At 53.7% G+C, this 57,671-nt stretch carries 54 protein-coding genes (2 of these 54 running past the window's edge); 32 read left to right on the forward strand and 22 right to left on the reverse strand.

Features of this window, described 5'->3' with window-relative positions:
- On the reverse strand, positions 1–78 hold the 5' end (the start) of the coding sequence (gene ulaB / locus ACO0U8_RS17230; RefSeq protein WP_122097273.1) for a PTS ascorbate transporter subunit IIB. It extends 231 nt beyond the left edge of the window; only the first 78 of its 309 coding nucleotides appear in the window; the start codon lies at positions 76–78; the stop codon falls past the left edge of the window.
- 14 nt (positions 79–92) lie between these two features.
- Positions 93–1,496: a PTS ascorbate transporter subunit IIC gene (gene ulaA, locus ACO0U8_RS17235; RefSeq protein ID WP_421671316.1), complete on the reverse strand. Its 1,404-nt coding sequence runs from the start codon at positions 1,494–1,496 to the stop codon at positions 93–95.
- Between the two features lie 406 nt (positions 1,497–1,902).
- Between ulaA and ulaG the strand changes: the two genes are divergently transcribed.
- The 7 genes from ulaG to glpD all read left to right on the forward strand — a co-directional run bounded on the left by ulaG (position 1,903) and on the right by glpD (position 9,297).
- Positions 1,903–2,967, forward strand: coding sequence for an L-ascorbate 6-phosphate lactonase (gene ulaG / locus ACO0U8_RS17240; protein WP_183849771.1), 1,065 nt, complete (start codon positions 1,903–1,905; stop codon positions 2,965–2,967).
- Between the two features lie 137 nt (positions 2,968–3,104).
- Positions 3,105–3,860, forward strand: a complete 756-nt coding sequence (gene ulaR / locus ACO0U8_RS17245; RefSeq protein WP_056775492.1) for an HTH-type transcriptional regulator UlaR — start codon at positions 3,105–3,107, stop codon at positions 3,858–3,860.
- An 84-nt stretch (positions 3,861–3,944) separates the two neighbouring features.
- Positions 3,945–4,265: a thiosulfate sulfurtransferase GlpE gene (gene glpE / locus ACO0U8_RS17250; RefSeq protein WP_122097270.1), complete on the forward strand. Its 321-nt coding sequence runs from the start codon at positions 3,945–3,947 to the stop codon at positions 4,263–4,265.
- 153 nt (positions 4,266–4,418) lie between these two features.
- Complete coding sequence (locus tag ACO0U8_RS17255) at positions 4,419–5,609, forward strand: trans-sulfuration enzyme family protein (RefSeq protein WP_421671317.1); 1,191 nt, start codon at positions 4,419–4,421, stop codon at positions 5,607–5,609.
- Between the two features lie 299 nt (positions 5,610–5,908).
- Positions 5,909–6,739 (forward strand): rhomboid family intramembrane serine protease GlpG, encoded by an 831-nt coding sequence (gene glpG, locus ACO0U8_RS17260; protein WP_421671318.1) that lies wholly within the window; start codon positions 5,909–5,911, stop codon positions 6,737–6,739.
- A 9-nt stretch (positions 6,740–6,748) separates the two neighbouring features.
- The gene (locus ACO0U8_RS17265) at positions 6,749–7,507 is read left to right on the forward strand and encodes a DeoR/GlpR family transcriptional regulator (RefSeq protein ID WP_056775505.1); all 759 of its coding nucleotides are present in this window, start codon (positions 6,749–6,751) and stop codon (positions 7,505–7,507) included.
- 278 nt (positions 7,508–7,785) lie between these two features.
- Positions 7,786–9,297: a glycerol-3-phosphate dehydrogenase gene (gene glpD, locus ACO0U8_RS17270; RefSeq protein WP_122097268.1), complete on the forward strand. Its 1,512-nt coding sequence runs from the start codon at positions 7,786–7,788 to the stop codon at positions 9,295–9,297.
- Between the two features lie 72 nt (positions 9,298–9,369).
- Here the strand turns inward: glpD and gntR are convergent, their stop codons facing one another.
- The 5 genes from gntR to ACO0U8_RS17295 form a co-directional block, all read right to left on the reverse strand.
- Complete coding sequence (gene gntR, locus ACO0U8_RS17275) at positions 9,370–10,365, reverse strand: gluconate operon transcriptional repressor GntR (protein WP_056775509.1); 996 nt, start codon at positions 10,363–10,365, stop codon at positions 9,370–9,372.
- Between the two features lie 106 nt (positions 10,366–10,471).
- The gene (locus ACO0U8_RS17280) at positions 10,472–11,389 is read right to left on the reverse strand and encodes a LacI family DNA-binding transcriptional regulator (protein WP_056775512.1); all 918 of its coding nucleotides are present in this window, start codon (positions 11,387–11,389) and stop codon (positions 10,472–10,474) included.
- 28 nt (positions 11,390–11,417) lie between these two features.
- Positions 11,418–12,800, reverse strand: a complete 1,383-nt coding sequence (locus ACO0U8_RS17285; protein WP_421671319.1) for a glycoside hydrolase family 1 protein — start codon at positions 12,798–12,800, stop codon at positions 11,418–11,420.
- 25 nt (positions 12,801–12,825) lie between these two features.
- The gene (locus ACO0U8_RS17290; RefSeq protein WP_122097266.1) at positions 12,826–14,154 is read right to left on the reverse strand and encodes a PTS sugar transporter subunit IIC; all 1,329 of its coding nucleotides are present in this window, start codon (positions 14,152–14,154) and stop codon (positions 12,826–12,828) included.
- On the reverse strand, positions 14,151–14,474 hold the full coding sequence (locus tag ACO0U8_RS17295; protein WP_056775519.1) for a PTS sugar transporter subunit IIB: 324 nt from the start codon (positions 14,472–14,474) through the stop codon (positions 14,151–14,153). Before ACO0U8_RS17295 ends, ACO0U8_RS17290 begins: the two co-directional genes overlap by 4 nt.
- Before the next feature lie 406 nt (positions 14,475–14,880).
- Between ACO0U8_RS17295 and ACO0U8_RS17300 the strand changes: the two genes are divergently transcribed.
- A complete protein-coding gene (locus tag ACO0U8_RS17300; protein WP_421671320.1) occupies positions 14,881–15,915 on the forward strand; it encodes an autotransporter outer membrane beta-barrel domain-containing protein in 1,035 nt (344 codons plus the stop codon).
- A 51-nt stretch (positions 15,916–15,966) separates the two neighbouring features.
- Here the strand turns inward: ACO0U8_RS17300 and ACO0U8_RS17305 are convergent, their stop codons facing one another.
- Positions 15,967–16,662, reverse strand: a complete 696-nt coding sequence (locus tag ACO0U8_RS17305) for a pirin family protein (RefSeq protein WP_056775524.1) — start codon at positions 16,660–16,662, stop codon at positions 15,967–15,969.
- A 524-nt stretch (positions 16,663–17,186) separates the two neighbouring features.
- Here ACO0U8_RS17305 and ACO0U8_RS17310 point away from each other — a divergent pair.
- Complete coding sequence (locus ACO0U8_RS17310; RefSeq protein WP_056775527.1) at positions 17,187–17,684, forward strand: GNAT family N-acetyltransferase; 498 nt, start codon at positions 17,187–17,189, stop codon at positions 17,682–17,684.
- Between the two features lie 15 nt (positions 17,685–17,699).
- Here the strand turns inward: ACO0U8_RS17310 and ACO0U8_RS17315 are convergent, their stop codons facing one another.
- The gene (locus tag ACO0U8_RS17315; RefSeq protein ID WP_421671321.1) at positions 17,700–18,917 is read right to left on the reverse strand and encodes an MFS transporter; all 1,218 of its coding nucleotides are present in this window, start codon (positions 18,915–18,917) and stop codon (positions 17,700–17,702) included.
- A gap of 196 nt (positions 18,918–19,113) precedes the next feature.
- Between ACO0U8_RS17315 and ACO0U8_RS17320 the strand changes: the two genes are divergently transcribed.
- Positions 19,114–20,832, forward strand: a complete 1,719-nt coding sequence (locus tag ACO0U8_RS17320) for a lysophospholipid acyltransferase family protein (RefSeq protein ID WP_217204273.1) — start codon at positions 19,114–19,116, stop codon at positions 20,830–20,832.
- Between the two features lie 62 nt (positions 20,833–20,894).
- On the opposite strand, the gene ACO0U8_RS17325 is transcribed toward ACO0U8_RS17320, so the two are convergent.
- Together ACO0U8_RS17325 and ACO0U8_RS17330 are read right to left on the reverse strand one after the other, a co-directional pair.
- Positions 20,895–21,893 carry an FKBP-type peptidyl-prolyl cis-trans isomerase N-terminal domain-containing protein gene (locus ACO0U8_RS17325; RefSeq protein ID WP_421671322.1) on the reverse strand — a complete coding sequence of 333 codons (999 nt, stop codon included), beginning with the start codon at positions 21,891–21,893 and terminating at the stop codon, positions 20,895–20,897.
- A 268-nt stretch (positions 21,894–22,161) separates the two neighbouring features.
- Positions 22,162–23,328, reverse strand: coding sequence for a serine hydrolase domain-containing protein (locus ACO0U8_RS17330; protein ID WP_421671323.1), 1,167 nt, complete (start codon positions 23,326–23,328; stop codon positions 22,162–22,164).
- A gap of 431 nt (positions 23,329–23,759) precedes the next feature.
- Here ACO0U8_RS17330 and ACO0U8_RS17335 point away from each other — a divergent pair, with 431 nt between their 5' ends.
- Together ACO0U8_RS17335 and ACO0U8_RS17340 are read left to right on the forward strand one after the other, a co-directional pair.
- A complete protein-coding gene (locus ACO0U8_RS17335) occupies positions 23,760–25,415 on the forward strand; it encodes a methyl-accepting chemotaxis protein (protein WP_421671324.1) in 1,656 nt (551 codons plus the stop codon).
- Between the two features lie 41 nt (positions 25,416–25,456).
- Positions 25,457–25,765 carry a hypothetical protein gene (locus ACO0U8_RS17340; protein WP_421671325.1) on the forward strand — a complete coding sequence of 103 codons (309 nt, stop codon included), beginning with the start codon at positions 25,457–25,459 and terminating at the stop codon, positions 25,763–25,765.
- A gap of 141 nt (positions 25,766–25,906) precedes the next feature.
- Here ACO0U8_RS17340 and ACO0U8_RS17345 read toward each other — a convergent pair whose 3' ends face one another.
- Positions 25,907–27,109: an NAD(P)/FAD-dependent oxidoreductase gene (locus ACO0U8_RS17345; RefSeq protein WP_390973567.1), complete on the reverse strand. Its 1,203-nt coding sequence runs from the start codon at positions 27,107–27,109 to the stop codon at positions 25,907–25,909.
- Positions 27,110–27,431: 322 nt separating this feature from the next.
- Between ACO0U8_RS17345 and pitA the strand changes: the two genes are divergently transcribed.
- A complete protein-coding gene (pitA, locus tag ACO0U8_RS17350) occupies positions 27,432–28,937 on the forward strand; it encodes an inorganic phosphate transporter PitA (RefSeq protein WP_056775551.1) in 1,506 nt (501 codons plus the stop codon).
- 104 nt (positions 28,938–29,041) lie between these two features.
- Here pitA and uspB read toward each other — a convergent pair whose 3' ends face one another.
- Complete coding sequence (gene uspB, locus ACO0U8_RS17355) at positions 29,042–29,377, reverse strand: universal stress protein UspB (protein ID WP_056775554.1); 336 nt, start codon at positions 29,375–29,377, stop codon at positions 29,042–29,044.
- A 348-nt stretch (positions 29,378–29,725) separates the two neighbouring features.
- Here uspB and uspA point away from each other — a divergent pair, with 348 nt between their 5' ends.
- Positions 29,726–30,166 carry a universal stress protein UspA gene (gene uspA / locus ACO0U8_RS17360; protein ID WP_014333460.1) on the forward strand — a complete coding sequence of 147 codons (441 nt, stop codon included), beginning with the start codon at positions 29,726–29,728 and terminating at the stop codon, positions 30,164–30,166.
- 100 nt (positions 30,167–30,266) lie between these two features.
- Here uspA and rsmJ read toward each other — a convergent pair whose 3' ends face one another.
- Together rsmJ and prlC are read right to left on the reverse strand one after the other, a co-directional pair.
- Positions 30,267–31,013 (reverse strand): 16S rRNA (guanine(1516)-N(2))-methyltransferase RsmJ, encoded by a 747-nt coding sequence (gene rsmJ, locus ACO0U8_RS17365; protein WP_414070318.1) that lies wholly within the window; start codon positions 31,011–31,013, stop codon positions 30,267–30,269.
- Positions 31,014–31,022: 9 nt separating this feature from the next.
- Positions 31,023–33,083 carry an oligopeptidase A gene (gene prlC, locus ACO0U8_RS17370; protein WP_056775560.1) on the reverse strand — a complete coding sequence of 687 codons (2,061 nt, stop codon included), beginning with the start codon at positions 33,081–33,083 and terminating at the stop codon, positions 31,023–31,025.
- Positions 33,084–33,418: 335 nt separating this feature from the next.
- On the opposite strand from prlC, the gene ACO0U8_RS17375 reads away from it, so the two are divergent.
- The 6 genes from ACO0U8_RS17375 to gorA all read left to right on the forward strand — a co-directional run bounded on the left by ACO0U8_RS17375 (position 33,419) and on the right by gorA (position 40,336).
- The gene (locus tag ACO0U8_RS17375) at positions 33,419–34,729 is read left to right on the forward strand and encodes a 6-phospho-beta-glucosidase (RefSeq protein WP_421671326.1); all 1,311 of its coding nucleotides are present in this window, start codon (positions 33,419–33,421) and stop codon (positions 34,727–34,729) included.
- Positions 34,730–34,746: 17 nt separating this feature from the next.
- Entirely contained in the window at positions 34,747–36,000 is a 1,254-nt protein-coding gene (locus ACO0U8_RS17380) for a PTS sugar transporter subunit IIC (protein ID WP_421671327.1), read from the forward strand.
- Positions 36,001–36,026: 26 nt separating this feature from the next.
- Positions 36,027–37,064, forward strand: a complete 1,038-nt coding sequence (locus tag ACO0U8_RS17385) for an oxidoreductase (RefSeq protein WP_421671328.1) — start codon at positions 36,027–36,029, stop codon at positions 37,062–37,064.
- 92 nt (positions 37,065–37,156) lie between these two features.
- Positions 37,157–37,885 carry a GntR family transcriptional regulator gene (locus ACO0U8_RS17390; protein ID WP_122097251.1) on the forward strand — a complete coding sequence of 243 codons (729 nt, stop codon included), beginning with the start codon at positions 37,157–37,159 and terminating at the stop codon, positions 37,883–37,885.
- A gap of 80 nt (positions 37,886–37,965) precedes the next feature.
- The gene (locus ACO0U8_RS17395) at positions 37,966–38,808 is read left to right on the forward strand and encodes a 23S rRNA (adenine(2030)-N(6))-methyltransferase RlmJ (RefSeq protein ID WP_056775575.1); all 843 of its coding nucleotides are present in this window, start codon (positions 37,966–37,968) and stop codon (positions 38,806–38,808) included.
- Between the two features lie 175 nt (positions 38,809–38,983).
- Entirely contained in the window at positions 38,984–40,336 is a 1,353-nt protein-coding gene (gene gorA / locus ACO0U8_RS17400; RefSeq protein ID WP_421671329.1) for a glutathione-disulfide reductase, read from the forward strand.
- A gap of 76 nt (positions 40,337–40,412) precedes the next feature.
- Here gorA and cho read toward each other — a convergent pair whose 3' ends face one another.
- Together cho and ACO0U8_RS17410 are read right to left on the reverse strand one after the other, a co-directional pair.
- Positions 40,413–41,264 (reverse strand): excinuclease Cho, encoded by an 852-nt coding sequence (gene cho / locus ACO0U8_RS17405; RefSeq protein WP_056777147.1) that lies wholly within the window; start codon positions 41,262–41,264, stop codon positions 40,413–40,415.
- 136 nt (positions 41,265–41,400) lie between these two features.
- Positions 41,401–41,709, reverse strand: a complete 309-nt coding sequence (locus tag ACO0U8_RS17410) for a transporter (RefSeq protein ID WP_421671330.1) — start codon at positions 41,707–41,709, stop codon at positions 41,401–41,403.
- A gap of 139 nt (positions 41,710–41,848) precedes the next feature.
- On the opposite strand from ACO0U8_RS17410, the gene ACO0U8_RS17415 reads away from it, so the two are divergent.
- Positions 41,849–42,757, forward strand: a complete 909-nt coding sequence (locus ACO0U8_RS17415; RefSeq protein WP_122097249.1) for a LysR family transcriptional regulator — start codon at positions 41,849–41,851, stop codon at positions 42,755–42,757.
- A 19-nt stretch (positions 42,758–42,776) separates the two neighbouring features.
- On the opposite strand, the gene ACO0U8_RS17420 is transcribed toward ACO0U8_RS17415, so the two are convergent.
- Both ACO0U8_RS17420 and ACO0U8_RS17425 read right to left on the reverse strand, forming a co-directional pair.
- Entirely contained in the window at positions 42,777–43,418 is a 642-nt protein-coding gene (locus ACO0U8_RS17420) for a hydrolase (RefSeq protein ID WP_056775586.1), read from the reverse strand.
- A 445-nt stretch (positions 43,419–43,863) separates the two neighbouring features.
- Positions 43,864–44,796 (reverse strand): sugar-binding transcriptional regulator, encoded by a 933-nt coding sequence (locus ACO0U8_RS17425; RefSeq protein WP_056775589.1) that lies wholly within the window; start codon positions 44,794–44,796, stop codon positions 43,864–43,866.
- A gap of 234 nt (positions 44,797–45,030) precedes the next feature.
- Here ACO0U8_RS17425 and ACO0U8_RS17430 point away from each other — a divergent pair, with 234 nt between their 5' ends.
- From ACO0U8_RS17430 to ACO0U8_RS17455, 6 genes are all read left to right on the forward strand, one after another.
- On the forward strand, positions 45,031–45,966 hold the full coding sequence (locus ACO0U8_RS17430) for a tagatose-bisphosphate aldolase (protein WP_056775591.1): 936 nt from the start codon (positions 45,031–45,033) through the stop codon (positions 45,964–45,966).
- Positions 45,959–46,555 (forward strand): AAA family ATPase, encoded by a 597-nt coding sequence (locus ACO0U8_RS17435; RefSeq protein ID WP_056775594.1) that lies wholly within the window; start codon positions 45,959–45,961, stop codon positions 46,553–46,555. The genes ACO0U8_RS17430 and ACO0U8_RS17435 overlap by 8 nt, the downstream gene beginning before the upstream one ends.
- Before the next feature lie 205 nt (positions 46,556–46,760).
- Positions 46,761–47,204, forward strand: coding sequence for a PTS sugar transporter subunit IIA (locus tag ACO0U8_RS17440; protein WP_056775596.1), 444 nt, complete (start codon positions 46,761–46,763; stop codon positions 47,202–47,204).
- An 82-nt stretch (positions 47,205–47,286) separates the two neighbouring features.
- Positions 47,287–47,589 (forward strand): PTS sugar transporter subunit IIB, encoded by a 303-nt coding sequence (locus ACO0U8_RS17445; protein WP_056775602.1) that lies wholly within the window; start codon positions 47,287–47,289, stop codon positions 47,587–47,589.
- Between the two features lie 59 nt (positions 47,590–47,648).
- Positions 47,649–48,914, forward strand: coding sequence for a PTS sugar transporter subunit IIC (locus ACO0U8_RS17450; protein ID WP_217204258.1), 1,266 nt, complete (start codon positions 47,649–47,651; stop codon positions 48,912–48,914).
- A gap of 19 nt (positions 48,915–48,933) precedes the next feature.
- Complete coding sequence (locus ACO0U8_RS17455) at positions 48,934–49,239, forward strand: hypothetical protein (RefSeq protein WP_122097246.1); 306 nt, start codon at positions 48,934–48,936, stop codon at positions 49,237–49,239.
- A 55-nt stretch (positions 49,240–49,294) separates the two neighbouring features.
- On the opposite strand, the gene msrA is transcribed toward ACO0U8_RS17455, so the two are convergent.
- Positions 49,295–49,837 (reverse strand): peptide-methionine (S)-S-oxide reductase MsrA, encoded by a 543-nt coding sequence (msrA, locus tag ACO0U8_RS17460; protein WP_421671331.1) that lies wholly within the window; start codon positions 49,835–49,837, stop codon positions 49,295–49,297.
- Positions 49,838–50,058: 221 nt separating this feature from the next.
- Between msrA and ACO0U8_RS17465 the strand changes: the two genes are divergently transcribed.
- Both ACO0U8_RS17465 and ACO0U8_RS17470 read left to right on the forward strand, forming a co-directional pair.
- Positions 50,059–50,694: a carbonic anhydrase gene (locus ACO0U8_RS17465; RefSeq protein ID WP_056775618.1), complete on the forward strand. Its 636-nt coding sequence runs from the start codon at positions 50,059–50,061 to the stop codon at positions 50,692–50,694.
- 183 nt (positions 50,695–50,877) lie between these two features.
- Positions 50,878–51,999, forward strand: a complete 1,122-nt coding sequence (locus ACO0U8_RS17470; RefSeq protein WP_122097244.1) for a GNAT family N-acetyltransferase — start codon at positions 50,878–50,880, stop codon at positions 51,997–51,999.
- A gap of 4 nt (positions 52,000–52,003) precedes the next feature.
- Here ACO0U8_RS17470 and ACO0U8_RS17475 read toward each other — a convergent pair whose 3' ends face one another.
- Both ACO0U8_RS17475 and ACO0U8_RS17480 read right to left on the reverse strand, forming a co-directional pair.
- Complete coding sequence (locus ACO0U8_RS17475; RefSeq protein ID WP_217204256.1) at positions 52,004–53,836, reverse strand: ABC transporter ATP-binding protein; 1,833 nt, start codon at positions 53,834–53,836, stop codon at positions 52,004–52,006.
- A 102-nt stretch (positions 53,837–53,938) separates the two neighbouring features.
- A complete protein-coding gene (locus ACO0U8_RS17480) occupies positions 53,939–55,438 on the reverse strand; it encodes an MDR family MFS transporter (protein ID WP_421671332.1) in 1,500 nt (499 codons plus the stop codon).
- An 84-nt stretch (positions 55,439–55,522) separates the two neighbouring features.
- On the opposite strand from ACO0U8_RS17480, the gene ACO0U8_RS17485 reads away from it, so the two are divergent.
- From ACO0U8_RS17485 to ACO0U8_RS17495, 3 genes are all read left to right on the forward strand, one after another.
- Entirely contained in the window at positions 55,523–56,224 is a 702-nt protein-coding gene (locus ACO0U8_RS17485) for a TetR/AcrR family transcriptional regulator (protein WP_421671333.1), read from the forward strand.
- A 137-nt stretch (positions 56,225–56,361) separates the two neighbouring features.
- Complete coding sequence (locus ACO0U8_RS17490) at positions 56,362–57,447, forward strand: type I restriction endonuclease (RefSeq protein WP_122097240.1); 1,086 nt, start codon at positions 56,362–56,364, stop codon at positions 57,445–57,447.
- Between the two features lie 206 nt (positions 57,448–57,653).
- Positions 57,654–57,671, forward strand: the 5' end (the start) of a protein-coding gene (locus ACO0U8_RS17495; RefSeq protein WP_421671334.1) for an MFS transporter. 1,197 nt of this gene lie beyond the right edge of the window; 18 of the gene's 1,215 nt are visible here — the first part of the coding sequence; it begins with the start codon at positions 57,654–57,656; the stop codon falls past the right edge of the window.

A 57,671-nucleotide genomic window follows, 5' to 3' on the forward strand; every position in this document is an offset into this window, starting at 1 on the left:
GAACTGGCCGATTTTCATCTTCATGATCATCGAACTGCCTTGCCCGCAACCACATACCGCCAGAATTCGTACTGTCATGGGAACCTCGTTGATTAATGTGAAGTGGATTGATTAAGCGTTTGTTTTTCCGCATCTTCTTCTGCGCGCAATGTGCGGCCGGCGAAGAACATGTACAGCAGTGCGATCGCCGCGATGATGCCCATAAAGGCCATCCCGATGCTGAAGAAGCCCTGCATCATTGGCGGTGCCAGAATCGACCAGTCAGCCATGCCCATCCAGGCGCTCAGGCCGGTGAGTTTGATGGCCCAGACGCAGCCGAAGATTTCGATCATCCCCATCACCAGACAGATTTTCAGCGCCGCTCGCCAGCCGCCGAAGTGGTTGGCAAACACGCCGATGGTGGCGTTGGAGAAGAACATCGGGATGAAACCGGGGATGATCATGATGGATGAGCCGAGGCCAAACAGAATGGCGACGGCAATCAGCTGGCCGATGGTGCCCCACATAAAGCCCCAGACCACGGCGTTCGGCGCAAAGCTGTAGATTGCCGCGCAGTCGATCGCCAGCACGGCACCGGGAATTAAGCGTTGGGAGATGCCGTTAAAGGCTTCGGTCAGTTCAGCAACGAACATGCGCACGCCCTGAATAATGATGAAGATCGCCACCGCAAACATCAGACCGGTTTGCAGAATGTAAATCGTCCAGTGGGTTTTACCGGCCATTTGCTGCACGGTGTCGAGGCCGAAGGAGCACAGAATAATGCCGAAGAACACGGTCATCACGATGGCGGTTGAGACGATATTGTCGTGAAAGATATTCAGCCAACCCGGCAGTTTCAGGTCTTCCACGCTCTCTTCTTTCTTGCCGAGATAGGGCGCGATTTTACAGGCGATCCACGAGGCGAACTGCTGCTGATGCCCGATGGAGAAACCGCTGTTTTCCGTCACGGACTGCGTCGGTTTGTACATCATGTTCGACGTAATGCCCCAGTACAGCGACACCAGGATCGCCGTCGACCAGATGGTGGTCCACATCGGATAGCCCATGATGAAGAAGAACACCGCAATCAGCCCCGCCTGCTGGAACATAATGTGGCCGGTGAGCATGATGGTGCGAATGCCGGTAATACGGCGGAAAACCACCATCAGGATATTCAGCCCGAGGGCGATCAGCACCGCATAACCGACCCAGCTGTAAGCGTCGCCCATGCGCTCGACCGTCGCCATCATCGAGGCGTAGGTGTCAGAGATCGCACCGTTAATGTGGTAAACCTCTGAAAGTTTTGCCACCACCGGTTTAAAGGTGCCGGTCAGAATACCGGACCCCGCCTGCAACAACATAAAGCCGATAATGGTTTTAATGGTGCCTTTGATGATCACCGTCGCGCTCTTCCTGAGCAGGATGTAACCCAACATGGTCACAATACCCAGCAGCAACGGCGCGTTGGTCATTACCTGATTAAAAAATACGGTGAAGATGGTGTAGAGGAATTCCATAAGACTCTCCGTCTGACCTTATTTGATCTTCCCGGCGCTGCACAACGCGCGGCGAAGTGAGGGACAGACGCACTCTAATGCTCACATCGAATCAGATAAAGATTCACAATGATTATTTGTGAGCAGTCTCGCAAGATATCGTCATCAGGGTAAATAGCCACCTGGCTAAAAAACTTCATATTCATGAATAATTTCAATATCATAATGACGTATTATCTTATTAAATAATGCGAATCTGGCTGAATAGCCCTTCTCAACCGTTTTTATTCATGCTCAAAAAACCCGCCTTAAAATCATTGTCATGACACTTTTTCGGTGATAACTTCCTCATCAACAAATCATGATTAATCATTAAATGATTTATTATGACATCTTATTTCAAACCCAACTCAGATGAGGGAATACCATGAGCAAAGTAGAAACGATCAGCCGCGAGTCCTGGATCCTCAGTACGTTCCCGGAATGGGGCACCTGGTTAAACGAAGAAATTGAGCAGGAAAAGGTCGCGCCGGGCACCTTTGCCATGTGGTGGCTGGGCTGTACGGGGATCTGGCTGAAATCTGAGGGCGGCGCGAATATCTGTGTCGATTTATGGTGCGGCGTCGGCAAGCAAAATCACAGCAGCCCGCTGATGAAAACCGGCCACCAGATGCAACGCATGGCCGGTGTGAAGAAGCTCCAGCCGAATCTGCGCACCACGCCGTTTGTGCTCGATCCCTTTGCGATCCGCGAGATCGACGCCGTGCTCTCCACCCACGATCATAACGATCATATCGATGTGAACGTCGCCGCCGCCGTGATGCAAAACTGCGCTGCCGACGTCCCCTTTATCGGCCCGCAAACCTGCGTGGATTTGTGGATGAGCTGGGGCGTACCGGCTGAACGCTGCATCGTGATGACGCCGGGCAAAGTGGTCAGGATCAAAGATGTGGAAATTCACGCGCTGGATTCTTTTGACCGCACGGTGCTGATCACCCTGCCCGCCGATCAGAAAGCCGCAGGCGTGCTGCCGGACATGATGGATCAGCGTGCGGTGAATTATCTGTTCAAAACGCCGGGCGGAAACCTGTATCACAGCGGCGATTCACACTATTCCAACTACTACGCCAAACACGGCAACGAGTATCAGATTGACGTGGCGCTCGGCTCTTACGGCGAAAACCCGCGTGGCGTGACCGACAAAATGACCAGCGTGGATATGCTGCGCATGGCGGAATCCCTGAACACCAAAGTGGTCATTCCGTTCCATCACGATATCTGGTCGAATTTCCAGGCCGATCCGCAGGAAATCCGTGTGCTGTGGGAGATGAAAAAAGATCGCCTGAAATACGGCTTTAAGCCGTTTATCTGGCAGGTGGGCGGCAAATTTACTTACCCGAATGACAAAGACAATTTCGAATATCACTACCCGCGTGGATTCGACGACTGTTTCACCACAGAAACCGATTTGCCCTTTAAATCTTTCCTTTAAAATTATTTACTTAAAAGAGTCATGCATTCACAGCGGGGAAAGTATTCCCCGCTGGTTTTATCAGCAAATGATGATTGAATGCATTAAATGCTCGTTTATAATCACGCGGTAATCACCTATTTACCTGCGGAGCCACCATGACTGAGCCACAACGACACAACGCTATTCTCGATCTCCTGCAACGTCAGGGGCAGATTTCCGTCGCAGATGTGATTGATCAATTTGATATTTCACCGGCGACAGCGCGTCGTGACATCACCAAGCTCAACGAACTGGGGAAATTGCGCAAAGTGCGCAACGGCGCGGAAGCCGTTAATCAGCCACGCCAGAACTGGACACCGCTGAACATCCATCAGACCCACAACCTCAACGAAAAAATGCGCATCGCCAAAGCGGCAGCCGAACTGTGCCAGCCGGGTGAAAGCGTGGTGATTAACTGTGGCTCGACGGCGTTTCTGCTGGGCCGTGAAATGTGCGGAAAAGACATTCAGGTCATCACCAACTATCTGCCGCTGGCCAATTATCTGATTGAGCAGGAGCACGAGAGCGTGGTGATCATGGGCGGGCAGTACAATAAAAGTCAGTCGATTACGCTGGCACCACAAGACGGCGATGCCAGCCTGTATGCCGGACACTGGATGTTCACCAGCGGCGCGGGGCTGACCACTGACGGCCTGTACAAAACCGATATGCTGACCGCGATGGCCGAGCAGAAGATGCTGAATTACGTGGGGAATTTAGCGGTGCTGGTCGACAGCAGCAAAATCGGCCAGCGCGCGGGTATGCTGTTCAGCCGCACCGAGCAAATCGATGTGCTCATCACCGGCAAAGAAGCGAACGGCGACATCATCGGGCAGTTACGCCAGAAAGGCGTGAAAGTGATCCTGGTTTAACGCTTACCCCTTCTCTTTGTCTGGTCTTCGTCGTGCAATTATTGGGTAGAATGACGACATCACCTTTTATGAGGCACGACCAGAATGGAACAATTTGAAGCAATCAGCGTAGAACTTGCGCATTCCCGCCTGACCTCCGGCGAAGCCGTGATGGTCGATATCCGTGACCCTCAGACGTTCGGCGCGGGTCACGCACCCGGCGCGTTCCATCTGAGCAACGACAGTATGCGTGCATTCATGGAACAGGCCGATGCCAAAAAACCGGTGCTGGTGATGTGCTATCACGGCATCAGCAGTCGCGGAGCAGCACAGTTCCTGATTGGTCAGGGTTTCGAATCGGTCTACAGCGTTGACGGCGGCTTTGAAGCCTGGTCGAAAACCTTTCCGCACGATATCGAAGCCTGATTTTCTCCCCGTTACCCCCTTGTTCTTTTCCGGCGCAGACTATGCTGTTTATAACCAGCTTGATCAGTTTGCGCCGAAAATGTTCTTAAGTTGAAAAAGCTACCTTTCTTTAGTCTTGATATAATTTCCGCCTACTATCGACAGGATTTCAAGATGAAAAATCTGAACACTTCACGTTCTTTAGGGATGCGCACCCTCGCCGTTCATGGCGGCCAGCAGCCTGATGCCCAGACCGGCGCCGTCGCGACGCCTATCACGGCCTCTTCTGCATTTTCGTATCCTGATTTCGACAGCGGTGCTCGCCGTTTCAGCGGTGAAGAGCCGGGCTATATGTACAGCCGTTTCGCCAATCCGACGGTCAGCGTTTTCGAACAAAAACTGACGGCGCTCGAAGGCGCGGAAACCGCTGTGGCCTGCGCAAGTGGCATGGCGGCCATCAGCGCCACGCTGTTTGCCCTGCTGGTTCCCGGCGATGAAATCATTCATATCGGCACGCTGTATGGCGGCACCGAAGGCGTGGTGCGTAACCTGCTGCCGCGCTATGGCATCAAACCGGTTCACGTCACCGATGTGAGCGGGCTGGAAGCGGCATTCACGGCAAACACCAAAGTGGTGCTGGTGGAAACCCCTGCCAATCCGGGGCTGGATATCGCCGATCTGGCCGAAATCGCCCGTCTGTCCAAAGCCGCAGGCGCGGTGAGTGTGGCGGATAACACCTTTGCCACGCCGTACCTGACGCGTCCGCTGGAATTGGGCATTGATATCGTTCTGCACTCCGCCACCAAATACATCAGCGGTCACGGCGATGCGACCGGCGGCGTGGTGGCCGGTTCTGCGGCGTTAATCACCCCAATACGCACCCTGAGCCTGAAACAGTTCGGCGGTTGCCTTAGCCCGTTCGAAGCCAGTTTGCTGATCCGGGGTTTGAAAACGCTGCCGCTGCGCGTGGAAGCCAGTTCCCTCAGCGCGCAGGCGGTGGCGGAGTTCCTCGACGGCCACAGCGCGGTCGACACGGTGTTCTATCCGGGGCTGAAACAGCATCCGGGGCACGCCACGGCATCGAAACAAATGAAACTGTTTGGCGGGATCATGGCGATTGAGCTGAAAGGCGGGCTGAACGCCGCACGCACTTTCCTCGATAAGCTGAGCATCATCACGCAGGCGGTGTCGCTCGGCGATACTGACTCGCTGGCCTGCCATCCGGCGTCCACCACCCACAGCGCCGTCGCGCCGGAGATCCGCCGTCAGAGCGGGATCACCGACGGGCTGGTGCGTATCAGCATCGGTATCGAAGACACCGAAGACCTGATCGCCGATCTGGCGCAGGCGCTGGAAGGGTTGTAAGCAAACGGGTAATGAATATGCCGGTTTCTGTCATTATTATGGCGAAAATCGGCATTTATCGTCAGAATATTAGCGTTTTGGCTTCCATCAATCAGGGTTGTTATTTCTGTCTGTTTCATCAGATCTCGATCTATCTCACACCCGCGTTATTTTATTGTTCACCGCTGGCCACACAGCATTCCTAAATTCCCCTCGTTTACCCGTCTGACGTTATAATCGACTTCCCTCACGCTGGCAGATAAGGTATTGCCCTAAAATGACGGCAACAAATCAAACAATTAGGGAAACCGCTTAACGCTATGGTGCGCATTCTTAACCTGAACAACCCCCGCCTCGCTCAGGCGTTTGTCGATTACATGGCAACGCAGGGTTTTACGCTGACGACGAAACACGAAAGTCAGGAAGTGCAGATCTGGCTGGAAGATGAATCCCGTCTGGAAGAAGCAGAAAAACAGGTCGCGCTGTTTGTGCGCGATCCGCTGCATCCGCGTTTTCAGGAGGCCAGCTGGAAAACCGGCAAAACGCAGCCACATTTAAAAATGTCGCACGCGCCTTTCCTGAAAAGCCTGCGCAGCCGCGCCGGGCCGCTGACCATCGGCATGATCGTCCTGAGTCTTGCGGTGTTTATCCTGCAACAAATGGTGGGCGATCAGCTGGTGATGAGCTGGCTGGCCTGGCCTGACAGTTCCCGCATGTTCCAGGTGTGGCGCTGGTTCACGCCCGCGCTGATGAATTTCTCGTTTATCGCCTTACTGATTAATCTGGCCTGGTGGTGGTATCTTGCCAGCCAGATTGAAATGCATCTGGGCAGCGGCAAGCTGTTTACCGTGACGCTGATTTCCGCACTGATCAGCGGCTGGGGTCAGTCGATGGTGAGCGGTATCTGGTTTGGCGGTCTGTCCGGCGTGGTTTATGCGCTGATGGGCTATGCGTGGCTGACCGGCCAGTTAAAACCGGAAAGTCGTTTGTACGTTCCCGGCGGATTGCTGGTCATTTCGCTGATTTTCATGTTCATTGGTTACGCAACCGGCGGTGCTGCTGTGGCGAATGCCGCACACGCATTTGGTCTGGGTCTTGGCCTGGTGATGGCATTTGTTGATACGCGCACATCGCGCAAAAAAAGCAAGTAGGGGATTCGGGTGAAACAAACACAACGCCATGATGCGATTATCGATCTCGTCCGTCAGCAGGGCTACGTCAGCACGGAAGAGCTGGTGGAGCACTTCGCCGTCAGCCCGCAAACTATCCGTCGTGATCTGAACGATTTGGCCGAACAGAACAAAATTCATCGCCATCACGGCGGCGCAGCCTTGCCGTCGAGTTCGGTGAATGCGGCCTATAACGACCGTAAAGTGATGTGGTCGGAAGCGAAAGCGCGCATCGCCGAACGCGTTGCCAGCCAGATCCCCGACGGTTCAACGCTGTTTATCGATATCGGCACCACGCCGGAAGCCGTGGCGCACGCGTTGCTCAACCATAAAGATCTGCGCATCGTCACCAACAACCTGAACGTGGCAACGCTGCTGAGCGCCAAAGACGATTTCCGCCTGTTCCTGGCCGGGGGTGAAGTTCGCGCCCGCGACGGCGGCATCATGGGTGAAGCCACGCTCGATTTCATCTCCCAGTTCCGTCTTGATTACGGCATTCTCGGCATCAGCGGCATCGATATGGACGGCTCGCTGCTTGAATTCGATTATCACGAAGCGCGAACCAAGCGCGCGATTATCGAAAACTCCCGCTGCGTGATGCTGGTGACCGACCATTCCAAATTTGGTCGTAACGCCATGGTAAATCTCGGAAAAATGGATTTAATCCACTATCTGTTTACCGATAAACTGCCGCCGGACAGCGTGAAACAGATCATCGACAAGTACGACGTTCAGCTCGAACTCTGCTGATTTCCCTGCTTTTTCTGGAGCGCCGCGCGGGCGCTCCCGCTTTTCCCTTCTCCTCCCTGCCCTTTCAAAACGAACAATTGCGAAACATTCCACGCTTTGCCGCGTTCGGTTTCGTTCTCTTCTTGCCGTTTTGCTCGAAACCGACACAAAAATGTTACCTCCATCACGCATAATTGTTTTTATTTGGTTAACGCTTGGCTTGTTTGACGATTCTCGATTACAATCGTGAGCGAAAACGAACATAAAAGAGCTATTGCGAACATCTGGAGGAAGATGACGTGGAAACCAAAGACTTGATCGTAATTGGTGGCGGTATTAATGGTACCGGCATCGCAGTAGATGCAGCTGGCCGCGGGCTGTCTGTTCTGCTGCTTGAAGCGCAAGACTTGGCCTGCGCGACCTCTTCGGCCAGTTCTAAACTGATCCACGGTGGCCTGCGCTATCTGGAACATTACGAATTCCGTCTGGTCAGCGAAGCGCTGGCTGAACGTGAAGTGCTGTTGAAAATGGCACCGCATATTGCCTTCCCGATGCGTTTCCGTTTACCGCATCAGCCGCATTTGCGCCCGGCCTGGATGATCCGCGCCGGTCTGTTCCTGTACGACCATCTGGGCAAGCGCACCAGCCTGCCGGCCAGCAAAGGCCTGAAGTTTGGCAGCGAATCGGTGCTGAAACCTGAACTGACCAAAGGTTTTGAATACTCAGACTGCTGGGTCGATGACGCGCGTTTAGTGGTCGTCAACGCTCAGGAAGTGGAAGAGCGCGGCGGCGAAGTCCGTACCCGCACCCGCGTGACCCGTGCATGGCGTGAAGACGGTTTGTGGATGGTCGAAGCCGAAGATATCGACACCGGCAAAACCTTCACCTGGCGCGCCAAAGGCCTGGTGAACGCCACCGGTCCGTGGGTCAAACATTTCTTCGACGACGGTCTGAAACTGAAATCGCCGTACGGCATTCGTCTGATCAAAGGCAGCCACATTGTGGTGCCGCGTGCGCACAATCAGCCGCAGGCCTACATTCTGCAAAACGAAGATCACCGCATTGTGTTTGTGATCCCGTGGCTGGATGAGTTCTCGATCATCGGCACCACCGACGTGGAATACCACGGCGACCCGAAAGACGTGAAAATCGATGATAAAGAAGTGGGTTATCTGCTGAAAGTGTACAACGACCACTTTAAGAAACAGCTGACCACCGAAGACATCGTCTGGACTTACTCCGGCGTGCGTCCGCTGTGTGATGACGAATCGGATTCACCGCAGGCAGTGACCCGTGATTACACCCTCGACGTTCACGATCAGGACGGCAAAGCGCCGCTGCTTTCCGTGTTCGGCGGCAAGCTGACCACCTACCGTAAACTGGCAGAACATGCGCTGGAAAAACTCGGCAAATACTACCCGAAAGCAGGCCCGGCATGGACCAAAACGGCGGTACTGCCCGGCGGGAAGCTGAACGGCGATCGTGATACTTACAGCGCCAATCTGCGCAGCCGCTTCAAATGGTTGCCGGAAACCCTGGCTCGCCGTTATGCCCGCACTTACGGCAGCCAGACGGAGTTGTTCCTGTCTGACGCCACCAGCATTGAATCGCTGGGTGAAGATTTTGGTCACGGGTTCTATGAAGCAGAGTTGCGCTATCTGGTGGAAAAAGAGTGGGTGAGCGAACTGGATGATGCGATCTGGCGTCGTACCAAACTCGGCATGTGGCTGGATAAATCCCAGCAACAGCGCGTCGCCGAGTGGCTGCAAACCTACAAACAGCAGAAAAGACATTTGTCACTGGCGTCATAAATGCGCCTGTAGATGAACACTGCTCAATCCCCGGCCACTTCGCCGGGGATTTTTTTTATCTGCGCGCAGGGCTCAGATACTGCCGCCCGCTGAAATTGTAAAGCCGACATCCACCATGCGCGGGACGACGTTCTCACCGCGTAATCTCGCCAGCAAACGTTCGGCGGAGATCTGCCCCATTCTCTCACGCGGTGTCAGGACGCTGGCCAGCGGCGGTTCCATCGCCTGTCCCATGTTGTGACCATGGAAACCGGCGATCGCCATTTGGGACGGGATTTTCAGCCCCTGACGCTGGCATTCGAAGAATGCGCCTGCCGCAAGGTCATCGTTGGTGCAGAAAATACTGTCGATTTGCGGCCAGTCTTTTTGCGCCTGACGCAATAATTCCGCCCCCGCGCTGTAACTCGATGACCGGCTGGTCATCACGCTGTAAGGCTCCAGCCCGGATTCACGCATCGCCTGCTCGTAACCCTGCTGCTTGATAAGGGTGCGTTCGTCCTGACGTGCGCCGAAATACACCACATGGCGGTGGCCGCGCGCGATGATTTGCTGGGTCATTTGCCGCGCCGCTTCAAAGTTGTTGAATCCGACCGCCAGATCGACGCAGGGTGAGACGCAATCCATCATTTCCACCACCGGAATACCGGCGACTTCAATCATTTTCAGCGTCCGTGCGGTGTGATGACGCTCCGATAAAATCAGCCCGTCGATATTGTAAGAAAGCAGCGAGGTCAGACGCTGTTCTTCGCGCTCCTGACTGTAGCCGTAGTGCGCCAGCATAGTCTGATAACCGTGAATATCCGTGACGCTTTCGATGCCGCGCAGCACTTCGGCGAACACCTGATTGGTCAGTGACGGCAGCAGCACGCCGATGGCGCGGCTTTTGGCATTCGACAGAATGTCCGGAGCGCGGTTGGGAATGTAACCCAGTTCATCGAGAGCGGCCGAAATCTTTTCCTGCAACGCGCCGGAAACCTGTTCGGGGTTGCGTAAGTAACGGCTGACCGTCATTTTGGTCACGCCCACTTTATCGGCCACATCCTGGAGTACGGGTCTTTTTTTCTTCATAGTCGTCAAAGGGATGTGCCGCTGAAAGGGGTTAAGGGATCAGGGAGTTATGGTAGCAAACATTCGCGCAGGCGGATATCCGTTGCTGCGCGACATGCGTGACGGGTCAGGCAGGCAGACAAAGCTGCCCGCGAACCGGCTCGCCGGTGTTCGCTGAAAACTGTCCGGTGAGCAATGCCATCGCTCTTTGCGCCAGCGTTTCCAATGGATAAGCGATAGCCGGCACCGCCGAAGCGCCCGGCGGCAGCGTGCTGTCGAGGCTGAACACCATCACGGCCTGCGGCACCGCGCGGCCCAGCTGGGTAAGCTGACGTAACGCGTCCTGTGCGGTGGCATCGTCTGGTACCAGCAACGCATTGAACGGAACATTCTGCGCCAGCAACTGCGTGAGCGCGTGTTCTCCGCTGTGGACCAGCCGTCGGTCATAAGGCAGTAAGAATTTTTCCAGCGCCAGATGGTAACCCTGAAGCACCTGCCCCGCGGCCTCGCTGTTTTCAAAGTTAATCAGTGCAATCTGTCGGCGCCCCTGCTGCAACACATACTGGCAGGCGGTTTCGGTAGCAAAGCTGCGGTCAAAATGAATGCTGCGCCCGGAATCCGCGTCCAGGCAATCAATGGTAATGACGTTGTCGGGCAGTGCAGGCAGGGCGAAGCGCGCGCCAATCACAATCATCGCATCGCAAAGCCCGCGACCGATTTCATCCACGGAATGGGCAAGGCTGGCGGCATCGGTGGCGAATCTCAACAGTAAATACTTTTGATTGAGCCTCAGCTCTTTTTCCAGCGCGTGCAGATAGCCGGTGCTCTGATTGATATTTTCTGCCGCGCAAATCACGCCGATGCAGCCGGTAGACTGCGTGGAGAGCGACTGCGCAATCATGCTGGGTTTGTATTGCAGTGTTTCCACCGCCTGCATCACGGCCAGGCGGCTTTCCTCTTTTACACCGCGGCTGCCACTCAGGACACGGGAAACCGTCGCTTTCGAGACGTTTGCCAGCCGCGAAACGTCGTTAATGTTTGCCATGTCTTTCCTTGCGTCACCGCGTTAAGGGTTAGTCGAAACCGTGCTGTTTAGCGACCTGCGCGAACCATTCGCCACTCTTTTTCACTGTCCGTTTTTGCGTGTCGAGATCCAGTTGCACAAAGCCATAACGATTTTTGTACGCATTCATCCACGACCAGCAATCGATAAACGTCCACATATGGTAGCCGAGACAGCCGCTGCCTTCCTGCAACGCCCGGTGCAGCCATTTCAGATGCCCGCTGACAAACTCGATGCGGTAATCGTCGTCAATCCGGCCCTCTTTTTCAAAGCGCAGTTCGTGCTCCACGCCCATGCCGTTTTCGGAAATGAAACAGCGCGGGTTGCCGTAGTTTTCGCGCAGATTGGTCAGAATATCGTAAATGCCCTGCTCGTAAATTTCCCAGCCACGGTGCGGGTTCATCTTACGCCCCGGCATGACGTAGTTGTCAAAGAACCATTCCGGCATAAACGGACTTTCCGGATTCACCATACTGTCGCGGCACTGAATGCGGCGCGGCTGGTAATAGTTGATGCCGAGTAAATCCACCACGCCCTGCTGCAACAGCTCTTTGTCTCCCTGCTGACAGGCCGGGAGCTGATCGTGTTTTTTCAGCAACTCCACCAGTTCCTGCGGATATTCGCCGCGCAGTGCCGGGTCGAGGAAGCTGCGGTTGAACATCAGATCCGCAATGTTCGCGGCTTTCAGGTCAGCCGGGTTTTGCGAGCGTGGATAAGACGGCGTCAGGTTGAGAATGATGCCGATTTCGCCGCCAAGGTTGCGGGCGCGGTAAGCTTTCACCGCCCGCGAGTGCGCCAGCATGGTGTGATAGGCAACGGTGGCCGCACGTTTGAAATCCACCACGTTCGGATAGTGGAAATCATACAGGTAGCCGCCTTCGACTGGCACCACCGGCTCATTGAAGGTAAACCAGTGTTTCACGCGATCGCCGAATAACTCAAAACAGGTATCGGCATAAGTTTCATAGGCCTGCACCACGTCGCGGTTTTCCCAGCCGCCGATTTCCTGCATCGCCATGGGCATGTCGAAGTGGAAAAGGTTGATGAACGGCTGCACGCCCTGCGCCAGCATTTCGTCAATCACCTGATTGTAGAACGCCACCGCTTCCTGATTGACGGCGCCACGCCCGTTGGGGATCAGGCGCGCCCAGGAAATAGAGGTTCGGAAAGTATTGTGGTTCAGCTGCTTCAGCAGCGCGATATCCTCGCGCCAGTTTTTATAAAACGTCGATGTGTCCTGCGGGCCGACGTCGCCGTGAAAACGTGTCGGTTGCTGCGAATACCAGTGATCCCAGACCGTGGCGCTTTTACCGTGACTGAGGGTTTCCCCCTCAGTTTGCGGCGCTGAGCTGGCACTGCCCCACCAGAATTCTTTTGGAAATTGATATTTCATCGTCATCCTCGCTGTCCGTTAGCTTTTAGCTGTTTGCTGGCACGGCATTACCCGCCGTTTGTGTCGTAGCCTTTTCCGCTTCCTGTTTCAGCAACGTACGTTCGTAAGCTTTCAGGAACGGGTAATACATTACTGCCGATAACACCATACAGAAAAGACACATAATTACCGGGCTGAACGCCCAATTTGCGGCCCATGACGCACCAATTGGCGCCGGTGTCGTCCAGGGTGTGAGCGACACCACTTGCGCTACCCAGCCGAGTTTCGTGGCGGTATAGGCGAAGATGGCGTTGAGCATCGGGACCAGTGTGAACGGCAGGAAAAACACCGGATTCATGATAATCGGCGTACCGAAGAGAATCGGTTCGTTGATGTTAAAGAAGCTCGGCACCACCCCCATTTTGCCGATGGTACGCAGATGCACCGCCTTGCTGCACAGCAGCAGGATCGCCAGCGGCAGGGTCGAACCGACGCCGCCAATCAGCAAATAGTGATCCCAAAATCCTTGCAGATAGATATGCGGCAGTGGCGCACCGGCCTGTAATGCCGTCTGGTTCAGCGCCAGATTGGTCATCCAGAACGGATTCATGATGCCGGTAACAATCAGCGCACCATGAATACCCGCAAACCACAGCACCTGGCAGATAAAGACCGAAATCAAAATCGCCGGCAGGGAATCGGAGGCAGAAACCAGCGGCGCCAGCAGGTGCATGATCGCTTCGGGAATAATCATCCCGGTGGTGGACTGAATAAACAGGTTCAGCGGATGCAGCGTGGCGACAATCACAATCACCGGGATCAGAATTTCAAAAGAACGCGCCACGCCGGTGGGCACTTCTTTCGGCAGGCGGATAGTGATGTTGCGGCGTTTGAGCAGCGCATACACTTCAGCGGCATAAATAGCCGTCAGGATCGCGGTGAATATGCCTTCGCCGGAGAAATATTGGGTGGAGATTTGTTTGTCATGATAGGGCGCGGCGACCAGCAGAAAGGCCATAAACGCCAGCAAACCGGTCATGATCGGGTCAAGTTTATAGTGTTTGCCAAGGCTGGCACCGATACCGACCGAGATGAAAAAGGTCATCACACCCATGCTCAGATACCACGGCAGCATCAGCTGTTCGCGGTATTTCAGCGACAGATCCAGCCAGCCGCGGGCAAAACCGTTGGTGGTGTCGGGGGAAAAAGGCGGGAAGATAAACACCAGCATAAATGAGCCGATGATCATAAACGGCAGCGCGGCGATAAAGCCGTCGCGGATCGCAATCACATGCCGCTGCTGACCGACGCTGCCGGCCAGTGGCGTGATGTGCTTTTCGATCACGTTCACCATCGCCTGATAAAGGCCACTCATACGCGGCTTCCTTCCTGGGCGATCAGGCCGTAAGCGAAGTCCAGCACGTTGTCGCCGCGCTGCATGCCGTAATCCATCATATTGATGGTTTCGACCGGAATATTAAATTCTGCTGCCTTTGCCGATAAATCGGCCTGCATGTAGCGCACCTGCGGCCCGAGCAGCACCACCTGATAGTCACGGAATTTTTCGTCAAACTCGCTGGCACCAAACGCCTCGATCTGCACCTCTTCGCCCCGTGCGGCAGCGGCCTCTTTCATTTTGCGAACTAACAAACTGGTCGACATCCCCGCCGAACAACAAAGCATGATTCTTTTCATTTTGCTTCACTCCCAGATAATTAATGTTCTGCCCGTTTTCTCTTGCCGAAGGTATTTGAGTCTCTTTGGAAACCGGTTTCCATGACTGAAAGGATGGAATGAGAGCATGCTCATAAAATCGGGACAGCGTCGTATCAGGCTGTGAAAAGCGTCACGAAGTTGAATAAATTCTCAGCATCTTTTTAGAGAAAGGACTATGCCGCCGCGTTGCGCAAAACGCGTTGAGTTAGGAAACTCACTGGTAATCATTGCTTTTTTGCCCGGCTAAAATTCCTCACACCGGGCTGTGATGCCCGTGGTGCCTGACATTTTTATCTCTGATGCAGTGTGATTAGCCTTGCGCAAAAAACAGACTATATTGAGCCGCCTTATCCGATGAAATCAGGGCAGACAGGCAGGCGAACTCATGACGACTTCAGGCAAAACCCTCACTTTTACCGCCTTTACGCTGCTGTTTATTCTGGGCAGAACGGTCAGTTTTGCGCTGCATGAAAGTTGTGTACAGGCCGCTGACCCGCAACCGGCGCAAAATGCCTACGTCACAGCGCCTTACCTCAACCGGGAATATGGCTTTAAAACGGTGGGAACCTACCTTGAACGGCAGAGTAATGCGTCGAAAAACCGCGAAAACGGCACCTGGGGTTTACTCGGCGGCAGCCATAACGCGGATGTCACGGATACCCGCTATCGCGCGTCGAATATCTGGTTTGCGCAAATCGGCAGAGATCTGTTTCAGGAAGAAAAACCGGACGGGGAGCACCGCCGCGCCGGGGTGATCGTCACACTGGGCAATCAGACCACTGATACCAAAGACAGCGCGCTGCGGCTTATCGGGCAGGCGCTCAGCACCGGCAATATTTCGACGGCATCGGCGGGCATTGGCGGGTATTACAGCGCGGTGACATCAGAAGGCGGCTACCTGAATGTCGTTAACCAGAACACCTTTTATCGCGAGGACTTATCGGAAAAACGCAATGCCGCGCAGAAAGGTTATGGCTCGACGCTCTCCGTCGAGATCGGCAAGCCTTACCGTGTGGCAGACAACTGGAGGCTGGAGCCGCAGGCGCAGTTTGTCGCTCAGCATCTGCATCTGGATTCGTTCAACACGCTCAGCCAACGCATTCAGCCCATCGATCAGAACAGCGGCCAGGTGCGCGGCGGCTTGCGGATTTTCCGTCAGACAGAACGCAACACCTCTTCCCTGACGCCCTATTTTCACATTGATCTGGTGGGCAACGTCGGAGATAAATCGGCAGTGACCATCAATACGGTTGAAATCGAGCCACCGACGACGGAACGCTGGGTGCAGGACGGTGTGGGCCTGACCGCGACGCTGTCAAAACGCGTGGCATTTTTCAGTGACATCACGCATTACCGAAATTTAAGCCTGCCGGGGATGGGATATCAGGGGCAGCTGGGCATTAACGTCAGCTTCAGATAACAGACGTAAAAAAGGCGACCGGAGTCGCCTTCAGGGGTGTTACCTGTCTGTTCAGACCGGTGGCAGATCAAACAGCAGAATTTCACTGTCTTCATCGGCATGAACGGACAGCGCCGTTTCATCCCAGATCGCCAGCGCATCGCTTGGCCCGGCTTTCTGACCGTTGATGGAGACGGTGCCTTTCACCACCTGGATCCACACACGACGTTCTGCCTGAATCTGATAGACCGACTGTTCGTCTTTTTTCAGCGCCCAGCGGGACAATTCCATGTCCTGGAAGACTTTCAGTGAACCATCACGTGCATCCGGAGAAAGCACCAGCTGGCGGCCTTGTGGCGCGTCGAACATACGTTGTTCATAACGCGGTTCCAGACCTTTTTTATCCGGAATGATCCAGATCTGATACAGATGCAATTTGCGGTCTTTGTTGCCGTTGTACTCAGAGTGCGTCACGCCGGTACCGGCACTCATGATCTGGAATTCACCCGCCTGAATCTGCTCTTTGTTGCCCATGCTGTCCTGATGTTCCACGGTGCCTTCGAGCACGTAGGTCAGGATTTCCATGTCTTTATGCGGATGTTTGCCAAACCCTTGCCCTTCGTCGATAAAGTCTTCATTGATGACCCGCAGTGCGGAGAATCCCATGAAGTTTGCATCGTAGTAATCGGCGAAAGAGAAAGTGTGCCAGCTTTCCAGCCAGCCGTGACTTGCGTGACCGCGTTCTTGTGCTTTGCGTAAGTAGATCATGTTCAACTCTCCTCAATGTTTTCTCTAGTCTAGTCAACGGCTGAGAATAAGAAAGCGTAAAAACTTCACCCCTCTGTTCAAAAAATATGAACAAACGCAGATGACTAAATTCAAAGGAATTGCAGGAGATAAATGCGGGTTCGGGGAGAGAGGGAAAAAGATTTTATCTAAAGAGTGTGAGTGGCAGGCAAGCGAATCCCGGCGGGTTTACCTGAGTCAGTACATGAGTCAGTGATCGGGGCGAGTGAACGGAGCCATCGCCTCTGCCGCTCAAAATAAGGCAAAAAAAAAGCCAGCACCCGGCTGGCTAAATAATACTGGAAGCAATGTGAGCAATGTCGTGCATTCATGGGGACCCGTTTGACCTTGGTGTGAGGCCATCCCCGGAACGCATGGCAATAATAATCATTATCATTCGCACTTGTAAAGCATTTTTTTTCACCACATGACACATTGACACTTTTATTATTCCTGATAAATCTAGAGGATATTCAAACAGTAACCACACTAAAAGGAGTGTCGCTATGAGCGAAATCGTTATACGCCATGCTGAATCAACGGACGCGCAGGCGCTTGGGCAACTTTACGCGCAGGTGCCGGTGTACAGCGACACTCTGCAACTTCCTTATCCACCCGCCGCCCTCTGGGAAGGCCGCCTGGCGAATTCTTCTCCTCACCGTTTCGCGCTGGTAGCCTGCATTGACGGCAAACTGGTCGGGAATCTGACGCTGATGGTGGAAGAGCCCTGGCGACGCCGCCACGTCGCCACGTTCGGCATTGGCGTGGATGTCAGTTTTCAGGGAAGAGGAGTGGGCAGCAAACTGCTCGCGGCCGCTCTTGAGCTGTGTGATAAGTGGCTGCAGGTGAAACGCGTGGAACTGACGGTCTATGCTGACAATGACGCCGCCATCGCCTTGTACAAAAAGTTTGGTTTCATGCTCGAAGGCCGCAGCCCTTGCTATGCGATGCGTGACGGTGAGCTGGTGGATACGCTGCACATGGGCCGCCTGCACGGCGTGTAATGTGTTGAAAAAGCGTCAGAGGTCGGCGCGGGTGTTCTGCGGTGAAGGACGTAACAACAGCCGCAGCACCAGCGCCATCGCCACCAGAACCAGCAGCGCCGAGCCAGGATAAATCGCCCCGATCCCCGCCTGTGCCATCAGTATTCCCGCCAGGGGGCCGGTGACACCCAGTGATAAATCCAGAAATGCCGAATAGGTTGCCAGCGCGCTGCCCTGATTTTCCTGCGGCAATTTTTTAACCGCCACCACACCCAGCGCCGGAAAGACCAGCGAGAAACCCGCGCCGGTAAGAAACGCGCCGCCCATCGCCACCCCAGCCGTTGGGGCGAAAAATACCAAAATAAGCCCGATGATTTCTACGGCGAAACACACCAGAGAAACCCGCAGGCCGCCAAAACGGTTGATGCAGTTGGGGAAAAGCAGCCGCATTCCCACGAACGCCGCGCTGAAAAACGTCAAAGAGAATGCCGCGCCCGACCAGCCTTTGGCATCGTAAAACAGCGTAATGAACGTCGCGATCACGCCAAAGCCGGTGGACGCCAGCCCGAGCGCCAGCCCGTACGGCAACACTTTGCCCAGCACCTGCCGGAACGGAAGTTGTGTCGCGGCTTTCCGCGCCACCGGCGCTTTACGCCACGCCGCCAGCAACGCCGTCAGCGCCACCAGAATTATGCAGCCGGAAAGCAGGGTCAGGCCGCCAAGACTGAAAATCCACACACCGAGCGGCGCGCCAATCGCCATGGCGCCATACGTCACCACCCCGCTCCACGAAATGACTTTGCCGATATGCAGCGAACCCACCACGCCGATGCCCCACAGCGTCGAACCGGTGCCCGCGAAACTTTGCCCCGCGCCAAGCAGCAAACGTCCGATGCACAGCAATGCCAAACTGGCCGCCGGTGAGGCATCCAGCCACAGCGCCAGCAGGTAAAACACCCCGCTCAGCAGGCAGCCGGTCAGGCCGATCATCACCACTTTTTTGGGTCCGACTTTATCGGCATAACGCCCGGCATGCGGGCGGCTGAGCAGCGTCGCAAAATATTGCAGGCTGATCACCAGGCCCGCCCAAAACGCGCTGTAACCGAGATGCTCATGTACATACCCTGGCAGGATCGCCAGCGGCAGACCGATGGTCAGATAATTAGCGAAGTTGAACACCAGAATCGAAAGAATGCGCAGCGTGGTCTTTGAAGCAGCAGCCGGAGATAAATCGGGCGAAGCGGGAGCGGGCATGGAAATCAGCGTCTCACGAAAGATGGGTTGGGCATTTTAGTCGCCATGCAGGAGTGTTGACTCTATGGGTATTTGGCTGTTTTCGCAACAAATTGAACCGGTGTTTTATTCAGCCTTCCTCTTACTGCCATCAAAACGTCACATCGCTGTCATGTGCACTGATTATGGTCGGGAGACTTCAACCGGAGGACATCCTATGTTCAGCATGGATACCCTGTTTCAGGATCTCGACCCGCAGCACAAAACCCCTTCCTGGCAACGCCGTCTGTTAAAAACCCTTTTCCGCGAAAAAGAATTCCACCGTTTTGCCGACAAGTATCAGCACCTGAAAGGGATTGATATGGCCGAGCAGGTGCTCGAGCATTTCAATATTCGCTGTGAACTGACAGAGCGTGACCGGGAGCAGATCCCGAGTTACGGGCCGGTGGTGGTGGTGGCGAACCATCCGATTGGCACGCTCGACGGCCTCGCGCTGTTGCACGCAGTGGCGTCGGTGCGCCCGGATGTCAAAGTGGTTGCAAATCAGCTGTTATCGCTGGTGTCTTCGCTCGGCAGCCTGATGATCCCGGTGGACAATATGGGCAACCGTACCCGCCGCAATCAGGTCACACAAATGCAGGAGCATCTGCAAAATCAGGGCGTGCTGATTGTCTTCCCGGCGGGTGAAGTGTCGCGGATGAGCTCGAAAGGCGTGCGCGACGGCAAATGGCACACCGGATTTATCCGCCTCGCGGCCAAAGCCCGTGCGCCGGTGGTGCCGGTGCATATCAGCGGCAGCAACAGTGCGCTGTTTTATCTCACGTCGATGATTTACCGCCCGCTGAGTACCCTGCTGCTGGTGCATGAAATGTTTGGCCAGCGCGGCAACAGCCTGACGCTTAAAATCGGCGCGCGCATTCCGTATGCCAGCTGGCACGACGGGCAGATGCAGGCGGGGGATCTGGCGGCGCGTTTTCGTAAACATCTTTACCGCCTTGGTGCAGGCAAACCGGGGCTGTTCCACACTGAAACGTCGATTGCCCGCGCTGAAGATCGGGCGGTGCTGAAACACGCGCTGGAAGCCAGCGAAGTGCTGGGCAAAACGCCGGACGGCAAGATGATTTATCTCTATCGCCGTCACGGGGAAGATACGGTGCCGATTTTGCGCGAACTGGGCCGGTTGCGCGAAATTGCCTTCCGCGCCGTCGGTGAAGGCAGCGGCCGCCGTCGGGATCTCGACGGTTACGATGACGACTATTATCACCTGGTGCTGTGGGATCCGCAGGCGCTGGAGATTGTCGGCGCGTACCGGTTTATTCCGACCGCCGATCAGGTCGCCAGCAAAGGATTGAACGGCATTTACAGCCAGAGTTTGTTTCAGTACGGCCACCAGATGGATCCGATTCTGGCGCAGGGTATCGAACTCGGACGCAGCTTTATTCAGCCTGCGTACTGGGGAAAGCGCGGGCTGGACTATCTGTGGCTGGGCATCGGCGCGTATCTGGCGAAATATCCGCAAACGCGTTATCTGTTTGGTCCGGTGTCGATTTCCGGCGGCATGCCGCTGCCCGCCCGCGATTTGCTGGTGGCATTTTATCGACTGTATTTCGCCCCGACGCTGCCACTGGCGACATCGCTGCGCCCTTATCCGGCGTCGCTGCCTGACGTGTTAGCGCAGTTTTGCGGTGATGATTATCAGGAAGATTTGCAGCGCCTCAAACGTCTGCTGGCCAATCTCGGATGCAGCATTCCGGCGCTGTATAAGCAGTATTCCGAACTTTGCGAAAGCGGCGGCGTGCAGTTTATCGATTTCGGCAGCGACCCGGAATTCAACAACTGCATCGACGGATTGGTACTGGTGGATCTCAGCCAGCTGAAACCGGCCAAATTTGAGCGCTATATTGCGGTGCATCAGGAAAGTGCCTCCCTGGCATAATTTGCCAGAGAGGTTGTGGCAGGTAAGCGGCCTCCCCGGCGAAGGGGAGTGCTGACCGGCGGTCAGTGCGGGTTGTTTACGTTCACCACAGACACCGTGTAAATCACCACTGATTTTGGCTTGCCGTTCTCACTGTTTTTCCCGACAGCGGCAGGCGGGATAACAATCGTCACTTTTCCGCCTTTGCGGACAAGTTTCACGGCATCACGCAGTACAGGCGGCATGTCGGCCACGCGGAAAATCTGGTTCGCATTGTCAATTTGCGGGCCATCCACCATAGTGCCATCGAGTAATTCCCCTTTGTAGGTCACCTCCACCTGATTGGTGTCTTTGATGACCGCACCTTCACCTTTATTTTCAACCAGATAGTAAAGACCTTTTGCGGTCTTTTTCACACCCGGACGTTTGGCAAACTCTTCAATAAAGGCTTTCTCTGCGCCCTGCTCTTTCGCTGTCGCCGCCTGCGTCAGGATCTTCACCTGCTCATCAAACGCCGTCAGCGTGGCCTGCACATCCTGCGGACTCATCTTTTCGCGCTGGTTAAAGGTATCGGTGATCCCGGCCAGAAGAATGTCTTTGTCCAGCGTAATGTGCAGCGCCTTTTGCTCGACAATCTGCGCTTCAATGTATTTAGCCATGGCAACGCCGCTGGCATAGGCACGCTTTTGCTCTTCGCTGTTCAGGCTGAAAGCGACTTTCTCAGGCTCCGGCGCAACTTCAGCAGCCGGTTCTTTTACCGGCTCAGGCTCGGGTTCCGCCGTCGCGTGAGTGAGGGGCAGCGTGGTCACGGCATCGGCCGGGACAGCTGGTTGTGCGTCTGGCGTAGCGGGCGGAGTGGCATCCGGTAAGGCCGGTGCAGGTGCCTCAGCCGCCGCCGTCTCCGGGGTTTGAGGCGTCGTCAGAGGGACAGCGGGTGCGGCTGGCGCAATCGTGGCGGCGTTATTTTCCGAACCGGTAACCTGAGCAGCGGCCGGTTCATTGGCAAAAACCTTAAAGGAAGAACAAAACATCATCATGAGGCTTAGCACATAAGCGCTCTTCTTCGCAGGAATAAAAGACATGGAATTACCTTCGCAATAAAATTACTTTGTTGAATCTTATAAATCAGGGAAATAGCGTTCATCGCGATAAAACCGGTGCACGTTAAAATAGAAAATGCAGCGAGTTTTCCTGCGGATAAAGTGAAGCCCACTTTGCAATGATGACAAAAGATTCAAAACATGATGGCGCAATGATTTCATACACGAGTAAATAATGCGAATTTTTTTCACATTATTTACGTTACATGATCATGAATATATTAGGATTTTTCGCACTTAATGAGGATATTTACTGACAGGTTTCCCGGTAGTCATCCGCCATTGCCATTTTTAATAACAAATCATGACCAATATAGTTACTCCAGTTAAAGGAATTCTGTAACACGACAACTGCATTCTGATGTTTTTTATCAAAACCGATATAACTGGAGTATCCGCCGATATATCCGACCTGATAAGTAATTATCTGGTTATCTTTATAATCAGTGACCCAGGCAATATTGGCGGCCTCAATTTCTCTTTCAAAATAGACTTTTTCTGTGACCTGAATAGCCGCGTTGAGATCGCCGGTGTGGGAATTCTCGATATGCGCACGAAGATATTTCAGCAGATCATCGGCGTTGCTGTACAGATTGGCCGCCGCCACCATGTTGTTGGTGAAGTACCAGTCAGGCACCACTTTGCCGCGGCGAATAAACTTCGGCTGATCGCCCGCATGACCGATCGCGCGATAAGGGTAATCTTTCAGCGTCGGGCCGTGGAAGCTGGTATTGCTCATTTTCAGCGAGTTAAAGATAAAGTCATACGCCAGTTGCTGGATGTCTTCGCCGGTTTTTACTTTGAGAATGTAGCCAAGAAGCGCGTAACCCAGATTGGAATACTGAGGCTCCCGCTTTTGCGGCTTTTTGAACGAAGAGAGATCGTTCACTACCGCATCGCTGTCCAGTTCGTTATAAAAATTGTCGCCGGTATACAGATATTTCAGGAAGCTCTGCAACATGTCTTTGTTCATGTTTTGTCGCGGTAAACCGGAAGTATGTGTGGCCAGTTGCAACAAGGTGATGTTCCGGGCATCCGGGCTGAGCAGAATATTTTTTGGCAACAAGTCCGAGAGTTTATCGTCCCAGTTCAGCTGCCCTTTATCGACCAGCCCGGCCACCACTTCACCGGTGACACCCTTACTCACGGAACCGAGCGCAAACAGCGTTTCCCCGTCAATTTTGTAGCCATTTACCGCGTTGGTGTACCCATAGCCCCAGGTCCGGGCTTCGCCGTTGTTACGGATAATCCCTATCGCCAGGCCGCTGGCTTTTTCCTTCTTCATATACTGCTGAACAATACCGTCAACCAGCCCGTCGAGATTTTTCGTGCAGGCAAGTTGCTTTACCGCCTGCGGGCTTTCTTTCACCTGCATCTCGGATAAGGTTCCGCACGCGGTCAGAAGCAAAGGAAGCATGATGCTCAGGCCAGAAAATCGTCCCGTTATTCTTTTCATTGCATTGATTTATAGAGCGAAGTTGAACGGTGACGACAGTGAATACACATCAGATGACCTTGTGACAGAAAAAGAGGCTCGCCGGATAGCGCGCTGCAGGCCGCAGACTGTGTCATTTCCCCGCGCTTTTCAATGAGAAATTGACGCGATCCTGATGTTCTTTTGCACAAACCCGCCGGGCGTCGGGGGAATCTTTCAACATCGTCTGAGATGGCATGAAAAATCTCTTTACATGCATAAAAAATCATTTTAAACACCAACGCGAAACATTGACTTAACGTAAATAATTGAATTAGATCGGTTTAATTAACGTTAGCGCAACCTTTGCCGATAACCCTGATTCACGTCATGCCACTTTCAAGAAGGCCGGACTTTTAAAATCAGGGGAAAATATGAACATCACACAGCGTCTTTTACTGACGTTCTCACTGCTATCTGCCGCCCTCATCGCACTGGGGGTCGCCGCCATTATGTTGATTTCGGGTTTCCAGGACCGGTTTGAATATGTTCAGGTCAATGCGATCCCTTCCATCAAAGATCTCAATAAACTCATCGATCAGAGCAACAGGCTTTCCCTCACGCTCTATAAACACCAGAGCCAGACCGATAACAGCAAAATGCCTGAGGTAGAAACCCTCATTCAGCAGCGGATTGCCGGGCTGAAAACGCTGACGGAATATTATCTGCAACACGATATCTCCAGCGCTGAAGATGAAAGGCTGACCCACGTCGCTTTCGACAATATTCGTAAAGTGGAGGAAAAACTCCCGGCGTTTCTGGCCTCATCACGGGCGCATCAGGATGACGTCAGTCTGGCGCTGATTGAGGGTGACGGCGGCATCGGCATGGCTATCCGTCAGCTCATCTCCGATTACCAGAAACAGCTTACCGTTAACATCGACATCGGTGAGGGGTTGCGCGCCACTAACCGCAGCATTTTCAACGCCACACTCTGGGGAATGGGCAGCGGCGTGACGCTCACCATCCTGCTGCTGGGTTTCTTTGCGCTGGTCACCATCCGCCGCGTACGGAAAAGCCTGCTGGCCATCGGGGATATCATGACCATCGCCAGCGAACGGCTGGATTTGACGGTGAGCGCCGATGCCAGCCGTCATGACGAAGTGGGCAACATGGCCCGCGCCTTCAACAGCCTGATGCAACGCGTCTCCGGAGCACTGTTGTCCGTGAGTGCGGCGTCACAGTCGGTCAGCAGCGCGTCGGCACAAATCGCGGCCGGTAACGAAGATCTCTCCTCGCGCACCGAGCAGCAGGCCGCCTCGCTGGAACAGACCGCCGCCAGCATGACCGAACTCAGCGAGACGGTTCGCCAGACCGCCGACAACACGCGTCAGGCCAGCCAGCTGGCGGGCAACATGAATGCGCTGTCGGAGAAAAGTGCCTCCTCGCTGGAAACCATGCTGAGCACCATGGGCGATATCCGCAGCAGTTCCCGCAAAGTCACCGAGATCATCACGCTTATCGAGGGCATCGCCTTCCAGACCAATATTCTGGCGTTGAACGCCGCCGTGGAAGCGGCACGCGCCGGTGAGCACGGTAAAGGATTTGCTGTGGTGGCCGGTGAGGTCAGAAATCTATCACAGCGTTCGACCACCGCCGCGCGTGAAATAAAAGAACTGATCGACCTGTCCTACAGCCTGATCGAAGCCGGTGCCCATCAGGCGGGCGATGTCGGCGAGAACATGAACTCGATGGGCAACGCCATCCGTCAGGTAACGGATCTGGTTAACGAGATTGCCGCTGCGGCTACCGAGCAGAGTCAGGGGATTTCTCAGGTGCATCAGGCCGTTAATCAGATGGATGATGTGACCCAGCAGAACGCCGCGCTGGTGGAAGAAGCCTCTTCAGCCTCGCGCTCGTTGCAGGATCAGGCCGACGGCCTGGCGCGACTGGTGGGTGAATTCCGCCTGAGCGACGCCACCGGTCAGCGTCAGTCCTTCGTAAAACCGGTGCAGACGCTGGCTGCACTGCCGCGCACCCAAAAACCGGGCACTCCGCCACACAATGAGGCCGACTGGCAACGTTTCTGATCAGGCTTTTACCGTCGTCTTATTACAGGGAAAACAGCATTATGGATAATCTTCAGGAGCACGCAGACCATCTGGAAAAGCACAAGGCATTGGTGGAAAGCTTTGAACAGATGGCGGCGCTGGTGAATCAGCTTGCCACCGGGGAATACCGGTCGCTGGAGCTGTACATCAATAACTGCCGCCATTTTCGCGATCGCAGCCTGGAAGTTCAGGCAGTGCTGTCAGATAAATGTTTTGAAACTTACCTGATGCGCCACGATATAACGCTGTATTACAGCATTCACAGCGTGAATATGGCCTTTGGCATGATGACCAATATGCTGGAAAACCTGAAAAGATTCTTGTCCTGAGAACGCGTTAAACAGTGCCAGATACCTGACACGGAGCATGTGAAGGGTCACCCTGAAGATTCGCGAGTATTTTCAGGGTGTTTTTGTATTCATCGCCGTGATAACTGGCAGCCAGTCGCGGTGTGAAATTGATGAATTGGGTTAGCTGACGCGGCCAGCCACCAGATCCTGCGCACAGGCCCACGCGGAACTCCACGCCCACTGAAAATTGTAACCGCCCAGCCAGCCAGTCACGTCCACCACTTCACCGATAAAGTACAAACCCGGCACTTTCGCAGCGGCCATGGTTTTAGAAGACAACTCCCTGGTATCGACACCGCCGAGCGTCACTTCCGCCGTGCGGTAACCTTCGGTGCCGTTCGGCTGCACCTGCCAGTTTTGCAGTTGTTCAACCAGTTCCGCCTGCTGCGGCACGTTGAGCTGTTTCAGCGTCACGTCCGGCAACTGACCGAGCGTTTGCAGACATTCCACCAGACGCTTCGGCAGTTGCATCGCCAGCGTATTTTTCAGGCTTTGATTGGGATGTTCCTGCCGCTGCTCATTGAGAAACGCCGCCAGATCGACGTCAGGCAGTAAGTTAACGCTCACAAACTCACCAGGCAGCCAATAGCTGGAAAGCTGTAAAACGGCCGGGCCGGACATGCCGCGATGGGTGAAGAGAATGCTTTCACGGAAAACCGTGCCGTCTTCTGCGGTCAGCACCGCAGGCACTGACACGCCCGAGAGGGTTTGCAGGTGATCCAGCAGCGGTTTGTGCAGGGTAAAGGGCACCAGACCGGCGCGGGTCGGCAATACTTTCAGCCCAAACTGCTCCGCCAGACGGTAACCGAACGGCGTCGCGCCCAGCCCCGGCATGGAAAGCCCCCCACTCGCAACAACAAGTGAGTGAGTGCTCACAGTTGAGCCGTTCACCTTGATGACAAAGCCATTTTCCGTTTTCTGTACGTCGGAAATTTCACTGCGCAACCGGACATCGACATTGCCCAGTTCGCATTCTTTATCCAGCAGCGCCACAATTTGCTGTGCGGAGTCATCGCAAAAAAGCTGACCGAGGGTTTTCTCGTGCCAGGCGATGTTGTAGCGGTTGACCATGTCGATAAAATCCCACTGGGTGTAACGCGCCAGGGCGGATTTGCAGAAATGCGGGTTTTCGGAAAGATAGGCGGCCGGTTCGGCATACAGATTAGTAAAATTGCAGCGTCCGCCCCCCGACATCAAAATTTTACGTCCGGTTTTCTTACCATTATCCAGCAGCAGAACCCGGCAGCCACCCTGTCCGGCCTGCGCTGCACAGAACATGCCTGCCGCACCCGCACCTATGACTACCACATCAACCTGTTCCACTTTTGGCCTCTCTTTCCGGAAAATTCAGCTACGTTTTAAATAGGATACGCCCTGCGCACAGGAGGATTTTGACCGCTGCGCGTCGCGGATTGTAAGGGACTGACGGGGTATAAACCAGTCACAGGGGCATTGCATGAGGCAAAGTAAGCAAATGTTTCAAACGGCAAAGACCCAGCAACGTGCTGATTAATAAAAAGTTAATCTACATTGCAACATTTTTTGAACTGTTTTTAATCAAAAAAATGTCATATTTTCCTTTTATCGGCCCCCTGTTCTCGCAGATAATGCGCGGCGTTCATGACCACTAACTGGCGTAACAATTATGCTGCATCTATTTGCCGGGTTGGATATTCATACCGGTTCGTTATTGATTCTCGCGTTACTGTTTGTCCTGTTCTATGAAGCCATTAACGGTTTTCATGATACGGCCAATGCAGTAGCAACCGTCATCTATACCCGGGCAATGCGTTCGCAATTAGCGGTCGTGATGGCGGGTGTGTTTAACTTTCTTGGCGTCATACTCGGTGGTTTGAGTGTGGCTTATGCCATCGTCCATTTGCTTCCAACCGATCTTCTGCTCAACGTGGGTTCCACTCATGGCCTTGCCATGGTGTTCTCGATGTTACTGGCAGCGATCATCTGGAACCTCGGCACCTGGTATTTCGGCCTGCCGGCGTCCAGCTCCCATACACTGATCGGCGCCATCATTGGTGTCGGGTTGACCAATGCATTAATGACTCACACGTCCGTGGTCGATGCATTAAACATCCCAAAAATGATCGGTATTTTTGCCTCTCTGATTATCTCGCCTCTGGTCGGGATGATTGTGGCGGGGACCATGATTTTCCTGTTACGTCGCTACTGGAGCGGCAACAAGAAACATGCCCGTATCCACCTGACGCCTGCTGAACGTGAAAAGAAAGACGGCAAGAAAAAGCCGCCGTTCTGGACCCGTATTGGCCTGATCCTGTCGGCTATCGGCGTGAGCTTCTCTCACGGCGCTAACGACGGTCAGAAAGGTATCGGTCTTATCATGCTGGTTCTGATTGGTGTGGCTCCGGCAGGTTTTGTGCTGAACATGAGCGCCACCGGTTACGACATTACCCGTACCCGCGACGCCGTGACGCACCTCGGGCAGTATTATCAGCAGCACGTTGATGCGGTACCCCACGTGGTAGCACAAACGCCTCTGGTGCCTGCGCCAGACGTGAATATCGCCCCGACCGATGCAGCAAAAGTGTTCCATTGCGACAGCAGCCATGCGCTTGATGCTATTGGCCGTGCGCAAACTCTGCTGACCAATCTTCCGTCCTACAGCGCATTGTCACCGGATGAACGCAGCCATATGCGTCGCCTGCTGATGTGCGTGTCTGATACGGCAGATAAAGTCGCTAAGCTGCCGGAAACGTCACCTGCGGATAAACGCTTCCTGGGTGAACTGAAAACCGACATTCTTCAAACCGTGGAATATGCTCCGATCTGGATCATCATCGCTGTGGCTCTGGCACTGGCGCTGGGCACCATGATTGGCTGGAAGCGCGTTGCGACCACCATTGGCGAGAAGATTGGTAAGAAAGGCATGACCTACGCACAGGGCCTGTCAGCACAGCTTACTGCGGCGGTGTCTATCGGTGTTGCCAGCTACACGGGTATGCCGGTTTCCACGACACACGTGTTGTCCTCTGCGGTGGCGGGCACCATGATTGTGGACGGTGGCGGTGTGCAGTCGAAGACCGTGAAAAACATCGCGATGGCCTGGATCTTAACCCTGCCAGTCTCGATTGTCCTTTCCGGCCTGTTGTACTGGATTGCGCTAAAGCTCATCTGATAAGCGTCTGAATCTCGGTTCAGAATAGAAAAAGGCGACCTGTGTTGAACAAGGTCGCCTTTTTTATTTCCTTTTTCACACATCCTCACAACGATTATTCAGATTTAATACCAGATGAGCATCGCCATCATACTGATGAGAATAAGCCCAACCAGCGCTGTCGTCAGAACAAACTGACCGCGCACCCGCTCACAACGGCGGATAAATTCAGGATCGTGATGTTCAACGTAGCGCTGAGCATAAATATAACGCACCAGCCTGATTTGCTTACTCGGTTGCCCGTGAGACGTAAAGAATCCACCGCCATCAACATATTGATACAGCAGGGGATCACATCCCCGAAGAACCACCAGCAATGCGCGCAAAGAAGAATAATAGCGCAGCATATTCACCACACATACAAAACATAAAGCCCAAAATAGCGCAACGGGACTGATCATGATTCCCCCTCAAGGCGAACTCACCCCGCGCACTGCGGCCATCAACTCTGCCGCACACCCGACGTTTCGCCCTGCCTTTCCGCGATTTCACACCCCCGGACACGAATATGTCCGCCCTCTTTCACATCACAGAAAATTGCCAAAACAGGAGAAGCCTGCATTATTCAGTGTAGGAAACGAATCTGGAAATAGGTAAGACGCCTCATATTATTTATATCTATCGATTGCCGGAACAGGAAATGGGATCTGTATGCTTGATTTGTTTAACCATTTTGGCGCTATACTAAAAGCATGACTTTCGCATGATGCAGATATTGCTGTTAACCGACTTATGGAAGGAGTTTTCTTATGGCTTACAAACACATACTTATTGCTGTAGACCTGTCGCCGGAGAGCAAGGTTTTAGTTGAGAAAGCCGTCTCCATGGCGCGCCCTTACAACGCTAAAGTGTCCCTGATCCACGTTGATGTGAACTATTCAGACCTGTACACCGGCCTTATCGACGTCAATCTGGGCGACATGCAGAAACGTATTTCCGAAGAAACTCACCACGCGCTGAATGAATTGTCGCAAAACGCAGGTTATCCGATTTCAGAAACCCTGAGTGGCAGCGGTGATTTAGCACAGGTTCTGGTTGATGCGATTAATAAATACGGCGTGGATTTGGTGCTGTGCGGCCATCACCAGGATTTCTGGAGCAAACTGATGTCCTCCGCCCGCCAGCTGATCAACACCGTACATATCGACATGCTGATCGTGCCGCTGCGCGATGAGGAAGAAGAAGCGTAAGACACATTGTCCCGCTGAAACGGCTATAAAAATGCCCGCAGGTGAAAACCGGCGGGCATTTTTTTATGGCTATAGCGGAAGTGGCTAAAGCACCAGCGCGTTACAGCGGCGTATAAATATCAAACCGGTGGCTTTTGGTGACCACGGCGGCCTGGGCAGGAATATCGGCCATCGGCGGGGCGTAATCCGGGCGTTTCACCACGATGCGTTTTGTCGCTAAACGACGCGCCGGTTCCAGCAGGCCATCGGCATCCTCATCCGGGCCGACGAGTCCCTGAAACACCCGCATCTCTTTCTTCACCAGCGCACTTTTCTGTTTGTGCGGATACATCGGATCGAGATACACCACTTCCGGCTTCGGCGAAAGCTCAGAGAGCGCCGTCAGGCTTGAAGCGTGCAGCAGCGTCATGCGCTCACGCAGCCACGGACCGATTTCCGCATCGCGATAGCCACGCGCCAGCCCGTCATCGAGCAATGCCGCCACGACCGGATTGCGCTCCAGCATCCGCACCTTGCAGCCCAGAGAAGCGAGCACAAACGCATCGCGCCCCAGCCCTGCGGTGGCATCGACGACATCCGGCAGATAGCGGCCTTTAACACCGACGGCTTTCGCCACCGCTTCACCGCGTCCGCCGCCAAATTTACGACGGTGCGCCAGGGTGCCGCCGACGAAATCGACAAAAATCGCGCCGAGTTTGGGCTCGTCGCGTTTGCGTAATTCCAGACGTTCAGGCGTCAGCACCAGCGCCATCACGGCATCCGGATCAGACGTCAGATTCCAGCGCTGCGCCAGAACAGATAAGGCGCCTTCATCGGCGCCTTCTTCACACAGTAAACACACACTCACAGGCAGAGGTTATCCTTTGATTCCGTAGTGGCGCAGCATAGCATCCAGCTGCGGCTCACGCCCGCGGAAGCGTTTGAACAGCTCCATCGGCTCTTCGGAACCGCCGCGCGACAGAATGTTATCGAGGAACGACTGACCGGTTTCGCGGTTGAAAATCCCGTCTTCTTCAAAGCGGGAATACGCATCAGCAGACAGCACTTCCGCCCACAGATAGCTGTAGTAACCGGCCGCATAACCGCCTGCAAAGATGTGGCTGAAAGCGTGCGGGAAACGTCCCCATGACGGTGACGGCACCACGGCAACTTGCTTCTTAATTTCTGCCAGCGTTTGCAGGATTTGCGCGCCTTTGGCCGGGTCATATTCCGCATGCATACGGAAATCGAACAGGCCGAACTCCAGCTGACGCAGGATAAACAGCGCCGCCTGATAGTTTTTCGCCGCCAGCATTTTATCCAGCATCTCTTTCGGCAACGGTTCGCCGGTTTCGAAATGGCCGGAGATGAACGCCAGCGCGTCCGGCTCCCAGCACCAGTTTTCCATAAACTGGCTTGGCAGCTCGACGGCATCCCACGGCACACCGGAAATACCGGCCACTCCCGGGGTGTCGATGCGGGTCAGCATATGATGCAGGCCGTGACCGAACTCATGGAACAGCGTGGTGACTTCGTTGTGCGTGAACAGCGCCGGTTTATTGCCGACCGGGCCGTTGAAGTTACAGGTCAGGTACGCGACCGGTTTTTGCAGCTCGCCGTCGGCTTTACGCAGGCTGCCGACGCAGTCATTCATCCACGCGCCGCCGCGTTTGTGCTCGCGGGCATACAGGTCGAGGTAGAAGCTGCCGCGCAGGTCGCCGGTTTCATCGAAAAGATCGAAGAAACGTACGTCTTTGTGCCAGGTTTCAACGTCTTTGCGCTCTTTGGCGGTGATGCCGTAAATACGTTTCACCACTTCGAACAGCCCTTCCAGCGCACGCTGTTCAGGGAAATAAGGGCGGAGTTGCTCGTCGTTGATGGAGAACAGATGCTGTTTCTGTTTTTCACCGTAGAACGGCAAATCCCAGGCTTCCATTTCATCCACGCCGAAGTGTTCTTTAGCGAAGGCGCGCAGCTGCGCCAGCTCCTGCTCACCCTGCGGGCGGGCGCGCGTCGCCAGACCGCTCAGGAAGTCGATCACCTGCGCCGGGCTTTCCGCCATTTTGGTGGCGAGGGACATGTCCGCGTAAGAGTCAAAGCCCAGCAGCTGCGCCAGTTCATGACGCAGCGATAAAATCTCCGCCATCACTTCACTGTTATCCCACTTACCGGCGTTAGGGCCCTGATCGGAGGCGCGGGTGCCGAATGCGCGGTACATTTCTTCGCGCAGCGCACGGTTTTCACCGTAGGTAATCACCGGCAGATAGCTCGGGATATCCAGCGTCAGCAACCAGCCTTCCTGCTCTTTCGATTCGGCCAGCGCTTTGGCAGCCGCCAGCGCGCTTTCCGGCAGACCTTTCAGGTCGTTCTCATCCGTGATGAGTTTGCTCCAGCCCATGGTGGCGTCGAGCACGTTATTGCTGTAAGTCGAGCCAAGCTCGGACAAACGCGCGGAAATTTCACCGTAACGTTTCTGTTTTTCCATCGGCAAGCCAATGCCGGACAGCTCGAAATCACGCAGCGCGTTATCAATGGCTTTTTTCTGCGCCACGGACAGCGTGTTGAAATGCTCGCTGGCTTTGAGATCGCAATAAGCCTGATACAACCCGGCATGCTGACCCGCCCAGGTACTGAATTCGGATAAAATCGGCAGGCACTGCTCGTAAGCTTCACGCAGTTCCGGACTGTTTTTCACGGCATTCAGGTGGCCGACCGGCGACCAGATACGCCCCAGACGATCGTCACTTTCTGCCAGCGGCTGACACAGGTTTTCCCACGTATATGGCGCACCTTGCGCGACCACGCGTTCGATGGTCTGGCGGCTTTCTTCAATCGCAGACTTCATCGCAGGGACAATATGTTCAGGTTGGATCGCAGAGAAAGGCGGCAGGGAGAACGGTTTTAAGAGCGGATTCGACGCGTTTTGCTGTTCAGTCATAGGGCCAGTCCTTCGTAATAGCGTTTGGGGCTGATGCGTCTGTGGCGCACCACGCCGTGAATTCGGGTCGTCTTAAAGATGACGTAACTTCTAACATGCGGTCAAGTGACGGGGAAATCAAGGGTGGCGCCGATATCGTCCGGCAGGCACAGACATTCATGTTATCAATCACTCCCGCCCGAATTATCAGCTTGCAGCAAGACCTGCCTCGCATTTTTCATCTTTGTCTGTGCCTGCCCGCTAACCCTTATTTACAGCAAGGTTATTCGTGTTAACTTCCCGTCATCTGGCGTATGCCAGTACGGTTTTTCAACAACACAGGGAGTCAGCAGGGAATGAAAACACTCAAGATTGTCACGCTGGGCGGCGGCTCAGGTTACACACCGGAACTGATCGATGGCTTTATCCGCCGCCACGCCGAATTACCGGTGTCGGAATTCTGGCTGGTGGATATTGCCGCCGGTGAAGAAAAGCTGAATATCGTGGGCGCGCTGGCACAGCGGATGGTGAAAAAAGCCGGTATCCCGATGACGGTCCATCTGACCACCGACCGGGAAACCGCGCTGCGTGATGCGGATTTCGTCACTACCCAGCTGCGCGTCGGCCAGCAGGAAGCCCGCATTCACGACGAGGCGATCCCGCTGAAATACGGCGTTCTCGGGCAGGAAACCACCGGCGCGGGCGGGTTTATGAAAGCACAACGCACCATTCCCGTGCTGTTAGAGTTGTGCCGTGAAATGGAAAGGCTGTGCCCGGAAGCGTGGCTGATCAATTTCACCAATCCGGCGGGGATTGTCACCGAAGCCATCGAAAAATATTCGTGCATCAAAACGCTGGGGATTTGCAGCGGCGCGAACAGCATGATGATGGATATCGCGAAGGTGTATGACGTGCGTCGCGAAGACGTGTATGCCCGCGTGATGGGGCTGAACCACCTGATTTTTGCCGATCAGATCGCCGTCAACGGCCACGACGTTACGGCAGAATTTATCGAAAAGCTGGCACAGGGCACCGGTCAGCATCAGTTGAAAAACATTCCCGACACCGGATTGCCGCCCGCTTTTATCCGCGCACTCGGGCTGTATCCCCTTTCCTACCTGAAATACTTCTATCTGCGCCGTGAAATGGTGGCGCGCAGCGTACAAGACAGTCAGACGCACGGCACACGCGGAGAACAGACGCGTGAAATTGAGCGCCAGCTTTTTGAAATCTATAAAAACCCGCAGCTTGAAAGTAAACCCAAAGAACTGGAAAACCGCGGCGGCGCGTATTACTCAGACACTGCCTGTTCGATCATCAGCGCGATTTATAACAACCGGCAGGAAATCCACGTCGTCAATACGCGAAATCGCGGTGCCACGCCGGATCTTGACGAAAACAGCGTGGTGGAAACAAACGCGGTGATTGACCGTCAGGGCGCGCATCCGCTGGCGTATGGCCATTTACCGTCGAAAATCCGCGGCCTGATCCAGAGCGTTAAAGCGTTCGAAGAACTCACGATCGACGCTGCCGTCACCGGCGATTATTCCACGGCATTAATGGCGCTCTCGGTGCATCCGCTGATGCCGTCAGTGGATATCGCCGAAAAAATTCTCGACGAATACCTCGCGGTAAACCGGGCTTATTTACCTCAATATGATTATTGAAAGACAGGTAAAACCTCATGATGAAATTTTTGGAATCTCGCGTTGTCCCCTCTCTGGTGAAAGTGGGCGAAAACGTTATTCTGGTCGCCGTCAGAAACGGCATTACGCTGACGCTGCCGTTTATTATTTCCGGCAGTATCTTCTTAATTATCGCCAATCTGCCGATCCCCGGCTGGACGGAATATTTAGGCCAGTTCGGTACCGCGCTGAATGTGCCGGTCATTGTGACCTTCGGGATGATCGGATTAATGTCGGCCATCGGCATCAGTTACAATCTGGCGAAACATTACAAGCTTGACGGACTGATGTGCAGCGGGATCACCGTCGCCGTATTTCTGATGGCGCAGCTTAACGATGAATATACGTTAAACGTCGATAATCTCGGGGCGTCCGGTCTGTTCTCGGCCATTATTCTTTCGGTGCTGACCGTCTATATCATTCGCTTTTTTATCGAACATAAAATCTATATCCGGCTGCCGGAAAACGTTCCTCCCGCCGTATTACAGTCCTTTATCGGCGTCATTCCGGCGTTCGTCTGTCTGGCGCTGGTGTGGTTTGTGCGGGTGATCCTGCATTTTGATATCAACGCATTTTTCACGCTGATCTTAAGCCCGCTGGTCATCGGCCTGGGCACCTTGCCGGGTATGCTGGTGCTGGTGTTTCTTATCTCGCTGCTCTGGTGCTGCGGCATTCACGGCACCAACGTGCTCTCCGGCATTACCGCACCGATATTTCTCAAGTTTATTGTCGAAAATACTCAGGCCTATCTCAGCCACCAGCCAATACCCCATATCTTTGCGGAAGGTTTTTATAACTTCTTTATTTGCACCGGCGGGTCCGGCGCGACGATGGGACTGGTGCTGGCGATGATGATGTCGAAAAGTCGTTATTATAAATCGCTGGGCCGGATGTCTTTTGCGCCGTCGCTGTTTTGTATTAATGAGCCGGTCATTTTCGGCGTGCCGATGGTGTTTAATCCGCTGATGATGCTGCCGTTAATTATCACGCCGATGCTGCTTTGCACCCTCTCCTGGTTCCTGATGGCGTTTAATATTATTGGCCGCCCGGTCTTGCAGATCCCGTGGACCATGCCGCCCTTCTTCAATGCCTATTTTGCCACCGGCGGGAATATTCCGGCAGCCATCTGGTCAGGCGTCATGATTATTATTTCAGCAATGATCTATTATCCCTTCTTCCGCGTGCTGGAAAAGAAACAGCTGGCGATGGAACACAGCGAACAGCCTGTTCCGGCTTTGCAGGTCAATGCATAAATCTTAACGACAAGGAATACATCATCATGAAGATAAACTGTGCGTTTGTAGGATTCGGAAAAAGCGCAACACGCTACCATCTGCCTTACGTTTTGCAGCGGCGCGACACCTTTGCGGTTCGCACCATTTTTGATATCACTCGTCGCCCGGACATTGAGCAAGAAGAGGCTTATCAGGGCATCCGCTTCACCTCTGATCTCAATGATATTCTGCACGACGAAAGCATTACGCTGGTAACGCTGTGTACCCCGCCGCAAACCCATTATGACTATGCAAAAATCTGCCTTGAACACGGAAAGAACGTCATCGTCGAAAAGCCGTTTACACGCACGCTGGAAGAAGCACGGAGCTTATTTGCGCTGGCTGCGGAAAAAGGGCTGACGGTGACGCCCTATCAGAACCGGCGCTTCGACAGTTGTTTCCAGGCGGTGAAAAAAGTCATCAACAGCGGCGTGCTCGGTAATATTGTCGAGTTCGAAAGTCATTTTGATTACTTCCGCCCTGACGCCCCCGATGCGCCGGCCGATTATACCCACGGCGCTTTTTACGGGCTGGGCGTTCATCTTGTCGATCAGGTGGTCAGCCTGTTCGGGCGGCCGGAATGTGTGCATTACGATATCCGTTCGGTGCGAAATAAAAATAACCCTGACGACACCTTTGAACTGCAGCTTTATTACGGCAAAACCAAAGCCATTGTTAAATGCAGCCATCTGGTGATGCAGCCTTACCCGAAATTTATTCTTCACGGGGAAAAAGGCTCCTTTATTAAACTCAATATCGATCAACAGGAAACCTGGCTGAAAGCCGGGAAATTACCGGGCACCGCAGATTTTGGTCAGGAAACGGAATATGGCGTGCTGAAATATCTGGATGAACGCGGTGAAACCATTACCGAACGTGTCGATGCGGGCAACGGCGATTATGGCCGCGTTTACGATGCGGTCCATGCCACCTTATCTCAGGGACAGCCGCCGTATGTGCCTGCCGCAGATGTAATGACCACGATGGAAATTCTGCATCGCGCGTTTGAACAGCCGGCACCGGCGCTGATCCGCCTGCGATGACACGCGCGCAGACCGGGAGCCTGCGCTTCCGGTCTGCGGGGCATCTGTCTATACTGCTCAAAAATACCCCCTGACATGAAGAAATTACGCCCATGGCCGCCCGCTACATTGATATCAAAAACAGCCTGAAACAGGCGATCCTCAATAAAGAGTATCGGGTCGGTGACAAAATTCCTTCCGAGCGCGAACTGGCCCTGCGTTATGAAGTGACGCGCGTGACATTGCAAAAAGCCATGCACATGCTGGAACAGGAGGGCTTTATCGAACGTATTCATGGCAAAGGGATGTACGTCACCAAAGTCATTGAAGATAACGTTTATCTGCTCAATAACGGTACCAGCGATTCTATTCTCGGTTTTTCTCGTGAATTCAAAGATGACGTGAAAGTGTCCAGCCGCTTAATCAGCCTGCATACCCTCAAAGCCGGGGAATATATCGCCAGCCAGCTGGATATTCATGAAGACGACGAAGTGCATTATATTCGCCGCGTCCGGCTGGTGGACAATATTGCGGTGCTGATCGAAGATTCCTATATTCCCTGCACAATCATCGACATTATTCCTGAGTCCGTTTTACAAAATGGCTCGTTATATGAATTCATTGAAAATAAAACCGGCAGGAAAATTAAATTCTATAACTCCGTCATCGAGGCCTCGCTGTTTGATGACGCGCTTTCGGCGCTGCTGGCGTGTGAAACCGGCCTGCCGATGCTGAAAGTGTCGGGCATTACCAAACTGGAAGACGGAAAAACTTTCAATTATTCAATCAGTTATAACCGCGCAGACAAATTCAAAATCAAGAACAGCTGGGTGGGGAAGTAAGATCGCGCCTGCAACGTGAAGTATGAAGAGGGCAAACAGTTTATACTGTCGCCAATACGCCACTCCGGAACATGATATTTATGCTGAGTTACCGCCACAGTTTTCACGCTGGCAACCATGCCGACGTCCTGAAACACACCGTTCAGAGCCTGATCATCGAGTCTTTGAAAGAAAAAGAAAAACCCTTCCTTTATCTCGACACCCACGCGGGTGCCGGGCGCTATCAGCTGAGCGGCGAACACGCCGAACGTACCGGCGAATACCTGGAAGGCATCGCGCGCATCTGGCAACGTGATGATATTCCTGAAGAACTGGCGGCCTATATGTCCGTCGTCAACCACTTCAACCGCAACGAAAGCCTGCGTTATTATCCGGGTTCACCGCTGATTGCCCGTCAGCTGCTGCGCGAAGAAGACAAACTGCAACTGACCGAGCTGCACCCGAGCGATTTCCCGCTGCTGCGCAGTGAATTCCAGAAAGATGACCGCACCCGCGTTTCGCGTAGCGATGGCTACCAGCAGCTGAAAGCCCAGTTGCCTCCGCTGTCGCGCCGTGGCTTTATCCTGATGGATCCGCCGTACGAACTGAAAACAGATTATCAGGACGTGGTGAAAGGCATTCAGGAAGGCCACAAGCGCTTTGCCACCGGCACTTACGCGCTGTGGTACCCGGTGGTCATGCGCCAGCAGATCAAGAAAATGCTGCGTGATCTTGAAGCGACCGGCATCCGCCGCATCCTGCAAATCGAGCTGGGCGTGCGCCCGGACAGCGATCAGCGCGGTATGACGGCTTCCGGCATGATCGTCATCAATCCGCCGTGGAAGCTCGAGCAGCAGATGAACAACGTGCTGCCGTGGCTGCTGAAAGTGCTGGTCCCTTCCGGTACCGGTCACACCACGGTCAAATGGGTTGTGCCTGAGTAAGTAAAGAATTGCCCTTCGCCGGGACCTTTTTCTAAGGTCCCGGCTATCAAACCTATTGCAGCCATCGATCCAAACTTTGCGACAAAACGCATTCACGCGCTAAACTCACAGCAATTTTTAAGATTAGCGACGCCGGTATGGCGTTCTTCATTTTTGACAACTCATGGAAAATCCGATGACCAAACATTATGACTATCTGGCAATTGGCGGCGGCAGCGGCGGTATCGCATCAATCAACCGTGCAGCCATGTATGGGAAAAAATGTGCGCTGATCGAAGCTAAAGAGCTGGGCGGCACGTGTGTCAACGTGGGTTGTGTCCCGAAAAAAGTCATGTGGCACGCCGCGCAAATCGCTGAAGCGATCCGCAACTACGGCCCGGATTATGGCTTCGATACCACCGTTAACAGCTTTAACTGGAAAACGCTGGTCGCCAACCGTACCGCCTACATCGACCGTATCCACACCTCGTACGATAACGTGCTGGGCAAAAACAACGTTGACGTGATCAAAGGTTTCGCGCGTTTCGTTGACGATCATACCGTGGAAGTGAACGGCGAGAAGATCACCGCGGATCACATCCTGATCGCCACCGGCGGTCGCCCGAGCCACCCAAGTATTCCGGGTGCAGAATACGGCATCGATTCCGACGGTTTCTTTGATCTGACTGAAATGCCAAAACGCGTTGCCGTCGTCGGCGCGGGTTACATTGCGGTAGAAATCGCCGGTGTGATGAACGGCCTGGGTGCTGAAACTCACCTGTTCGTGCGTAAACACGCGCCGCTGCGTTCTTTCGATCCGCTGATGGTCGATACGCTGGTTGAAGTGATGGAAGCCGAAGGCCCGGCACTGCATAAAGAATCCATTCCGAAAGAAGTGGTGAAAAATGCCGACGGCAGCCTGACGCTGAAACTGGAAAACGGTCAGGAATTTGAAGTCGACAGCCTGGTCTGGGCGATTGGCCGCGAACCGGAAACCGACAACTTCAACCTGAAAGCGACGGGTGTGAAAACCAACGAAAAAGGGTATATCGTCGTCGATAAATTCCAGAACACCAGCGTAAAAGGGATTTACGCCGTGGGCGATAACACCGGTGCGGTTGAACTGACCCCGGTTGCCGTTGCCGCAGGTCGTCGTCTGTCTGAACGTCTGTTTAACAACAAACCTGACGAGCATCTGGATTACAGCAACATCGCCACCGTCGTGTTCAGCCACCCGCCAATCGGCACGGTCGGCCTGACCGAACCGCAAGCGAAAGAGCAGTTCGGCGAAGAGAACGTGAAAGTGTATAAATCTCAGTTCACCGCCATGTACACCGCCGTTACGCAGCACCGTCAGCCGTGCCGCATGAAACTGGTGTGCGTGGGTGCGGAAGAGAAAATCGTCGGCATCCATGGCATCGGTTACGGCATGGACGAAATGTTGCAGGGCTTCGCGGTCGCACTGAAAATGGGCGCAACCAAGAAAGACTTCGACAACACCGTCGCTATCCACCCGACCGGTGCGGAAGAGTTTGTGACTATGCGTTAATTCGCGCCCTTGCGACGCTAACGCGATGCAGTAAAAAGGCTTCAGATCTGCGGATCGGAAGCCTTTTTTGTTGCCGTTAATCCAGCAAGATCACCTTCGAACTGTCCGCCTCGAACAGCGGCTTGCACAGGATTTTATAACTGTCGCGGTCGAAATGCGGAACGGCCATGTCGAAGGCTTTTGCCGCCTCCAGCGTTTGCACCGTCCCCAGATAAAACCAGTGATTGATGACGTGATAATCGGTTACGCCATTGGCTTCTTCGGCAATAGCAATCCGGCCAGGATAGGGCCAGCTACGGATTTTCAGGGCGCTGAGCGCCTCTCTGAGACGCGCCTGATGCGCCTGCGGGGATTCCTTTCCACAACAGACACCGGCACATTTTCCCAGTGAATAGCGGAAGCACGCGCGGTTTTTTGTCAGCTTTTCCAGCCCCAGCGCGCCGTAACACAGCTTTTCCTGATCGGCGATATCACGGATTTTTTCGACCGCCGACATCTTGGTTTTAAACAAGCCGAACAAATCGTCACTGTGCGAGAAATCCACTTCGTTGCTGAACACGATACTCGCGCTTAGCGCCTCAAGCCGGATCGAACAGAGCTTGCGAGCGGTGCGCAGACGTTTATTAAACAGCGGACGCCGGGTTTTGATCAGATCCGATTCCAGCAATAACGCCCCGACTTCGCCGATGGTTTTCACATAATCGATATCGCGGGTCATGTGGAGCAACTTGGCTTCGGCAGGATTACGAAAATGCGACATCACGCGGCTGCGGATATTCACACTCTTGCCGATATACAGCGGAAAAGCGTTGTCGTCACCATAGAAAATATAGACACCGCTGCTGCTGGGTAAATTTTCCAACGTATGACGAAGATGTTCAGGGTATTGATAAAGCTCGGTAAAAAGCTCTTTTTCGGGATTCCACAAAATGGCTGACCTGCTTTCTGTGATGACTTTTCTCTGATAACGACAGCGTATAAAAAACAGCCGAATCATACTGGCGTTTTATACAGTCTTCAACCTTTGCAGGGCAAACAATGTGTAAATTTCGGGCGACGAAACATTACGCCTGTGTGCGCATCTCAATATATTCCTGTCCTCTCAGTAAGTTGGCTAAGGTGGCCTCACGGATTTCGCGCTGATCGGAGTGTATCCACTGATACAAATTATCAATGTTATCGAAGCGCACGAGCAGGGTGTAGATGGTTTCACCGTGAACCGGCCGCAGGATGCTCACATTCTGATAACCGGGAAATCTTGCCGCATCCGTCTTCAGCGTCTCCAGCCAGCATTCATAGTCTGCGAGCTTATCCCGCTGTACGCCGTGGGTGATCACCAGAGTCATGTGGTCGGGTTGATGCGGATAGGTCATCGGATATTCCTTCTCATTCACCGTTGTTCTGATTAACTGAATGTTGCGTTATATTCATAAACGATACGAAACCAGCACCCTCATTGATAACGAAAATATTTTGGGGTGTTGTTAAACAATTTTTGGGGTGGGAAAAATAATGCGATTAAGCCTTGAAGCGCTGCTGATCCTGGATGCGCTGGACAGACATGGCACCTTTGCGGCCGCCGCGGCCAGACTGTTTAAAACCGCGTCGGCACTGAGTTATACCGTGCAGAAGATGGAAAGTGATCTGAACATCAAACTGCTGGACCGCTCCGGTCATCGCGCGACATTCACCCCCACCGGCCGCCTGATGCTCGAAAAAGGCCGCGTGCTGCTGCGCGCCGTCAGTGAGCTGGAACAACAGGCGCAGTACGTCGAAAGCGGCTGGGAAAGCAAACTGACCCTCAGCGTTGATGCCTCCGTTCCCTTCGCGCTGCTTGCGCCCCTGATCGACCGGTTTTACGCCGAGCATCAGCATACCCAATTGTTGTTCCGCCACGACGTGCTCGCCGGTTGCTGGGAAGCGCTCAGTTATGGCGAAGCCGACATTGTCTTTGGCGCCGTGCAGGAACCCCTGACCCGCAGCGGTATCGAATATCGCGCCATCGGCTGGCTGGAATATGTGTTTGCCGTTGCGCCCCACCACCCGCTCGCCGCAATGCCGGAACCGCTGGTGCGTGAACACATCCGCCAGTATCGCGCCGTTGTCGTTCACGATACCTCCCGCCACGGCGCAGGCGCTGATTTACGCGTGCTTGATGAGCAGAAAATGCTGAGCGTACATGACTTTAACGCCAAAGTGCATGCACAAATTGCCGGGCTGGGTTGCGGCTATCTGCCGCGTTATCTGGCCGCACCGCATCTGGAAAGCGGTGCGCTGGTTGAGCGTCGTCTCGATACCGAACCCCGCCGCGACCAGGCTTTTATGGCCTGGAACGACAATGCCACCGGTAACGCCGCCATGTGGTGGCGTGAGAATTTGCAGAACTTCGACGGGCTGAGCACCGTTTATAGCCCGGAATAACCGGGCTGTCATACCCGAATTACCCCTGACGCTGTGGTGCTTTGTGCACCATCGTGTAGGCATAATCGACGCCCATGCCGTAGGCACCGCTGTGTTCACGCACCAGATCCATGACGGCGTCGTAGGTTTCTTTGCGTGACCAGTCGCGCTGGTATTCGAGCAGAACCTGCTGCCAGGTCACCGGCACTGCACCGGCCTGCACCATACGGTCGATGGCGCGTTCGTGGGCATCCACGCTGGTGCCGCCGGAGGTGTCGGTCACCACATACACTTCATACCCTTCTTTCAGCGCCATCAGCGCCGGGAAAGTCAGACACACTTCGGTCCAGAGGGCGGAGATAATCAGTTTTTTGCGCCCTGTCGCTTCAACGGCCTTCACGAAGGCCGCGTCTTCCCAGGAATTCATTGAGGTACGTTCGACAGGTTTCACATCAGGGTGCACCGCCAGTAATTCCGGCCAGATATAACCGCTGAAGCTTTCCGTTTCGACCGAGGTGTAAATCACCGGCACGTTAAAAACTTTGCCCGCTTTGGCGAGAGCGACCGTATTATTTTTAAGCTGCTGGCGATCAATATTCGCAACGCCGAATGACATCTGTGGCTGATGGTCGATGAAAATCAAAGTGGAGTTCTGTGGGTCCAGCAGATCGAATTTAGACATTTTCATTTCCTCTCAGAGTGCATTGTTGGGTTGTGTGTTTGTATTTAATGTTGTGTTGTTGTGCTGCTGGAATTAACAATAGGGCAGGAGTGTAAAAGCGGATAGCGGAAAGAATTTGGCAACTTGTTCAGATTTTTTTGACAGACATTCCCTTCTGTAAAGAGCAAAAAAATCCTCTTATTTTCATATCCATAGGTACAACAATATTTTTTAACGACACGTTAAAGATAACCTGTCATCACTCTTTACCCCTGGCACCTCATAGTATTTTCAACATGACACATGACCCGTTTAAAACCTGCCAAACCATTGCGGAGGAAAGATAAAAATGAGCACATTCAGTACTCAGGATGGCACTCGGATTTATTTTAAAGCGTGGGGAAAACGAAAAGGCATTCCCGCCAGGGAATGCCTTTTTATTTTGGTCATATTCAAAAACAAGCCGTCATGCCACCGGCAGTTTATCCAGGATCGCCTGCGCGGTATTCACGTCTGTCACTAATGAATTGATCATGCCCGAACGCACCGCGCCGATAATTCCGGCGGCTTTTTCCGGGGTGGCGGCGACGCCGATGGTCAGTGGCGTTTTACGCAACTGTTCAACCGAAGCCGCAATCATCCGCTCCTCACCTTCCCAGTGTAATAATTCGCCGGATTCCGTGAAGTAGTGGCGCAGCACGTCACCCGCGGCATCACTCAGCGCCTGTTCGCCCGGCGTGGCAGTGGTGGATTCGCTCGGTTTCGGCGTATGGGTCAGCCCGATGCCGACGATCGCTGCATCCAGCTTATCCCACAGCGAAATGATTTCCTGCACGCTGCGGTCAGCGAGAAAGGCATCACGCAAAGGTGCTGAGGAAAGATAAGGCGCATGTAAAAAGTACGGTGTGCCTTCCATCTGTTCCGCCGCGCGGCGGACGAACTCGGTGATCTGAAAATGCGGTGCAGACTGTTGCATCCCGCCGTTCAGCGCCACGGTCATGATCCCCGGCAGACGCGGCATACCGGCCAGCGTCACTTCGCGCACCGCCCTTCCCCAGCCGATGCCCAGCACCGAGCCGGCACCTAATCCGGCGTCCTGAAGCAGCGAAGCCAGCGGCGTTGACAGCGCACCGAGCACATTCCCCGGCGGCGCATCGACCACATAGGCCTGCTTCAATCCGAGGCGCTTAACCAGGTCTGATGTCATGTCTTCCGGCGAAGATAATCCCACCACTTCGATGCGCACGATGCCCGCCGCACGGGCCTTATTGAGCAATCTTGAGATGGTGGCCGTCGACACATCCAGCTTGCGAGCAATCTCCACCTGAGACATATCAGACTCGTAATGCAGCTTAGCCACTAAATGCATCATGGCGCGCGTTGCTGCAATATCTTGCAAAATTGGCTCTTTCAGCTTGAAATTCCTTTCAGTAATGAATTACACTCAAATTGTCGATTGAGGGATTATTGCGCAACACCTGTAAAAATGCAATGTACCGGATCGGGCTTCAACCCTTGCAAACCGGCGTGTTACGCGACTTTCCGCCCCTTTTCATCAGGGGGCTAAAGACAGAACGTCCAGTGTAATCGAGATTTTTTCATCTGTAATAAATTTCACGCAAAGGAGAGTTCCATGTCAAAAATGTCTACTTCAGAATTACGCAGCTATCAGCAAATTTGTGGCAAGAATGGCGCGATGCTGGTGATCGCCTGTGACCAGCGCGGTGCCATGCGCAGCCTGCTGGCCAGCGACCCGCAGCAACAATCCGCCATTTCAGAACACGAACTCGGGCTGATTAAAGCCGACATCACCCAATACCTCGCCAGCAAAGCCTCCTGCGTGCTGGTCGATCCGGTCTGCGCCGTGCCGCAACTTGTGGATGACGGCATTATTGCCCGCGATACTGCCCTGCTGATCGGCCTTGATGCGTCGGGCTGGGATAATTCACCGGAAGGCTACCGTCTGTCCCGCCTGGTGGCCAATGTCGATGCGCGCCGCGTGCGTGAACTGGGCGCCACAGGCGGCAAAATCATGGTCTACCTGCGCGCTGATCAGGAAGAAGCCAACCGCCATAACATTGAAATTCTGCATCAGTGCATCGAAGATTTTGCCCGCGAAGACCTGCTGCTGGTGGTGGAGTTCCTGACCTATAAACTCGACAACGAAACCGAGGAAGAATATAAAGAAAAAGTCCCTTCACTGATCTATGGCGGCACTAAGATTTGCCTGGAGTGCGGTGCGAAGGTGCTGAAACTGCCTTATCCGGGCTCGAAACAAGCCTGTGCCGACATCACTGAACTCGCCGGCGACGTGCCATGGGCGGTGCTTTCCGCCGGAGTTGATCATTCCACCTTCCTCAAACAAGTGGCGGATGCCATGAGTGAAGGCGCATCGGGCGTTATAGCAGGGCGTTCATTGTGGAAAGACTGCATTTCTCTTGACCGCAGCGCGACCAAATCCCGCCTCGAATCCCTTGCGGTACCGCGTCTGAACGAACTTCAGGCCGTGATCCAGCAATACTTCCAGGCTCCGGTACCTCATAAAACTGAACAGGTGGAACATGTCTGAAAACAGAAGCGCCGCACGAAATGGCTTTACCGGTAAACGCGTTATCCTGGTTAACGGGATCCCCGCATCGGGTAAAAGCCGGCTCGCCGTTGAGCTTTCTGAACAGAGTGGCTGGTTGCAGTTGTCGCTCGATGGCATTAAAAACCCGTTTTTACAGCGGCTGCAAAATGTCGATCGTCCGTTTAACCGCGTACTGGGTCAGGCCAGTTATCAGGTGATCTGGGATATCGTCGCAGGCGCGCCGGACGGCAGCACATTTATTGTCGATGCCTGGTTTGGTTTCCAGCCAAAAGACGTGTTGCACACCTATTTGCAGCAGGCTGGCGTGACACAGGTACTGGAAATCTGGTGCCAGATTGATGCAGAACGTGTCGCGGAACGTTTTGCCTCGCGAGTGGGCGAACGCTTAGCGGGACATGTCGGGGCAGAATATATTCCCGAATTAAAAATTCTTGCAGGAAATGCGCAGCCAATGGCATTAGGACCGGTATATTCTGTGGATCAAAATAATGTTGATGAGAATAGACCTGTAAATATTGTTGTTATTCACGAATGGATAATAAATTCATTTCATACCCAAACACAATAAACCGGAAAGGGAAATATTACGTTACTGAACAAAAAACATGACGTGTTTTATTGTCACAGACATTAATTCCGACACATCGTTTTACATTCTTATCTTGGATAAATGAAAAGCTTTATTTAGTCACCAATAGAACTGGACAGATCACAGTTTTTATTTAAATTAAATATCATACTGAGAAAAGCCCCTATTCATGTAAAGAGGTATTATGTTAAGCGACTGGATTAATGAAAATAACACCAAGATAATTCCGAAAACAGAAGACTGGAAAAGTGCCGTCGCGTTAGCGGTGCAACCGTTAATTGATTCCGGTGCGGCGGAAAGTCGTTATCTTCAGGCTATATATGATATGCACCGGGAAATCGGTCCTTATTATGTGTTGGGCGAAGGCATTGCTATGCCGCACGCCCGGCCCGAAGAGGGCGTCAACCGCACGGCGCTGTCGCTGGTGATTGTTTCACAAGGCGTCGAGTTCGGCAGTGAAGATAACGATCCGGTGTACGTTATTTTCGCACTGGCCGCCGTGGACAGCCATTCGCACATAGAAATGATTGCCAGTCTCTCTCATCTTTTCTGCGACGACGAGGCCGCGAAAAAACTGAAAGAGAGTAAGAACACGCAGGAAGCCTTAGAGATTATCCGGCAGTTTTAAACGTGAAGTGAAGAGAGATGACCATCAACCGATATTCATCATCTACAACAATCATCACCTACAAAATGCGTAAGGGAGTCTTATGAAAAAGTTATCTATCCTTGCAGTCTGCGGCGCAGGTCTGGGCAGTAGTTTTGCCTGTGAAATGAGTATCGAAGCCGCATTAAAAGATTTAGGTGTCGAAGCCGATTTATCACATTGCGATATTTCCAGCGCCACCTCTACCCGGGCAGATATTATTATGACCGGCGAAAACTTCAGATCACAATTCCAGCATTACACCATCAAAGCCAATATTATTTACCTGAAAAGGCTGGTGGATAAAAATGAAATAAAAAGCAAACTGACACCCGTTCTTCAGGAAATGGGTCATCTGGCTATCTAATAATAAAAAATAATATCATCCAATAGAACAACTCTACATCTCTACTACAGGGGACGCTTATGTCTTTCCTTCACTTTATTGTTAATGATGTATTAGGCCAGGCATCAATATTAATATCGCTGATTGCGATGATTGGCTTGATCGCATTGAAAAAAAGTCCCGGACAAATTATTACCGGCACACTGAAAACGCTGCTGGGATTTTTAGTCCTCCTTTCCGGGGCGAGCATTATTGTTAATGCGCTGACTTTTTTGGGCGAAATATTCCAGAAAGGTTTCCATATGCGCGGCATCGTAACTGACGTCGGGTCGATTGCCGGGATCGCCCAGCAGACGCTCGGGCGTGAAACCGCCTTAATTATGGTGCTGGCGTTTATCGTCAACATCCTGATTGCCCGCCTGACCCGCTTTAAATATATCTTCCTGACCGGCCAGGCCTCCTTGTGGATGGCGACCGTCTGTTCGGTCATCGGTTATATGGGCGGCCTGCGCGGTGTGGAGCTGATCGTAACCGGTGGGGTGATAGCCGGCGTGATGGCGGTCGGTATGCCGGTACTGGCACAACCGATTGTGCGCAAAATTACCGGTTCCGATGATTTTGCGCTCGGCCATTTCTGCACCATCGGCTATATCGTGCAGGCGGGTGTGGCGAAAATCACCGGCGACGTCAGTAAGAGCACCGAAGATTTTGAGCTGCCGCAGTCCCTCTCATTCCTGCAGGACACTTATCTGTCGATGATGGTGGTGATGATCCCGATTTACCTGATCCCCGCCATCGCCGCAGGCCCGGAAGTTGTCGCGCCTTTCGCCAATAACGTCAACTATCTGGTCTATTCCTTCCTGCAATCGGTTCAGTTTGTGGTGGGTGTGTATGTTCTGCTCTCCGGGGTGCGCCTGTTGCTGGCAGAAATCGTCCCGGCTTTTCGCGGGATCGCCCTGCGCATCGTGCCGAACGCCATTCCGGCGCTCGATTGCCCGGTGCTTTTCCCTTACGCCCCTAACGCGGTGATCATCGGGTTTATCTCCACCACCATCGGGTCGGTCATCGGCATGTTCCTGTTCCCGAGCCTGGGACTCGCGATGATTTTACCGGGCATGCTGACCAACTTCTTCGCAGGCGGCACGGCGGGCATCTTTGGTAACGCCGTCGGCGGACGTCGCGGGGCGATTATCGGCGGTATCTTCCACGGCCTGTTTATCACCTTACTTCCGGCGCTGCTGCTGCCTCTGCTGGGTAAATTCGGCTTCTCGAACGTGACATTCAGTGACTCGGATGTCATCAGCGTCGGGCTGGTGTTTGGTCATATTCTCAACTTCTTCCATTAACCGCGCGGAGGTCATCTTTATGGATACACGCATTGAGCAAATTTTAGCGCAACAGCTGCCGCCGCAGGAGTCGGCCAAGGCACTCAACGAGCTGGGAAAACAGTATCAGGAACAGCAGGAGCTGGAGGCGGCGATCGCCTGCTGGGAGCAGAGCATGGCCTGTTACGGCAAACCTGGCTTTGCGCAGGCGCAACTGATGAAGGCCTATAACGCGCGGCGGCGTGAGTGCTCAGAGGCCGGAGACGGCAAAGGGCTGGAGACGTATTCGCAGAAAATTGACGCGCTGATGCAACAAAGTAAGGATGCGATCCGATACGGATTTTGAGACAAAAAAGCCAGAACTCAGGTTCTGGCTTTTTACATTCACGCGTCCGGGCACTTTACGGGTTCAGCGATTTCGTTCGCTGCGCAAAGCTCTTGCGTAATTTTTGCAGTTTCGGCGGGATCACCGCCATGCAGTAACGGTTCTGCTGCCCCGCGCCATCCCAGTAATTCTGGTGATAGCCTTCGGCCACGTACACCTCACCCAGCGGTTCGATGCTGGTCACAATCGGATCACTGTGATCGTGCTGCGCGCGCAGTATGGCGGCTTCCGCCTCGGTTTTTTGCTGATCGTTGGCCGGGAAAATCGCCGAACGGTACTGTGTGCCGACGTCGTTGCCCTGGCGGTTAAGCTGGGTCGGATCGTGCGTCACAAAGTGGATATCCAGCAGATCGCCGTAGCTCAGTTTTTCCGGGTCAAATCCCACGCGGATGGCCTCCGCATGGCCGGTGGTGCCGGTGCACACCTGCTCATAGTTCGGATTCGGACGACGCCCGCCGGTGTAAACACTTTCCACCGACTCCACGCCGATGACGTCTTTGAACACCGCTTCCGTACACCAGAAACAGCCGCCACCAAAAATAGCGTATTCGATTGTCATACAGACTCCTTCACTCAGGGGGTAGAGGAAATATGGGGACGGATAAGGCTGACATAAAGGTATGGCATTAAAAAAAGGGAATGTGAAATGCTTATCGCCGGTAAATAATATTATTTTGCTTTCTCTTATTTCCCTGCAAATAGTGATGATATTCCGTCTGATTGATCTGCCTTTTTTTTCATGGCAGACTCACTGGCATTGAAATACATGGAATTCCCCCTATGAAAGACGTTATTGAAGGTTTTCTCAGATTCCAGAAAGAAGCGTTTCCGCAACGCTCTAAGTTATTCAAACAACTCGCTTTAAACCAAAATCCTAAGACCCTGTTTATATCCTGTTCTGACAGCCGTTTAGTGCCGGAATTAGTGACCCAGCGTGAACCGGGCGAACTATTTGTTATCCGTAATGCCGGTAATATTGTGCCACCTTTCGGGCCAGAACCGGGCGGCGTATCGGCAACGGTGGAGTACGCGGTGATGGCGCTCGGCGTGAAAGATATCGTTATCTGCGGGCACTCCAACTGTGGCGCGATGAGCGCAATCGCCAACTGCACCTGTCTGGATCACATGCCAGCGGTCGCCCACTGGCTGCGTTATTCCGATGCCGCGAAAGCCATCAACGAAGCCTCTGAGCACGAATCCCCTGAAGCGCGCGTCAACGGAATGGTGCATCAGAACGTGGTTGCTCAACTGAGTAACCTGCGCACGCACCCTTGCGTTGCGGTCGCGCTGGCGAAAGGTCAGGTTACCCTGCACGGCTGGGTTTATGATATTGAATCCGGTTGTATTGATGCATTTGATGCGAAGAGCAGCACCTTTATTTCACTTTCAGATAATCCTGAAGTCAGGGCCAGTTAATTAAAAAATCCGGCATATCGGCTTGCCGGATAATAATACGGAATCTATTCCAATAGGTTCCGTATTATAAATCAGCGGGTTAAGCATTTTTATTTTTTCCTCCGCACCTTTCAGCCGACATTATTTCCCTGCCTGAACGACACTTAAGCGCTTTCTCCTTCAATGCCACAGCGAGAATATTTCATGCCTGTTATCACGTTGAGCCGTCTGGCTGATTTGCCTGCCGCACAGTGGGATGCGCTGGTGCCTGCGCAACAGCCTTTCCTCAGCCATGCATTTTTATCTGCGCTGGAAGACAGCGGCAGCCTGGGGCCACATTCCGGCTGGCGACCTGAACATCTGCTGTGGCAGGAAAATGGCGACATCCGCGCCGCAATTCCCGGTTATCGTAAACGTCATTCTTACGGCGAATACGTGTTCGATCAGGGCTGGGCGGATGCCTGTCAGCGTTCGGGCATCGCCTATTATCCGAAATGGCTGGGCGCGGTGCCGTTCAGCCCGGTAACGGGCGCCCGGTTGCTGGGTGATGACTCTGCGGCCTTGCGTTTATTGCAGGCGTTGCCGGAGTATCTGGTGGAAAACGGCCTGACCGGCGCGCACATCAATTTCACCGATGAACGCGCCAACCGGCTGATCGGCAGTGAAGCCGTCTGGCAGCACCGGCAGGGCTTGCAGTATCACTGGCAGAACCGCGGTTATCGTGATTTTCAGGATTACCTCGACGCCCTCACCTCGCGCAAACGTAAACAGTTCCGCAAGGAGCGCGAACAGGTGGCGGCGCAGGGCATCGAGTTTATCTGGCTGAAAGGCACCGACGTGACCGAAGCGCAGTGGGATTTTGTCTACAGCTGCTACAGCAATACTTACGCCGTGCGCGGCCAGTCGCCGTATCTGACCCGCGCTTTCTTCAGCCTGCTGGCGGAAAGAATGCCGGAGGCGATCCGTCTTGTTGTCGCGCAGCAAAACGGTCGTGACGTGGCGATGGCCTTCAGCCTGATCAGCGGCGATACCTTTTATGGCCGCTACTGGGGCTGCGTGGCAGAGTTTGACCGGTTGCACTTCGAAACCTGTTTTTATCAGGGTATGGAATACGCGATTGCCAGCGGGCTGGCGCGCTTTGACGCGGGCGCACAGGGCGAACACAAACTGCTGCGCGGCTTTGAACCGGTGATCACCGACTCATGGCACTATTTACGGCATCCGGGTTTACGCGATGCCGTGGAAGATTTTTTAGTGGAAGAGCGTGCCGGCGTGCAGCGCTGGGCCGATGAAGCCCGTGAGGTGCTGCCGTACCGGCACGCATAGAGCCTTAATCCATCCCGACAAATCCGCCGGTCTGATGTTGCCACAAGCGCGCGTAAAGGCCGCCGTGCGCCAGCAGTTCGGCGTGATTACCCACCTCGACAATCTGCCCTTTTTCCAGCACCACCAGACGGTCCATTTTGGCGATGGTCGATAAGCGGTGGGCGATGGCAATCACCGTTTTACCGCCCATCAGCGTCTCGAGACTTTCCTGAATTGCCGCTTCCACTTCTGAATCCAGCGCCGATGTCGCTTCATCCATGATCAGGATCGGTGCGTTTTTCAGTAACACGCGGGCGATGGCAATACGCTGACGCTGGCCGCCGGAGAGTTTCACGCCGCGTTCACCGACATGCGCATCCAGCCCGGTTCTGCCCTGCGAATCATACAGTTGCGGTATAAATTCATCGGCACGCGCCTGACGGATCGCCAGCTGCAACTCCTCATCGGTGGCGCCCGGCCTGCCGTAAAGCAGGTTATCGCGGATTGAACGGTGCAGCAGCGAGGTGTCCTGCGTAATCATGCCGATTTGCGCGCGCAGGCTCTGCTGCGTGACCCCGGCAATGTCCTGCTGATCAATCAGAATGCGCCCGCCGTCGATGTCGTAGAGCCGCAACAGCAGGTTCACCAGCGTGGATTTCCCCGCGCCGGAAGGGCCGATAAGACCGATCTTCTCACCGGGGCGGATCGCCAGATCCAGATTCTGGATCACCCGGGCGCCTTTGCCATAGTTGAAATCGATGTGATCAAAGTGGATCGCCCCCTGATCCACCTTCAGCCCTTTCGCCTGTGGTTTATCGGTCACGGTCAGCGGCTGCGCGATGGTGTGCAGACCGTCCTGAACCGTACCAATGTTCTCGAAAATCCCGTTCACCACCCACATGATCCAGCCAGACATATTCACGATACGGATAACCAGACCGGTCGCCAGCGCAATCGCCCCGACGCTTATCAGCGACTGCGTCCATAACCACAAGGCCAGCCCGGTGCTGCTGACAATCAGCAGACCGTTCAGCGTGGTAATGGCGAACGCCATACCGGTTAACAGCCGCCCGGCGAGCTGCGTTTTATACGTCTGTTCGGTGATGGCCTCACGCGCATATTGCTGCTCCAGATCGGTGTGTGCGAACAGCTTCAGCGTCGAGATATTGGTGTAGCCGTCAACGATACAGCCCATCAGCTTCGAGCGCGCTTCAGAAGACTCGACCGAGCGCTGCTTCACCCGAGGCACAAAGAACCACAGGCAAATCGCGTAACAGAATATCCAGATAATCAGCGGGATCATCAGCCGCCAGTCAGCTTCGGCAAACAAAAACAGTGCGCTGGCGGCGTAGATCACCACGTGCCAGATGGCATCCACCATCTGGACTGCGGAATCGCGCAGCGAGCTGCCGGTCTGCATGATGCGCTGGGCGATGCGCCCGGCGAAATCACTCTGAAAAAAGTTCAGGCTCTGCCTGAGCACATATTTATGGTTTTGCCAGCGGATCATGCTGGTCATACCGGGCGTCAGCGTCTGATGTACCAGCAAATCATTCAGCCCGAAAAACACCGGCCGCAGGATCATCGCCACCGCCGCCATCCACAGGAGTTCCCCCATATGCTCGGAGAAAAAACTGCCCGGCGGTGTGTCTTTGGTGAGATCGATAATCTGGCTGAGGTAGCTGAACAGCGACACTTCAATCAACGACGCTACCAGCCCGACCACCAGCAATACCGCAAAACTCGGCCAGACCTGGCGCAGATAATAGAGATAGAAAGGAAAGACTTTGTCAGGCGGCTCCCCGCCCGGCGCCTCACGGAAGATGTCGATCATTCGCTCAAAACGGCGAAACAGCATGGTGATCCCCTTTTACTTGTCCCTGAAAAATACCGGCGCTGATGGATGTCTCCAGCGCCGTAAAGGGGAAAGCTTAGTGTAAATCACATAAAATGCCGTCGGTTATTTCTTCAGCACCACATCTTTCTGCAACAGCGACAGGACAAACGCCAGCACCATGGCCCCGGCGGAAATCTGGTACACCGAGTGCAGCGCCGTGGCGAATGCCTGCAAATAATCATCGCGAATGGTTGCCGGTAATTGCTGTACCGCCTGCGCGCTGAGTGAGCGCGGGATCGGGGTGCCTTCGGGGATCAGTTTTTCCAGCTGCGAACGCAGACCTTGCGTGAAAAGTGCGCCGAAGGCCGCCACGCCGATGGAACCGCCGATCGAGCGGAATAACGTCACGCTGGATGTCGCCACGCCCAGCTGTTTCATCGATACCGAGTTCTGCACCGCCAGCACCAGAACCTGCATCACCATACCCAGTCCGAAACCAAGGACGCCGATATAAAGATAAAGCTGAGGTAACGTTGTGCTGAGCGTGAGATTGCCCAGCATCAGCATGCCGATAAAACTGAGTAACGTGCCGAAAATCGGGAACAGCCGATAGCGGCCAATGCGGCTGATAATACGGCCACTGACAATCGAACTGACCAACAGCGCCCCCATCAGCGGCAGCAGTTGCATCCCGGCGGCGGAAGGTGAGGAGCCTTTGACCACCTGCAAATAGAGCGGCAGGAAGGTCACCGAGCCCATCAGCGACATGCCGATAATGAAGCTGATGGCGCAGCTCAGCAGGAAGGTGCGGTCGCGGAACAGCCCGAGCGGGATGATCGGCTCCGCCGCCAGCGTCTCTTCATAAATGAAGCCGCCGAGTGTCACCACGCCGAACGCCAGAATGCACCACAGCTGTGGATCAGACCACTGATACACCGTGCCACCTTCGCTGGTAAACAAGATGATGCTGGTCAGCGCCGCTGCCAGATACGCCGCGCCGAGAAAGTCGATTTCATGGCGAATACGCGCAGTCTGCGATTTCAGCGCCACGCCGATCACCAGCAGCGCAAAAATACCCAGCGGCAGGTTGATGTAGAAAATCCAGCGCCATGACATGTGCTCGACGAGAAAACCGCCGATCAGCGGACCAATCACGGTCGCCAGCCCAAACACGCCGCCGAACAAGCCCTGATATTTACCGCGTTCCGCCGGCGGAATAACATCCCCGACCGCGGCCATAGTGACCACCATCAGCCCGCCGCCGCCCAGCCCCTGCAGGGCACGCATCAGGATCAGCTGAGTCATGTTCTGCGCCAGCCCGCAAAGTACCGAGCCGAGCAGGAACACCACTATCGCCGTTTGCAGCACGATTTTTCTTCCCAGCAAATCACCGAATTTGCCGTACAACGGCACCACGATCGTTGACGCCAGCAGATAGGAGGTGACCACCCAGGAAAGCTGATCCAGCCCGCCCAGTTCACCGACGATAGTCGGCAACGCCGTCGAGACAATGGTCTGGTCAAGCGCGGCCAGCAGCATCACCAGTAACAGCGCGGAGAACAGAAGCTTGATCGAAGGCCTGGCCTCTTTCACTTCGCTCTGCGCCGAATTTATAGTTGTCATGAATGCTATCCTGACTTGTAATTAATTAACTGTATAATTAATATTGACGCATCACCTTCATCCGGTCAATGGATCACCCCGCTCATGACAGACAGAAAAATCTCAGAAAAGGCGACGACAGCACAAAAGGTTCAGGAGGAAGGCACCTCGTCCGCACGCCGTCCGGGTCGCCCGAGCGGGGTCAAAAAAGGCGCGGATAAGCGCGAACTGCTGCTGGATGCCGCCCTGAAACTCTTTGCCCAGTCAGGTATCGCCGAAACGCCCCTCAGCATGATCGCCAAAGAAGCGGGCGTCACCACCGCCATGCTGCATTACTACTTCAATACCCGCGAACAACTGCTGGATGTACTCATCGACGAACGTTTTCAGCCAGTACGCGCGGGGTTTAGCGATATTTTTGATGTCCACGCCGACGATCCGCTGATGGCAATCACCGCGATGGCACAATGCATGATCGACGCGGCGGTGAAATATCCCTGGGTCGCGCCGCTGTGGGTACGGGAAGTGATCAGTGAAAGCGGGATGTTGAAAAAACGCATGGAAGAACGCAATGGCGACAAAAACCGCAAAGTGGTGCAGGAATGCATCACCCGCTGGCAGAGCGAAGGACGCCTGAACCCCGATCTCGATCCGGCGCTGCTGTTCATCTCCCTGTTCGGCCTGACCCTGTTCCCCCTCGCCTCCATGAAAATGCGCCAGGGCACCGCTTCCCCCATTTCCCCCGAAGCGCTGCGCAAACACGTCGCCGTCCTGCTCTTCCACGGCGTTGCGCCGCAGAAGCCATGATTTATCGGAAACGTTAAAAATAGTGAATCTTTCATGAAATAAGTGATCAGGCCCACGCTTTTACATCTGGTTTTATTTCCATATTTTCCCTATAAGTAATCATCACGCAGCAGTGATTAAAAAATAAAGAGGGTTATATGGAAATTCTTGAACAATTAAACAGTTTGGCTGTAAAAATCAAACAGCAGTCACTTTTAATTCAGACTGAAGAAGCAACGAAAAATGCATTTGTCATGCCTTTCATCAATAAAATCCTTGGCTATGACGTTTTTGATCCAACTGAAGTCGTTCCAGAATTTATCTGTGACGTAGGTACCAAAAAAGGTGAAAAAATAGATTATGCGATATTGAAAGGTGGGGAAATACAGATTCTGGTTGAGTGCAAGAAAATAGGCGAACCTCTGAATGTTAATCATGCATCTCAGCTATTTCGTTATTTTCATGTAACCAATGCAAGAATATCCATCCTCACAAACGGACAGGTTTATAAGTTCTTTACCGATCTGGATGCACCCAATAAAATGGATGAAAAGCCTTTTCTTGAGCTGGACATCCTTGATATTGATGAGAATCTTGTTTCAGAACTTGTGAAGTTAACCAAGTCTGCTTTCGATGTTGAATCCATAGTCAATGCGGCAGGAGAATTGAAGTACGTTAGCCAAATCAAAAAAATATTCCTTGCTCAATTCACTAATCCCGAAGAAGACTTTGTGAAGTTTTTCGCTTCGCGGGTCTACGATGGAATGTTGACGCAAAAAGTACGCGAACAGTTTAATACTCTCACCCGTAAAGCCGCAGTCCAGTTGTTGAATGATCAGGTGAACGAACGACTGAAATCAGCCCTCAGCGGCACTGTTCAAAATTCAGCGACAAAAGTTGTTGAAGAGGAACAGGAAATATCACAACCGACAGTCAATGTTGTTGAATCCGATCAAATCGTTACAACAGAGGAAGAACTTGAAGGGTTTCATATTGTTAAATCAATCATCAGAACAGTGATTGATATCAAACGCATTACTCATAGAGATACTAAAAGTTATTTCGGTATTTTGATTGATGACAATAACCGTAAGCCTGTTTGCCGCCTGCACTTTAACCGTTCTCAACTCTATATTGGGTTATTTGATGCGGACAAGACTGAAACGCGTCATCCGATAGAGTCGCTTGATGACATCTATCAATTCGCTGAGCATCTCAATGCTACCGCACAAAGCTACTGCTGATTTTTCTGTGTATAACTGAGCCTGCGCAAGTGGGCTCACTACTCTTCCACGGCGTTGCGCCGCAGAAGCCGTAACACATTCTTGCGAAGGCGCGGGGATAGCCGCGCAACTCACTTTATTCCCCGCTTTTTGTATCGAAAAATACTGCGCAGACTCGACTATTATCATTGGTCATCCACCATGTTTTTTAAAGGAATGCCTTGAGAATGAAGGGAATGCCGCCG

It is taken from the genome of Rahnella sp. EDr1-12, assembly GCF_049206505.1.
Lineage (GTDB): Bacteria > Pseudomonadota > Gammaproteobacteria > Enterobacterales > Enterobacteriaceae > Rahnella > Rahnella rivi.

Bases quoted from the DNA above. Each gene is read 5' to 3' on its own strand.
- ACO0U8_RS17335 (WP_421671324.1), top strand. From the start codon at position 23,760: ATGAACATCACACAGCGTCTTTTACTGACGTTCTCACTGCTATCTGCC.
- pitA (WP_056775551.1), top strand. From the start codon at position 27,432: ATGCTGCATCTATTTGCCGGGTTGGATATTCATACCGGTTCGTTATTG.
- ACO0U8_RS17310 (WP_056775527.1), top strand. From the start codon at position 17,187: ATGAGCGAAATCGTTATACGCCATGCTGAATCAACGGACGCGCAGGCG.
- prlC (WP_056775560.1), bottom strand. From the start codon at position 33,083: ATGACTGAACAGCAAAACGCGTCGAATCCGCTCTTAAAACCGTTCTCC.
- ACO0U8_RS17470 (WP_122097244.1), top strand. From the start codon at position 50,878: ATGCCTGTTATCACGTTGAGCCGTCTGGCTGATTTGCCTGCCGCACAG.
- ACO0U8_RS17485 (WP_421671333.1), top strand. From the start codon at position 55,523: ATGACAGACAGAAAAATCTCAGAAAAGGCGACGACAGCACAAAAGGTT.
- ACO0U8_RS17340 (WP_421671325.1), top strand. From the start codon at position 25,457: ATGGATAATCTTCAGGAGCACGCAGACCATCTGGAAAAGCACAAGGCA.
- uspB (WP_056775554.1), bottom strand. From the start codon at position 29,377: ATGATCAGTCCCGTTGCGCTATTTTGGGCTTTATGTTTTGTATGTGTG.
- ACO0U8_RS17490 (WP_122097240.1), top strand. From the start codon at position 56,362: ATGGAAATTCTTGAACAATTAAACAGTTTGGCTGTAAAAATCAAACAG.
- ACO0U8_RS17380 (WP_421671327.1), top strand. From the start codon at position 34,747: ATGATGAAATTTTTGGAATCTCGCGTTGTCCCCTCTCTGGTGAAAGTG.
- ACO0U8_RS17290 (WP_122097266.1), bottom strand. From the start codon at position 14,154: ATGAGTGGCCTTTATCAGGCGATGGTGAACGTGATCGAAAAGCACATC.
- ACO0U8_RS17285 (WP_421671319.1), bottom strand. From the start codon at position 12,800: ATGAAATATCAATTTCCAAAAGAATTCTGGTGGGGCAGTGCCAGCTCA.
- ACO0U8_RS17315 (WP_421671321.1), bottom strand. From the start codon at position 18,917: ATGCCCGCTCCCGCTTCGCCCGATTTATCTCCGGCTGCTGCTTCAAAG.
- ACO0U8_RS17435 (WP_056775594.1), top strand. From the start codon at position 45,959: ATGTCTGAAAACAGAAGCGCCGCACGAAATGGCTTTACCGGTAAACGC.
- ACO0U8_RS17415 (WP_122097249.1), top strand. From the start codon at position 41,849: ATGCGATTAAGCCTTGAAGCGCTGCTGATCCTGGATGCGCTGGACAGA.
- ACO0U8_RS17475 (WP_217204256.1), bottom strand. From the start codon at position 53,836: ATGCTGTTTCGCCGTTTTGAGCGAATGATCGACATCTTCCGTGAGGCG.
- ACO0U8_RS17385 (WP_421671328.1), top strand. From the start codon at position 36,027: ATGAAGATAAACTGTGCGTTTGTAGGATTCGGAAAAAGCGCAACACGC.
- ACO0U8_RS17255 (WP_421671317.1), top strand. From the start codon at position 4,419: ATGAAAAATCTGAACACTTCACGTTCTTTAGGGATGCGCACCCTCGCC.
- ACO0U8_RS17320 (WP_217204273.1), top strand. From the start codon at position 19,114: ATGTTCAGCATGGATACCCTGTTTCAGGATCTCGACCCGCAGCACAAA.
- ACO0U8_RS17430 (WP_056775591.1), top strand. From the start codon at position 45,031: ATGTCAAAAATGTCTACTTCAGAATTACGCAGCTATCAGCAAATTTGT.
- ACO0U8_RS17445 (WP_056775602.1), top strand. From the start codon at position 47,287: ATGAAAAAGTTATCTATCCTTGCAGTCTGCGGCGCAGGTCTGGGCAGT.
- ACO0U8_RS17300 (WP_421671320.1), top strand. From the start codon at position 14,881: ATGACGACTTCAGGCAAAACCCTCACTTTTACCGCCTTTACGCTGCTG.
- ACO0U8_RS17295 (WP_056775519.1), bottom strand. From the start codon at position 14,474: ATGAAAAGAATCATGCTTTGTTGTTCGGCGGGGATGTCGACCAGTTTG.
- ACO0U8_RS17440 (WP_056775596.1), top strand. From the start codon at position 46,761: ATGTTAAGCGACTGGATTAATGAAAATAACACCAAGATAATTCCGAAA.
- glpG (WP_421671318.1), top strand. From the start codon at position 5,909: ATGGTGCGCATTCTTAACCTGAACAACCCCCGCCTCGCTCAGGCGTTT.
- glpE (WP_122097270.1), top strand. From the start codon at position 3,945: ATGGAACAATTTGAAGCAATCAGCGTAGAACTTGCGCATTCCCGCCTG.
- ACO0U8_RS17480 (WP_421671332.1), bottom strand. From the start codon at position 55,438: ATGACAACTATAAATTCGGCGCAGAGCGAAGTGAAAGAGGCCAGGCCT.
- ACO0U8_RS17455 (WP_122097246.1), top strand. From the start codon at position 48,934: ATGGATACACGCATTGAGCAAATTTTAGCGCAACAGCTGCCGCCGCAG.
- ulaR (WP_056775492.1), top strand. From the start codon at position 3,105: ATGACTGAGCCACAACGACACAACGCTATTCTCGATCTCCTGCAACGT.
- ACO0U8_RS17375 (WP_421671326.1), top strand. From the start codon at position 33,419: ATGAAAACACTCAAGATTGTCACGCTGGGCGGCGGCTCAGGTTACACA.
- ACO0U8_RS17325 (WP_421671322.1), bottom strand. From the start codon at position 21,893: ATGTCTTTTATTCCTGCGAAGAAGAGCGCTTATGTGCTAAGCCTCATG.
- gorA (WP_421671329.1), top strand. From the start codon at position 38,984: ATGACCAAACATTATGACTATCTGGCAATTGGCGGCGGCAGCGGCGGT.
- ACO0U8_RS17280 (WP_056775512.1), bottom strand. From the start codon at position 11,389: ATGGCAAACATTAACGACGTTTCGCGGCTGGCAAACGTCTCGAAAGCG.
- ACO0U8_RS17395 (WP_056775575.1), top strand. From the start codon at position 37,966: ATGCTGAGTTACCGCCACAGTTTTCACGCTGGCAACCATGCCGACGTC.
- ACO0U8_RS17450 (WP_217204258.1), top strand. From the start codon at position 47,649: ATGTCTTTCCTTCACTTTATTGTTAATGATGTATTAGGCCAGGCATCA.
- msrA (WP_421671331.1), bottom strand. From the start codon at position 49,837: ATGACAATCGAATACGCTATTTTTGGTGGCGGCTGTTTCTGGTGTACG.
- ACO0U8_RS17305 (WP_056775524.1), bottom strand. From the start codon at position 16,662: ATGATCTACTTACGCAAAGCACAAGAACGCGGTCACGCAAGTCACGGC.
- ACO0U8_RS17330 (WP_421671323.1), bottom strand. From the start codon at position 23,328: ATGCTTCCTTTGCTTCTGACCGCGTGCGGAACCTTATCCGAGATGCAG.
- ACO0U8_RS17410 (WP_421671330.1), bottom strand. From the start codon at position 41,709: ATGACCTATCCGCATCAACCCGACCACATGACTCTGGTGATCACCCAC.
- uspA (WP_014333460.1), top strand. From the start codon at position 29,726: ATGGCTTACAAACACATACTTATTGCTGTAGACCTGTCGCCGGAGAGC.
- ACO0U8_RS17390 (WP_122097251.1), top strand. From the start codon at position 37,157: ATGGCCGCCCGCTACATTGATATCAAAAACAGCCTGAAACAGGCGATC.
- ulaA (WP_421671316.1), bottom strand. From the start codon at position 1,496: ATGGAATTCCTCTACACCATCTTCACCGTATTTTTTAATCAGGTAATG.
- ulaG (WP_183849771.1), top strand. From the start codon at position 1,903: ATGAGCAAAGTAGAAACGATCAGCCGCGAGTCCTGGATCCTCAGTACG.
- ACO0U8_RS17420 (WP_056775586.1), bottom strand. From the start codon at position 43,418: ATGTCTAAATTCGATCTGCTGGACCCACAGAACTCCACTTTGATTTTC.
- ACO0U8_RS17465 (WP_056775618.1), top strand. From the start codon at position 50,059: ATGAAAGACGTTATTGAAGGTTTTCTCAGATTCCAGAAAGAAGCGTTT.
- gntR (WP_056775509.1), bottom strand. From the start codon at position 10,365: ATGAAGAAAAAAAGACCCGTACTCCAGGATGTGGCCGATAAAGTGGGC.